Raw genomic sequence first — 57,671 nt, 5'->3', positions numbered from 1 at the left:
GTCCGGCGCCAGCGGCAAATCCCGCCGACCGATCAGGCCCATCTGGTAATAGAACTGCACATCTTCGGCCGGCAATGCCTGGGCCAAAGCCAATACGCGATCACGGTCGCCATGGCCGTTGTCGACGCCTTCAGGCAGGGCCTGGGCGATGGCGACACGGTGCAGCACATTGAGAATTTCCGAGAGCACGCCGTTCCAGTCAGGGCCTTGTTCGGCCAGATGACGCACGGCTTCGAGCAACGCTTTGGCGTCGCCTTCGATCAGCGCATGCAAAACGTCGTAGACCTGGCCGTGATCGAGCGTACCGAGCATGGCCCGCACGTCGGCGGCCATGACCTTGCCTTCACCGAAAGCGATGGCCTGATCGGTCAGGCTCATGGCGTCGCGCATCGAACCGTCAGCGGCGCGGCCCAGCAGCCACAGCGCATCGTCTTCGAACGGCACGTTCTCGACGCTCAGCACGTGGGTCAAATGCTCGACCACCCGCTCCGGGGTCATGTTCTTCAGGGAGAACTGCAGGCACCGAGAAAGAATCGTTGCAGGAAGTTTCTGCGGATCGGTGGTGGCCAGGATGAACTTGACGTAGGGCGGCGGCTCTTCAAGGGTTTTCAACAGCGCATTGAAGGAATGGCTGGAGAGCATGTGCACTTCGTCGATCAAGTAAACCTTGAAGCGTCCGCGGCTCGGCGCGTACTGCACGTTGTCGAGCAGCTCGCGGGTGTCTTCGACCTTGGTCCGGCTCGCGGCGTCGATCTCGATCAGGTCGACGAAGCGGCCTTCATCGATTTCGCGGCACACCGAGCACTCGCCGCAGGGGGTCGAAGTGATACCTGTTTCACAGTTCAGGCATTTGGCGATGATCCGCGCGATGGTGGTCTTGCCGACCCCGCGGGTACCGGTAAAAAGGTACGCGTGGTGCAGCCGCTGGCTGTCCAAGGCATTGATCAGAGCCTTGAGCACATGGGTCTGGCCGACCATTTCGCCGAACGAGCGCGGACGCCATTTACGTGCAAGAACCTGATAACTCATCGAAAACCGTCGCAACGAAGGAACAGAAGCGGCTAATGCTAGCGGAGCAAGGCCAAAATTGCATCCGGTGCGCTCGTCTATTCTGGCTAAGCTGCACTTTGAGGGGCTTTTATTGGCTCAGGTTAGAGCCTACCGGAGCATCTATGCGTATTGCCTTGGGGGCATTGCTGTTGGTCAACCTGAGCGTTGCCGCCGCCGAGGCGCCGTTGCGCTTTGTCGTGTCCGACAGCTGGGCCATGCCCATGGTGCAGATGGAGCGTGGGCGGCCGACCCAGGGCATTCTGCACGACATCATGCTCAATCTGGCGACGCAGATCGGCGTGCCGGCTGAATTTCATGTGTTGCCTCGGGCACGAGTGCAAAACGCCATGGACCATGGCGAAGTCGATATCCGCTGCCATGTCTCACCGTCCTGGTTGCCGAACCTGTCCGGGGACTATAGCTGGAGCGTTCCGCTGCTGGTCCAGCGCGACTTGCTGATTGGTCGGCGCGATTCACCCACATCCGTCAACCTGGCGGGGCTGCCGCGACAGTCGATCGGCACCGTGCGCGGCTATAACTACTCGACTCTGCAACCCTTGTTCGACGCCGACCGGCTGCACCGCGAAGACGCGCGCAACCAGGAACAAGTGCTGGATAAACTCCTGGCCGGACGCTACCACTACGCCGTGAGCAACCAATGGACCCTGGACTGGTTCAACCAGCGCCTGCTGCCCGACCGGCAACTACAAAGCGTAGCGCTGGTGCATGAACAAACCGTCGGTTGTTACGTGCGCAACGACCCCAAGGTGCCTGTGCAACGCATTCTGAACACGTTGCAGCACATGAAAATGTCCGGGGAGATCGATGACATCATCCGGCTCTATACCGGTAATCCTGCTGCCAACCAGTAGCTGCTGCATAATGGCTCAAGCTGTCTGGCCGAACGTCTGCCATTGCGAAGGGGCGACAAACCTCGCCACCCAGTCCGGCACCTCACCGGGCGGCATCGGGCGAGCGATGAAATAGCCTTGAGCGACTTCGCATCCCAGCCGCAACAGCAATTCACCGTGCTCAAGGCTTTCCAGCCCCTCGGCAATCACCTGCCGACCGAACGCCCGGGCCAAGCCAATCACTGCTGTGGTCAGGGCCAGGTCGTCACGGTCATTCAGAATGTCGCGCACGAACGACTTATCAATCTTGATGGTTTGGGTGCGTAAACGCTTGAGGTAACTCAAGGACGAGTAACCCGTGCCGAAATCTCCCAGGGAAAACTGTACCCCCAACGCCTGACAGGCCTGCAAACAGGCACTGACATGCTGGATATTCTCGATCGCCACCGACTCGACGATTTCCAGATCGAGCATCTGCGGGGCGACCTGGGCATGTCGAGCGAGTACCTGCCTGAGCCGCTCGACGAAATCGGCGCGCTGAAAATGTCGCGCCGCGATATTGATACTGACCGGCCAGCCCTGCCCCGCTTGCTGCCAACGGTGCAATTGCGACAGAACCTGATCCATTACCCATTCACCGATATCGATGATCAGGTCGGTGTCCTCCACCAGCGGCAAAAATTCCCGAGGTGGCACCATGCCGTTTTGCGGATGTTCCCAACGCAACAACGCCTCGAACCCGACGACCACGCCGCGGCGCATGTTCACCTTGGGCTGGAAATGCAGGCGTAACTCACCGGCGGCCAGCGCCTGACGCACCCGTTCTACGGTCTGGTGAGTGGCCTTGACCTCCTGATCCCGCGAGACATCGAATAGATGAAAGCGGTTTCGCCCGCGCTGCTTGGCCACGTACATCGCCTGATCGGCATGACGCAGCAGGGTTTCGGCATCTTCGTTGTCATGGGGAAACAGGGTGACGCCAATACTGGCAAACACATTGATGCCTTTGCCATGCAGCGTGTAAGGCGCCGAGATCGCCCCCAACACGCGATTCAGCGCCGCACGCAACTCCGGCAGATCACGCACATAACGCAACACCAGCACGAACTCGTCACCGGCCAGTCGCGCCACGACGTCTTCGCCGCGCACAATGTCGCGTAAACGCTTGGCCACTTCCACCAACAACATATCGCCACTGGCGTGACCGTAACCGTCGTTGACCGCCTTGAACCCATCAAGGTCAAGCATGCACACCGCCAACGGAATGTTTTCATGCCGGGAGAATTCCAGCGCCTGATCGAGCAAATCCGACAGGAATGCGCGATTGGGCAGCCCGGTCAGCACGTCATGGCCGACCCGCCATTGCAGGGATTGCAGCAGTTGGCGTTTTTCGCTGATGTCGAAACGAATCGACAAGTATCGGTGAACGCGCCCGGTGGCGTCATCGAGCACCGGCACCATGGTGCTGTCGACCCAATACAGGCTGCCATCCTTGGCGCGATTACAGATCTCGCCCTTCCAGATATTGCCCAGGGCGATGGTGCGCCACATGGCGGCGAAGAAATCGGCGGAATGCAGGCCGGAGTTCAGCAGGCGATGGTTTTGCCCCAGCAGTTCTTCACGGCTGTAGCCGGACACGGCGCAGAATTGATCGTTGACATAGGTAATCCGGCCGTTCAGATCGGTCTCGGAAAAAATGGCGGCTGCATCCACGGCCCTGCGGTATTTCTCATCCATGAGTCAGGCTCACTGTCGCTAGCGGTGGTACCGCTCGACCAGCGCAGGATGCCCGGAAGAGATGTTTTGAGACGTACGGCGCAGAGACACGTTATCACTCCATGAACAGCATTTGATGGCCCTCCATCCTCCCCGAAGTTCAACTAGGCTCAAAGGCCTCGGGTAAGGTAGCAACACCGACTCTGGTAACTTTTTCGCGAGGCTTCAGACCGCCAGCGGCCTCTGCGCAAACCCGGCAAGGAACGCAATGCTGGCTGTTTCATATCGCCTAAACTTCAGAAAGCAGATCACCCAAACCCCCTTCGAAGCGGCGATTCTACGAAATGCATCACATTTTGCAAAGCAAGGTGATGGATCATGCAGTTGCCTAATGCAAAAATCTATCGTTAAGTTCTTGATTCTAAATGGGAATTGAGCGATGCAAATTTCAAGTTTGGGTCCGGCCATCCGACGCTACCGCAAGGGCGCAGGGCTTACTCAGGCTGAACTCGGCGAAAAAACCGGTTTTGACCCCAAAACCATCAGTCGCTTCGAAACAGGTACCTATACCCCCAGCGTGGAAGCATTGTTTTTGCTTGCCGACGTGCTGGGCGTGAAGCTGAAAGCCTTTTTCGCAGATCTGGAAGACGAAGATGAGCAGCGGGCGTACCTGTTCAGCGTCATACACAAAGCCACCCCGAAGGATCTGGGAAAGCTGATCGCAGCGGTTGACCAGGCCTTGTCCAAGCCTAGTGCCAGTAAATGAAAAAAGGAGGCCGATCTGTCGAATGCGACAGATCGGCCTCCTTTTTTGTATCCCGCGCTTTAATTCGGAAACGACGAGACACCGCCCTGGATGAACTCCATGGCAGGGGAAAAAACAGTATTTTTAGATAGAAAACACGAAAGAGGGTTCGTGCTGCGTTATGGAGGCAACCCCACCAGCCACACCCCGGCACACAATGTTCCCGCTGTGGCTGCTTCCTTCCGGATCTGACCAGGTTCACGGGTAATCGTTGCGGGGGGACCGATGGGGTCACCATAACGAAGCTCACCTGACGGCGAGCCGCGCCATTGTACCTATCTGAGACGAAGTTACAACCGTTCGCGGAGATTAAAAAATATGAGCCACGTCAAGGACATGCGCTGGCCTTTAAAGATCGCAGCCTGCGGCAGCTCCTACATGGATCGGCGTACACCTGTAGGAGTTGCCGCAGGCTGCGATCTTTTGATCCTATTGCGCCAACACCTCATCCGCCCTGCCGCCCTCTTGCTGGATCACCAGATGAATGAAGTGCAGCTTGGCAATCACCGCCGTCGGCAGGGCGAACGGATAAAAATCCGGCTGACCCATGCTGCGCGACAATTCGTTGAGCATGCCGGCCAGTTCGATCCATGCGTTGACGAACGACAGGAACGCCGGGCCGCCAGGGTGTTGCGGGTCGAATAGCGTACTGGGCGGAAACGGCTGGTAATCGAAATCCATTTCCTGCGCACTCATGCCAAACCCCAGGGCGGTGTCCACTGCATCCATCATGTGCAGGTAGTGAGCCCAGGTTTCGGCCCAGTCTTCCCAAGGGTGCATGGTGGCGTAGGCGCTGACGTAATGCTGCTGCCAGTCAAGCGGCGCGCCTTGCTGATAATGCCGCTCAAGGGCCTCGGCGTAGCTTGCTCGTTCGTCGCCGAACAGACCGCGAAACGGTTCCAGCCAATGACTGCTGGCGACCAGGCGGTCCCAGTAGTAATGCCCTACCTCGTGACGAAAGTGACCGAGCAGCGTGCGATAAGGTTCGTGCATCTGCACGCGGACCTGCTCGCGATGGGCATCGTCGGCTTCCTTGATATCGAGGGTGATCAGACCGTTGGCGTGCCCGGTAGTCGGTGGTTTGCCTTCGAGGTCGATACCGATGAAATCGAAGGCCAGACCGGTTTCTTCGTCCACGGTTTTCGGAATGACCTGCAAGCCCAGGCTGATCAGCTGCGCCACCAGACGACGCTTGGCGATTTCCACTTTGCGCCAGCGCTCGTGATTCTCGGGGATCGACAGGTCAGGGATGGTGCGATTCAGACTACAGGCGATGCACAACCCATCGTGATCATTGGCCGGCAGTAGCCAGTTGCATGCGGCCGGAGAATCGAGATTGGCGCAGCGACGGAACACACCCGCATCGGGATCGGCGTCGAGCAACCAGGTATCCGCTTGCGGGCCGGGTTGCAGCGATGACAAGCGACTCTGCTGCGGCTGATAGCCCAGCGCTGCCGAACAGGCCAGGCACTGGCTGTTGCGAAAGAACAGCGACTGCCCACAGCGGCAATGCCAGACCTTGCTGTTGCGCGAACGCTCGCCCATAAAGGGTGCGGCGATGCGTGAACTGAGCTGTTCGAAGAAGCGGTACATGGCGATCTCTCCCTTGGAGCCTGCCAAGACTAGATCATTCTTGTACCGTGATCGTTCCTGCGCTCTGTATGGGCAAGATCAAAAGATCGCAGCCTTCGGCAGCTCCTACAGGGGATCGGTGTCGTTTCCGCACGAGTGCGGTGAGTACCAATCTCCTGTAGGAGCTGCCGAAGGCTGCGATCCTGGCGATCTTAAATGTCGATACCGTATTTCTTCAGAAACTCGACAAACGCCTCTTCATCCAGCACCTTCAACCCCAGCTCATTGGCCTTGGCCAACTTCGATCCCGCGCCCGGACCGGCGACCACGCAATGGGTCTTGGCCGACACGGAACCGGCCACCTTGGCACCGAGGCTTTCAAGTTTGTCCTTGGCGACATCGCGACTCATCAGCTCCAGCGAGCCGGTCAGCACCCAGGTCTGCCCGGCCAGCGGCAACCCTTCGACGACTTTTTTCTCGCTCTGCCAATGCATACCGAAATCGCGCAGCTGCCTTTCGGCAGCCTTGGCGAGTTGACGATTTTCGGTCCCCGCAAAGAACTCGCGAACCGAAGTCGCCTGTTTTTCCGGCAGTGCCTGACGCATGTCCAGCCAATCAGCACTCATCACCGCTTCGAGCGAGCCGAACTTGTCCGCAAGCTTCTGCGCCCCGCCCGGCCCGACCGATGGAATGTGCAATTTATCGAGGAAGCCGCCCAGCGTGGTACTGGCGGAAAACTCAGCACCCAACTCGCCCTGATCCTGAATCTGCAGGCCGTGCTTGAGCAGATCCGCGATCACCTGCCGGTTGTGCGCATCTTCAAAGAAGCTGTGAATCTCGTGAGCCACTTCCAGCCCGACATCCGGCAGGTACGTGAGCACCTGCGGCAACGCCTGCTGAACACGCTCCAGCGAGCCGAGAGAACGCGCGAGGACCTTGGCCGTCTCTTCGCCGACATCGGGAATGCCCAAGGCGTAGATGAACCGCGCCAGACTCGGCTGCTTGCTGTCTTCGATGGCGCCGAGCAGGTTCTTGCTCGACAGTTCGGCAAAGCCTTCCAGGTCGACGATCTGCTCGAACGTCAGGGCGTAGAGGTCAGCCGGCGAACTCACCAGGCCTTCGTCCACCAGTTGCTCGACGCTCTTCTCGCCTAGTCCTTCGATGTCCATGGCGCGGCGCGAGACAAAGTGAATGATCGCTTGCTTGAGCTGTGCACCGCAGGCCAGACGGCCGACGCAGCGATACACCGCACCTTCGCTGATGGTCTCGCGCCCCTTGCTGCGCTTGACCAGTTGCGTGCGCTCGACATGGGAACCGCAAACCGGGCACTGCTCGGGAATCTGCACCGGCCGGGCATTCTCCGGACGGCGCTCGGTGACCACTTGCACCACTTGCGGGATCACGTCACCGGCGCGGCGGATGATCACCGTATCGCCAATCATCAGGCCCAGTCGCGCCACTTCATCCATGTTGTGCAAGGTCGCATTGGCCACGGTGACACCCGCGACCCTGACCGGTTTCAAGCGTGCCACCGGCGTCACGGCACCGGTGCGACCGACCTGGAATTCCACGTCGAGCAGTTCGGTGAGTTCTTCCATCGCCGGAAATTTGTGGGCAATTGCCCAACGCGGTTCGCGAGCGCGGAAACCTAGCTCACGCTGGGACGCAATGCTGTTGACCTTGAACACCACTCCGTCGATTTCATACTGGAGCGCATTGCGACGCTCACCGATGTCGCGGTAGTAATCCAGGCATTCTTCGATGCCGTGTGCCAGTTTCAGCTCATGGCTGATCGGCAGGCCCCAGGCTTTGAGTTGCTGCAGGTTGCCAATGTGCGTGTCGGCAATATCCGCCGAAATCTGGCCAATGCCGTAGCAGCAGAATTCCAGTGGGCGATTGGCGGTGATCTTCGAATCCAGCTGCCGCAAGCTACCCGCCGCCGCGTTACGCGGGTTGGCGAACGTCTTGCCGCCGACTTCCAGTTGCGTAGCGTTGAGCCGCTCGAAACCGGCCTTGGACATGAACACTTCACCCCGCACTTCCAGGGTCGCCGGCCAACCGGTGCCATGCAGCTTGAGCGGAATATTGCGCACGGTGCGCACGTTGACGCTGATGTCTTCACCGGTGGTGCCATCGCCGCGTGTGGCGCCGCGCACCAGCACACCGTCCTGGTACAACAGACTGACCGCCAGGCCATCGAGCTTGGGTTCGCAGCTGTATTCCACCGCCGCGCCAGCGCCGAACAAGTCACCGACCGGCAGGTCCAGCCCTTCCGTCACCCGGCGATCGAATTCGCGCATGTCGGTTTCTTCGAACGCGTTGCCCAGGCTGAGCATTGGCACTTCGTGACGCACCTGAGTGAACGCCGGCAGCGCCGCGCTGCCGACACGCTGAGTCGGTGAGTCGCTGGTGATCAATTCGGGATGGGCCGCTTCGAGGGCCTTGAGCTCGTGGAACAAGCGATCGTATTCGGCATCCGGAATGCTGGGCTCATCCAGCACGTGGTAACGATAGTTGTGCTGATCGAGCTCGGCGCGCAGCTCTAGAATGCGGTTTTTGGCGGCGGTCATGGGTGTTCTCTCATAAAGCAAAAGAGCAGCCGAGGCTGCTCTATCTCATCTCTTCAAGATCAAGAGATCGCAGCCTCGTTTCACTCGACAGCTCCTACAGAAAATCGCGAACCCTGTAGGAGCTGTCGAGTGAAACGAGGCTGCGATCTTTTGACTTTAACGCTTCTGGGTCAAAGCGCGACGCTCGAACTCGACGATGCGCTGGCGGTAGTGCTCAATCGTTTGGGCGGTCAGCACGCTGCGCTGGTCGTCTTTCAGTTCGCCGTTCAGCTCCTGGGACAGTTTGCGAGCCGCAGCCACCATCACGTCGAAGGCTTGCTTGGGATGACGCGGGCCTGGCAGACCGAGGAAGAAGCTCACCGCCGGGGTGCTGAAATGATCGATATCATCCAGATCGAAGACACCCGGCTTGACCGCGTTGGCCATGGAGAACAGGACTTCGCCGTTACCGGCCATGCTTTCGTGACGGTGGAAAATGTCCATCTCGCCGAAACGCAGACCGCTTTCCAGAATGTTCTGCAGCAGTGCCGGGCCCTTGAAGCCAGCCGGGTCGCGGCAGATCACGCTGATCACCAGTACTTCTTCGGCTTGCGGCTGATCTTTCTCGGCCGAGCTGGCAGGCTTGGTGTCATCCGGGAAATCGTCGTCACGGCTGTTGAAGCTCGGGCCGCCGTCCAGATCCAGATTGAGATTCAAGTCGCCTTGCGACGGCTCGCCATGGCCACGCTTGCCGCGCTTGGAACCCGACTCGCGAGGTTCACGGGCAGGCATGCTCACCGACGGCAGATCATGCTCGTCCAGTTGCGGTTCTTTATGGGTATCCAGCACGCGGGGCGGGCCCAACAGCTCGGCGCTGGTGTCCTCATCCGGCAAATTGGACAAACTTCGGTCAAGACGGAATTTCAGTTTTCCCTTGCCGCCGCGCATGCGACGCCAGCCATCGAAAAGAATACCGGCAATGACAATAATGCCGATGACGATCAGCCACTCGCGCAGACCGATTTCCATGTAATCCCGTGCCTCTATAAAAAATGCTGAAAAATAAGGGGTTTACATTGTGTAAACCGCTTTAAAACGTGGCGCCAACTCTATGTTCTGACAGGCGTTTTGCCCACGTATACGAAAAATTGACATTAAACTAGCACGACCAAAGGCAACTTTACACCGTCTCTCACAGTGGCTTGCGCGAATTATGTCGATTGGCCAGCAAGTCAAGGCAGGTAAAAAGCCCTACAGCTCAATAATACTTGCCCTACACGCAATGACTCAGGCGTCCACCATGGCCATCGCCTCCTCCACATCCACTGCCACCAGACGCGAGCAACCGGGCTCGTGCATCGTCACCCCCATTAATTGATCGGCCATTTCCATAGCGATCTTGTTGTGGGTGATGTAGATGAACTGCACCGTCTGCGACATTTCTTTGACCAGCCGTGCGTAGCGTCCAACGTTAGCGTCATCCAATGGCGCGTCAACCTCATCGAGCATGCAGAACGGCGCCGGATTCAACTTGAAGATGGCAAAAACCAGGGCCAATGCGGTCAGGGCTTTTTCGCCACCGGAGAGCAAATGGATGGTGCTGTTCTTCTTTCCTGGCGGCTGCGCCATGATCGTTACCCCTGTATCGAGTAGATCTTCGCCCGTCAGTTCCAAATACGCGCGTCCTCCACCGAAAACTTTTGGGAAAAGGGCCTGTAAACCGCCATTGATCTGATCAAAGGTATCTTTGAAGCGGTTTCGGGTTTCCTTGTCGATCTTGCGAATGACGTTCTCGAGCGTGTCCAGCGCTTCCACCAGATCGTCGTTCTGAGCATCCAGATAACGCTTACGCTCGGATTGTTGCTGGTATTCGTCGATGGCTGCGAGGTTGATCGCGCCGAGGCGCTGAATCCGCGCGGCAATGCGCTCGAGCTCTTCTTCGGCGTCTTTCTCGTTGGCCCCGGCCAGCAGCGTGGCGAGCACGCCGTTGAGGTCGTAGCCGTCTTCGAGCAATTGATCCTGCAACGTCTTGCGCCGCACCGTCAGCGCTTGCCATTCCATGCGCTGCTGCTCGAGCTGGCTGCGAATCAACTGGGATTGCTGCTCGGCCTGAGTGCGACGCTTCTCGGCATCGCGCAGTTCGCGGTCGGCATCTTCCATGGCCATTTGCGCGGTCTTGAGTTCTTCGTCAACCGTCATGCGCTTGTCGAGCAGCTCTTCGAGTTTCAGCCGCAGCTCTTCCAGCGGCGCCTCGCCCTCTTCCAGATTGAGACTCAACTGTTCGCGCTTCTCGGTCAGGCGCTCGGACTGCATTTCCAGCCGTTCAAGCGCCTGGCGAGTGGAGTCGTGTTGCGCCTTCAGCGAACCGAGGCGCACCGCCAATTGATGCGCATGATCCTTGTGCTGTCGGGCTTCCTGACGCACCCGGTCGAGGCGTTCGCGCAGGCTGTCGCGCTGGGCCAACAGCAACTCACGCTGCTCGGTGTCCAGCGCCATGCTGTCGAGGGCTTCCTGCAATTGCAGGCGCGCTTCGCCGATGTTTTCGTGTTCCAGAGCGCGCTGTTCACTCAACTCGGTGAGTTCTTCATCGAGACGGGTACGGCGCAACGTCAACTGCTCGACCTTGGCTTTGCCGGCGGACAGCTGGGCTTTCAATTCGCCTTGCTGACGGGCTTCGTCTTGCAGCAAACGGCGCAAATGTTCGCGGCCGTTTTCCTGCTGACGCTGTTGTGCCCTGAGATTCTGAAGTTGGGTTTCCAGGGTTTCGACCGTGGCTTCGCGCTCTTCGCGTTCAAGGCCCAAGCGCTGGATTTCCTGGCCTCGGGCGAGTACGCCGCTTTCCGCTTCGCTGGCCCGGCGCACACGCAAAAAGTGTCGGCCGACCCAGTAACCGTCGCGGCTGATCAGGCTTTGCCCGGCAGCCAATTGCCCGCGCAAGGCCAAGGCTTGCTCAAGGCTGTCGACCGGTTTGACCTGTCCCAGCCATGGCGACAAATCAATCTGCGCCTCGACCTTGTCGAGCAAACTGCCGGGCACTCGCACGCCATCGGCAGCGGGGCTGAGCAGGCGCAAATCGCCTTGGGCAAACCCGGCCAGATCGAAATCACCGAAGTCATCCACCAGCACCGCTTGCAGGTCGGCGCCGAGCACGGTTTCTACCGCCAGTTCCCAACCGGCCTCGACCTTCAGGCCTTCGGCCAGACGCGGACGATCCGCCAGATGCTGTTCGCGCAGCCATTCGGCGGTGCCGGTGCCGGGATCGAGCGCGGCTTGCTGCAAGGCTTCCAGCGACGCCAGTCGACCGTTGAGCCGCTGCAAATCACCTTGGGCTTGCTGCTGCGCCGAAAGCGCTTGCTGCAACTCCTGACGCAGTTGCTCAAGGCGTTCGACCTGAGCTTCTTCGCTGGCCTGCAAGTCTTCGAGCGTGGCCTCGGACGCAGCCAATTGCTCGCTGAGTTCCATGATCGCCGCGTCTTCCGGGTCCGCCGATAGCAACGCACGCTCTTCACCAAGACGCTTCTGACGATCGGCCAAACGTTCCAGGCTGGTTTCCAGCTGCTGGATCCGCGACTGCTGAACTTCAGCCTGACGGCGTGGTTCGGCGGCGGTGAGGTTGAAGGTGTCCCACTGCTCCTGCCAACCGTGCATGGTGGTTTCGGACTCTTCCAATGCCGCAGCAGCTTCTTCGGCGGCGGCGCTGGTGACTTCCTGTTCCGGCGTGAGCATGTCCAGCTCTTCGCCCAAGGTCAGCAGCAAGGTGCGGTCGTGGCCCAAGTGAGATTCGGTTTCCAGCCGCGCACGCTCGGCTTCTTTCAGGTCGTCTTGCAACTGACGCAAACGTTGTTGACCGTGCTGGATGCTCTGCTCGACCCGGGCGATATCGCCGCCGACCGAATAGAAACGCCCCTGCACCAGATTGAAGCGCTCGGACAGATCGTGATGACCGTCACGCAGGCGTTCGATGGCCGCGTCGGCATTGCGTTGCTCAGCCACCAGGGCTTCGAAGGTGACTTCCTGAGTGCCAATGATCGACTCGCGCTGGCCGACCTGTTCGTTCAACGCCTGCCAGCGCAGGGCCGATAGCTGGGCCTTGAGCTGACGCTCCTCGCCCTTGTATTCCTGATACTTCTTGGCGGCCTCGGCCTGGCGGTGCAAGCGTTCAAGCTGACGCTCGAGTTCTTCGCGCAGGTCGGTCAGGCGGGCAAGGTTTTCGTGGGTGCGGCGGATACGGTTTTCAGTCTCGCGCCGACGTTCCTTGTATTTGGAAATACCGGCGGCTTCTTCGATGAAGTTGCGCAGGTCTTCGGGCTTGGACTCGATCAGCTTGGAGATCATGCCCTGTTCGATAATCGAGTAGCTGCGCGGGCCGAGACCGGTACCCAGAAAGATGTCGGTGATATCGCGGCGGCGGCATTTGGTGCCGTTGAGGTAGTAAGTGGTCTGGCTGTCGCGGGTCACTTTGCGGCGAATGGAAATCTCCGCATAGGCGGCCCATTCGCCGAGCAGGGTGCCGTCGGAGTTATCGAACACCAGCTCAATGCTCGCCTGACTCACCGGTTTACGGCTGGTCGAGCCGTTGAAGATGACGTCGGTCATCGATTCGCCGCGCAAGTTCTTGGCCGAGCTCTCGCCCATCACCCAACGCACGGCGTCGATGATGTTCGACTTGCCGCAACCATTGGGGCCGACCACCGCCGCCATGTTACTGGGGAAGTTTACCGTGGTCGGGTCGACGAAGGATTTGAACCCCGCCAGTTTGATGCACTTGAGCCGCACGCTTAAGCGACCGTCAGGGCAGAAACCACCAGATCGCAACTGCGCTGGGCGTACGCCGTCAGCACCACGCGGATCTGCGGGAGGTCACGGGCCAGCACGGCAGCGAGCAAGCGTTCGAACAGCTCGAGGAACTCGCTCATCGAGGCCTTGCGCTGATCCAGCGCGAGGAAATACGCGCGGCTCATGGCCGGCTGCAGATTCTCGACGGTTTCCTGCAAATACGGGTTGTTGGCGAACGGATAGGCGGCGCGCATCACGCTGAAGCTGTCGTCGACGAACGTGCGGATGTCCTGGCGTTCGTAGCTGTCGGTCAGGCGCTGCTGGATCTCCACGAACGGCGCCATGTCGGCCTGGACTTGCCAGCCGCTGGCCACGGCGTTGCCGAGCAGAATGTACAACTCGCTCATCAGCGTACACAGGCTCTGCACCTTGTGCGCCGTCAGTTCGGTCACGTGGGCGCCACGTCGCGGCAAAATCGCGATCAAGTGGCGGCGCTCAAGGATCAGCAAGGCTTCACGGACTGAACCGCGGCTGACATTGAGCGCCAGCGTGACCTTCTGTTCCTGGATGCGCTCCCCCGGCTTCATTTCGCCGCGAATGATACGTTCGGCGAGGTGGTGAGCGATTTGCTCGGCGAGGCTGTCCGGCGCCTTGAACGTCATGGTTGTCCTTCAAACTCTTCGATCTGCACAAGCGGCGCAGTGTAGCGCAATTGATGGGTCATGGCGGAGTGCCCACCCAGCGGTTTTTGGCACGATTCACGCAAACAGCAAGCTATCCCGTGAGGGTCAATAATGAAGGAACGAGTCGTTGATCGACAAAATGCTATTTCCTGACCTTTAAGTCAGAAAATCATTGACCGAAAAGTCAGACCTGATAAATTCGGCTCATGTCGGTTAACAACAATAATGAGTTTGCGAGGCCTTCCGTGATCCAGTTTTTACTCAACCAGGAACTCCGTAGCGAGCACGCCCTGGACCCGAACCTGACCGTGCTCAATTACCTGCGCGAACATGTGGGCAAACCCGGCACCAAAGAAGGCTGCGCCAGCGGTGACTGTGGCGCCTGCACCGTGGTGGTCGGCGAGTTGCAGACGGACGACGATGGCCGCGAACACATTCGCTATCGCAGCCTCAATTCGTGCCTGACGTTCCTCTCCTCCTTGCACGGCAAGCAACTGATCAGCGTCGAAGACCTCAAGCACCAAGGCGAACTGCACAGCGTGCAAAAAGCCATGGTCGAGTGCCACGGTTCGCAGTGTGGCTTCTGTACCCCGGGCTTCGTGATGTCGTTGTTCGCGCTGCAAAAGAACAGCGACCAACCCGACGCCCATAAAGCCCACGAAGCGCTAGCCGGCAACCTCTGCCGCTGCACCGGTTATCGGCCGATCCTGGCCGCTGCCGAGCAATCTTGCTGCGGCAAACAACCCGACCAATTCGATGCTCGCGAAGCGGAAACTATCGCTCGCCTGAAAGCCATCGCCCCCACCGACATCGGCGAGCTCAACAGTGGCGACAAGCGCTGCCTGGTGCCGCTGACCGTGGCCGATCTGGCCGACCTCTATGACGCTTATCCACAAGCTCGCTTGCTGGCCGGTGGGACGGATCTGGCGCTGGAAGTCACGCAATTCCACCGTACCTTGCCGGTGATGATCTACGTCGGCAACGTTGCCGAAATGAAGCGCATCGAACGCTTCGACGATCGCCTGGAAATCGGCGCCGCCACCGCCCTCTCCGACTGCTACGACGCCTTGAAGGCCGAGTACCCGGACTTCGGCGAATTGCTGCAACGCTTCGCTTCCTTGCAGATCCGCAACCAGGGCACCCTCGGCGGCAACATCGGCAACGCCTCGCCAATCGGCGACTCACCACCGCTGCTGATTGCCCTCGGCGCGCAGATCGTCCTGTGCAAGGGCGAAACTCGCCGCACCATGGCCCTGGAAGATTACTTCATCGATTACCGGGTCACCGCACGCCAGGAAAGCGAGTTCATCGAAAAGATCATCGTGCCGCGCGCCAGCGTTGAACAACTGTTCCGCGCCTACAAGGTATCCAAGCGTCTGGACGATGACATTTCCGCCGTTTGTGCCGCGTTCAACCTGCGCATCGACACTGGCGTGATCGCCGACGCCCGCGTTGCTTTCGGCGGCATGGCGGCCATTCCAAAACGTGCCAAAAACTGCGAAGCCGCCCTGCTGGGTGCGCCGTTCAACAACGCCACCCTCGAACGTGCCTGCGCTGCATTGGCCGAAGACTTCACGCCGCTCTCGGACTTTCGCGCCAGCAAGGAATACCGCCTGCTCAGCGCGCAGAACCTGCTGCGTAAATATTTCATCGAACTGCAAACACCGCACATCGAGACTCGGGTGACCGCTTATGTCTAATCATCACGCTGTAGAGAAGACCCAAGCCGAACTGGCTGAATTGTTCGCCAAGGACCTGACCACCGGTGTCGGCCGCAGCGTCAAGCACGACAGCGCCGACAAGCATGTGTCCGGCGAAGCGCAGTACATCGACGATCGGCTGGAATTCCCCAATCAGCTGCACGTTTACGCACGGCTGTCGGACCGAGCCCACGCAAAAATCATCAGCATCGACACCAAGCCTTGCTACGCCTTCGAAGGCGTGCGCATCGCCATTACTCACGAAGATGTGCCAGGCCTGAAAGATATCGGCCCACTGCTGCCGGGCGACCCATTGCTGGCCATCGATGACGTGCAATTCGTCGGTCAACCGGTACTGGCCGTTGCGGCGAAAGACCTGGAAACCGCACGCAAAGCAGCGATGGCCGCGATCATCGAATACGAAGATCTCGAACCCGTTCTGGACGTGGTCGAAGCGCTGCGCAAACGCCATTTCGTGCTCGACAGCCACACACATCAGCGCGGCGATTCGGCCACTGCGCTTTCTACTGCCGAACATCGCATCCAGGGCACGCTGCACATCGGCGGCCAGGAACACTTCTATCTGGAAACCCAGATCTCTTCGGTGATGCCGACTGAAGACGGCGGCATGATCGTTTACTGCTCGACCCAGAACCCCACCGAAGTGCAGAAACTGGTGGCCGAAGTGCTGGACGTGTCGATGAACAAAATCGTCGTTGATATGCGCCGCATGGGCGGTGGTTTCGGCGGCAAGGAAACTCAAGCGGCAAGCCCGGCGTGCCTGTGCGCGGTGATCGCGCACCTGACCGGCCAGCCGACCAAAATGCGCCTGCCGCGTGTTGAAGACATGTTGATGACCGGCAAGCGTCACCCGTTCTACGTCGAGTACGACGTGGGCTTTGACAGCACCGGTCGCTTGCATGGCATTGCGCTGGAACTGGCCGGCAACTGCGGTTGCTCACCGGATTTGTCGGCGTCAATTGTCGACCGCGCGATGTTCCATGCCGACAACTCTTACTACCTGGGCGACGCGACCATCAACGGTCACCGCTGCAAGACCAACACCGCGTCGAACACCGCTTACCGTGGCTTCGGCGGCCCGCAAGGCATGGTCGCCATCGAAGAAGTGATGGACGCGATTGCCCGGCATCTGGGCCTCGATCCGCTGGCCGTGCGCAAGGCCAACTACTACGGCAAGACCGAGCGCAACGTCACCCATTACTACCAGACCGTCGAGCACAACATGCTCGAGGAAATGACCGCCGAACTGGAAGAAAGCAGCCAGTACGCCGAGCGTCGCGAAGCGATCCGTCGCTACAACGCCAACAGTCCGATCCTGAAAAAAGGCCTGGCGCTGACCCCGGTGAAATTCGGTATTTCCTTCACCGCCAGCTTCCTCAACCAGGCCGGTGCGCTGATCCACATCTACACCGACGGCAGCATCCACCTGAACCACGGCGGCACCGAAATGGGTCAGGGTCTGAACACCAAGGTTGCGCAAGTCGTGGCTGAAGTGTTCCAGGTGGAAATGGACCGCGTACAGATCACCGCGACCAACACCGACAAGGTCCCGAACACCTCGCCAACCGCTGCTTCGAGCGGCGCCGACCTCAATGGTAAAGCGGCGCAAAACGCGGCTGAAATCATCAAGAAACGCCTGGTGGAATTCGCCGCGCGGCAATACAAGGTCAGCGAAGAAGACGTGGAATTCCACAACGGTCACGTGCGGGTCCGCGATCACATCCTGACGTTTGAAGCGCTGATCCAGCAGGCGTATTTCGCCCAGGTTTCACTGTCGAGCACCGGCTTCTACAAGACCCCGAAAATCTACTACGACCGCAGCCAGGCGCGGGGTCGGCCGTTCTACTACTACGCCTTCGGTGCAGCCTGCGCCGAGGTGATCGTCGACACCCTGACCGGCGAGTATAAGATGCTGCGCACCGACATTCTTCACGATGTCGGCGACTCGCTGAACCCGGCGATCGACATCGGTCAGGTCGAGGGTGGTTTCATCCAGGGCATGGGTTGGCTGACCATGGAAGAACTGGTGTGGAACAACAAAGGCAAACTGATGACCAACGGCCCGGCCAGCTACAAGATCCCGGCGGTGGCGGACATGCCGCTGGACCTGAGGGTGAAGCTGGTGGAAAACCGCAAGAACCCGGAAGACACGGTGTTCCATTCCAAGGCCGTGGGTGAGCCGCCGTTCATGCTCGGCATTGCCGCGTGGTGCGCGATCAAGGACGCCGTGGCCAGTTTGGGCGACTACCAGCATCAACCGAAAATCGACGCACCGGCGACGCCGGAGCGGGTGTTGTGGGGGTGCGAGCAGATGCGCCAGTTGAAGGTGGCCAAGGCTGCCGAAGCCGAGGCCGAATTGGCTCCGCTCTAAACCGCGGCGCGGCCAATCGCCAGCAGGCTGGCTCCCACAGGATTTGCGTTGAATCCAGATTGTGTGGACACCACAAACCCTGTGGGAGCTAGCCTGCTAGCGATGACGGCCGAACAGACAACAAAGATGTTGAGGTGAATATGTACAACTGGATCGACGCCCTCGCCGACCTGCAAACCCGGGGCGAACCCTGTGTGTTGGTGACCATCATTGAAGAGCTGGGCTCGACGCCGCGTAATGCCGGCTCGAAGATGGTCATCAGTGCCACGCAAACGTTCGACACCATCGGTGGTGGGCATCTGGAATACAAGGCCATGCAGATAGGCCGCGAGATGCTGGCCAGCGGTCGGCAGGACACTCATCTGGAGCGTTTCAGCCTCGGTGCCAGCCTGGGCCAGTGCTGCGGTGGTGTGACCGTATTGCTGTTCGAACCGATGGGCCAGGTTCAGGCGCAGATCGCTGTGTTTGGCGCCGGCCACGTCGGCCGGGCGCTGGTGCCGCTGCTCGCCAGCCTGCCCTGCCGGGTACGCTGGATCGACTCGCGGGAAGCGGAATTCCCCGAACAGATCCCCCATGGCGTGCGCAAAATCGTCACCGAAGAACCGCTGGATGAAGTCGATGACCTGCCCGCCGGCAGCTACTGCATCGTCATGACCCACAATCACCAGCTCGACCTCGAACTCACCGCCGCGATCCTCAAGCGCAATGACTTCGCTTACTTCGGCCTGATCGGTTCGAAGACCAAACGGGTGAAGTTCGAACACCGCCTGCGTGACCGCGGTTTCGACAGCGCCGTGCTGCAACGCATGCGCTGCCCGATGGGCATCGGCGAAGTCAAAGGCAAGTTGCCTGTGGAAATCGCCATCTCCATCGCCGGCGAAATCATCGCCACCTATAACGCGAATTTCGGCCAGCACACCGCCAGCGCCGGATCATCGATCGCCAAACTGCTGCCGGCTTCACGCCGCAGCCAGGCTTCGAACTAAAAAGCCACGAATTGAGAACGACAATGCCTCTGACTCGCAAAGCCTACCGCGCCGCCATTCTGCACAGCATCGCCGATCCCGCCGAGGTGGGTATCGAAGCTTCGTACGAGTATTTCGAAGACGGCCTGCTGGTAGTCGATAACGGCCAGATCAGCGCCATCGGCCACGCCAGCGAATTGCTGCCGACCCTGCCGGCCGACATCGAGATCACCCATTATCAGGACGCGCTGATCACCCCGGGTTTCATCGACACCCACATTCACTTGCCGCAAACCGGTATGGTCGGCGCCTACGGCGAACAACTACTGGACTGGCTGAACACCTACACCTTCCCCTGTGAAAGCCAGTTCGCCGACAAGAACCATGCGGACGAAGTCGCGGACATTTTCATCAAGGAACTGCTGCGCAACGGTACCACCACGGCGCTGGTGTTCGGCAGCGTGCATCCGCAATCGGTGAACTCGTTCTTCGAGGCTGCCGAACAGCTGGACCTGCGAATGATCGCCGGCAAGGTGATGATGGACCGCAACGCGCCGGACTACCTGACCGACACCGCCGAATCGAGCTACGTCGAAAGCAAGGCGCTGATCGAGCGTTGGCACGGCAAGGGCCGCTTGCACTACGCGGTCACTCCACGTTTTGCACCGACCAGCACCCCGGAACAACTGACCCTCGCCGGCCAGTTGCTCAGCGAATACCCGGATCTGTATATGCAGACCCACATCAGCGAGAACCTCAAGGAAGTCGAGTGGGTCAAGGCGCTGTTCCCGGAGCGCAAGGGCTACCTGGACGTCTACGATCACTACCAATTGCTCGGTGAGCGCTCGGTGTTCGCCCACGGTGTGCACCTGTGCGACGACGAGTGCGCGCGGCTGGCGGAAACCGGGTCGGCCATCGCCTTCTGCCCGACCTCGAACTTCTTCCTCGGCAGCGGCTTGTTCAATCTGCCGATGGCCGAGAAGCACAAACTCAATGTCGGTCTCGGTACCGACGTCGGTGGCGGCACCAGCTTCTCGCTGCTGCAAACCCTGAACGAAGCCTACAAAGTCATGCAACTGCAAGGCGCGCGACTGAGCCCGTTCAAGTCGCTGTACCTGGCCACCCTCGGCGGCGCCCGTGCCCTGCGTCTGGAAGACAAGATCGGTACCTTGCAACCGGGTACCGACGCGGACTTCCTTGTGCTGGACTACAACGCCACGCCACTGCTCAGCTATCGCCTGAAACAAGCCAATAACATTGCCGAGACGTTGTTTGTGTTGATGACGCTGGGGGATGACCGGACTGTGCTGCAGACGTATGCGGCGGGGAATCTGGTGCATCAGCGCTAAGATCTTCCGGGCATAAAAAATCCCCCGCAATCGTTGGTTGCGGGGGATTTTTTTTGCCTGTCAGAATGCCAAAAGATCGCAGCCTTCGGCAGCTCCTACGGGTGTACGCCTCCCCCTGTAGGAGCTGCCGAAGGCTGCGATATTTTCGGCGGCCCCAACAAATCAGAGCTTGGCAGTCGAGCGCCCAGGCTTCCTGGTCTGCAACAAATGCGAAAACACCGCATGCAAATCATCCGACGCGCTTTCTTCGTCGAGGTTGAGCTTGCTGTCGATGTGATCCATGTGATGCATCATCAAATCCACCGCCAGCGTCGCGTCCCGCGCTTCGATCGCGTCGATCAACTGAGTGTGTTCATCGTAGGAACAGTGAGAACGGTTGCCGCTCTCGTACTGGGCGATGATCAACGAAGTCTGCGACACCAGGCTGCGCTGGAAGCTGATCAGCGGGGCATTTTTCGCCGCTTCGGCCAGTTTCAAATGGAACTCGCCGGACAGACGGATACCGGCACCACGATCGCCACGGGAAAAACTGTCGCGCTCGTCGTTGACCATCTGCCGCAATTCGAGAAGTTGCTCGGCGGTGGCGTGCTGAACCGCCAATTCAGTGATCGCCCGCTCCACCAGACGCCGCGCCAGAAACACCTGACGGGCCTCTTCGACACTCGGGCTGGCGACGACAGCACCGCGATTCGGTCGCAGCAACACCACGCCTTCATGGGCCAGGCGCGACAGCGCGCGGCGAATGATGGTGCGGCTGACCCCGAAAATTTCCCCCAGCGCTTCTTCGCTCAACTTGGTGCCGGGCGCCAGACGCTGTTCGAGGATGGCCTCGAAGATATGCGCGTAGACCATATCGTCCTGGGTACCGCTGCGGCCGGCTTTGCCTGCTCGCGGTTGTTTCTTGAGGGGTTGCAACTGTTCGTTCATGGGCACTCGAGTCGGGAGAACTGCGGCGAATTGACCGTGACTGTAATACGGCACAGTGGGTCGCTGGCAAGTATCGCGTAAAAAACACCGCGATTGTACACAATGGAAGGTGGCAACACGACTGTACGGCTGTTTGTCGCCCTCGCTGTATCGCAACGACCGGTTACTTTTCAGTTTAGGCTTGAACGCAGAATCCGCAGCAAACGCGATGCCCTGTAGGAGCTGCCGAAGGCTGCGATCTTTTGATCTTGTTTTTAGAATCAACGTCAAAAGATCGCAGCCTTCGGCAGCTCCTACGTAGAGCGGCGTCGCTTCGGACACTTCATGTATAAGGAACACCGCTGTCATGACCGACGCCACGCACACGCAGCTTCGCCCTCTGACTGACACATCACCCTCGGCCATCGTCGCCGGGTTCATTGCCATGATGACCGGCTACACCAGCTCACTGGTGCTGATGTTCCAGGCCGGGCAAGCAGCGGGCCTGACCAGCGGGCAGATTTCGTCGTGGATCTGGGCGATCTCTATCGGCATGGCGGTGTGCTCGATCGGCTTGTCCTTGCGCTACCGCACCCCGATCACCATCGCCTGGTCGACCCCCGGCGCGGCGTTGCTGATCACCAGCCTTGGCGGTGTCAGCTACGGCGAGGCCATTGGCGCCTATATCACTTGCGCGGTGCTGGTGACCCTCTGCGGCCTGACCGGCAGTTTCGAACGGCTGGTGAAAAAGATACCGGCCTCATTGGCGGCGGCGTTGCTGGCGGGGATTCTGTTCAAGATCGGCAGCGAGATTTTCGTCGCCGCCCAGCACCGCACTGCGCTGGTCCTGGGAATGTTCTTCACCTATCTGGTGGTTAAACGCCTGTCGCCGCGCTACGCCGTGCTCGCCGCGCTGTTGATCGGCACTGTGCTGTCAGGGTTCATGGGGTTGCTGGATTTCAGCGGCTTCCATCTGGAAGTCGCGACACCGGTCTGGACTACACCGCATTTCTCCCTGGCCGCGACCATCAGCATTGGCATTCCGCTGTTCGTGGTGGCGATGACCTCGCAGAACATGCCGGGTATCGCCGTATTGCGCGCCGATGGCTACAACGTGCCGGCCTCACCGCTGATCACCACCACCGGCATTGCCTCGTTGCTGTTGGCGCCCTTCGGCTCCCATGGGATCAACCTGGCCGCCATCAGCGCGGCAATCTGCACCGGGCCGCATGCCCATGAAGATCGCAACAAACGCTACACGGCCGCCGTCTGGTGCGGGATTTTCTATGGGATTGCCGGGGTGTTCGGCGCGACGCTGGCGGCGTTGTTTGCCGCACTGCCTAAGGAATTGGTGCTGTCGATTGCCGCGCTGGCGCTGTTCGGCTCGATCATCAATGGGTTGAGCATTGCCATGGCGCAAGTGCAGGAACGGGAAGCAGCGCTGATTACCTTTATGGTCACGGCATCGGGGTTAACGCTGTTTTCCATCGGCTCGGCGTTTTGGGGGATTGTGGCGGGGGTGTTGACGTTATTGATCTTGAATTGGCGTCGAGGTTAAAAGATCGCAGCCTCGTTTCACTCGACAGCTCCTACACAGCTCCTACACAGGCATACACAGGCATACACAACGCCTAGCTTCGAATGCGTTGCCCTGTAGGAGCTGTCGAGTGAAACGAGGCTGCGATCCTTTGATCTTCACAAAAAAACGGCGACCCTTGGGTCGCCGTTTTTTAGAACATCAAGCTACCGGATTGATCGGCTTTTCCGGGTACCAGACGTCGATCAGCGGGCTGACGGTTGCTTCGGTCAGTTCGCTGCGGCCTTTGAGCCAGGCTTCAACAGCGGCACGCTGCTCTTCGGAGACCGAGCCACGCTTTTGCAGGCAAACCAGACCGAAGTCGTCGCCGCCAACATAGCCCAGACCGTTGGCTTCCATGGCTTCTTTCAGGAACGCGTCGAGGAAAGCATCAATGGCTTCATCAGCCAAATCTTCTTTGAAATCCAGGTTCAGTTCGAAACCCAGCTCTTGAAATTCATCGACGCACAGTTTTTTGCGCAGACGCTGGGAACGGTTAGTCGCCATTGGAACAATCCTCATAAGTATTAACGGGCCGCACTTTAGCAGTTTAAGGCGCCGATTGCCCGTCCCAGAATGCCGCTACACCTACCGCCGGTAAAAAAATAGCGGATTAGACGACCGGGGTACGGCACAAGCTGTTGCACCTTGGGGCATAATGCCGACACTTTCATGACCGCTGAGGGAATTTATCTCCATGCCCTCGTCTTTTTCCCCTCGGCTGTAGGGTTTTATTTCAAATGATCAAATCTTTGCGTCCATTGCTGCTGGCCAGCCTTCTTCTGCCCCTGGCCCTCCCCGTTTCCGCCGCCTCGATCAACACCGCCCTGTCGCCCAACGTCGAAAAGGCTCTCAAGGCCAGCAAACTGCAAGACAGTGCCCTGTCGCTGGTAATGATCCCGCTCAATGGCCCGGGCACCGCAACCATTCATAACGCTGATGTTTCGGTTAACCCGGCCTCGACCATGAAGCTGGTGACCACGTACGCCGCGCTGGAAATGCTCGGCCCGAACCACCAGTGGAAAACCGAGTTCTACACCGACGGCACCCTCAGCGGCGGCATCCTCAACGGCAACCTCTACCTCAAGGGTGGCGGCGATCCGAAGCTCAACATGGAAAAACTCTGGCTGCTGATGCGCGATTTGCGCGCCAACGGCGTGACCCAGGTCACCGGCGACCTGGTGCTGGACCGCGGCTTCTTCGTGCAACCACAACTGCCTGAATTCAACGACGACGGCAACGACGAGAACAAACCGTTCCTGGTCAAACCCGACGCGCTGCTGGTCAACCTCAAGGCCCTGCGCTTCGTGGCCCGCAACGACTCGGGCAAGGTCCTGGTGTCGGTCGAGCCACCGATTGCCAGCATCCGCATCGACAATCAGGTCAAGGCGCTCAACTCCAAGCAATGCACCGGTGGCGTGCGTTACAACCCGGTGCCCCAGGCTGATGGCAGCGTCACCGTGACCGTTGGCGGCCAGTTGGGCGAAGGCTGCAGCTCCCAGACCTACCTGTCGCTGCTTGATCACGCGACCTACACCGCTGGCGCTGTGCGGGCGATCTGGAAGGAACTTGGCGGCAGCATCCAGGGCCAGGATCGTCTGGCACCGACGCCGAGCAACGCCAAGGTGCTGGCCCGGGCCTACTCGCCAGACCTGGCGGAAATCATTCGCGACATCAACAAATACAGTAACAACACCATGGCTCAGCAGTTGTTCCTGAGCCTGGGCCAGAAGTTCCGCACGGATGCCGACGGTGACGATGCCAAGGCAGCCCAGCGCGTGGTGCGTCAGTGGCTGGCGAGAAAAGGCATCACTGCGCCGCACCTGGTGATGGAGAACGGCTCCGGCCTGTCCCGCGCCGAGCGAGTGAGTGCCCGTGAAATGGCCGCGATGCTGCAAGCCGCCTGGCGCAGCCCGTATTCCGCCGAGTTCATCAGCTCGATGCCCATTGCCGGCACCGACGGCACCATGCGCAAACGCCTGAAGACCACCGCGATGCGCGGTGAAGCCCACGTCAAGACCGGCACCCTGAACACCGTGCGCGCCATCTCCGGCTACAGCCGCGACATCAATGGCAATACCTGGGCGGTGGTGGCGATCCTCAACGACAAGGCACCATTTGGCGCCTCCTCGGTGCTGGATCAGGTGCTGCTGGACCTGTATCGCCAGCCGAAACTGCCGGAAACGGCTTCGGTGTTGTAACCCTTAAAGTCAAAAGATCGCAGCCTTCGGCAGCTCCTACAGGGTGTACGCATTCCCATGTAGGAGTTGCCGAAGGCTGCGATCTTTTCTGCCACCACAAACATCCTGCCTGACCTAATTCATCTGCCCCTCAACCCGATCCCTTCCCGCCTGCTTCGCCGCATATACCCCTGAGTCCGCCCGCAACAGCAGCGCATCCGCGCCCTCTCCGGCCCGCCAACTGGCAATCCCGAAACTCGCGGTGACGATCCCGACCTCGTCGATCGGCGCACTGCGCAACCCCTGCCACAACTCCACGGCCAGCACGTGGGCCTGTTCACCGTTGATATCCGGACAAAGCACCATGAACTCTTCGCCGCCCAGGCGACAAAACACATCAGTGCACCGCAGGCGACCGCCAATGCGCTCGCACACGGCCTGCAATACCCGATCACCCACGGCATGACCGTACTGATCATTGATGCGCTTGAAGTGATCGATATCGAGCATGATCACTGACAACTCGCCACCGCCGCGCTCGACCCGCGCCATTTCGGTGGTCAGGCGCTCCTGGAAGTAGCGACGGTTATGGATCCCGGTCAGGGAGTCGGTCACTGACAGTGCGCGCAACTCCTCCTCCACGCGCTTGAGGTCGGAAATGTCCGAGATGAAACCATGCCATAGCACACCGCCACCGGGCAGTTCTTCAGGAGTCGCTTCACCGCGGACCCAGCGCAGACCACGCTGGGGCAATTGCACGCGGTACTCTTCACGCCAAGGGCTGAGGGTGTCAGCCGAGGCCAGGATCGAAGCGCGGACCCGACGCGCGTCCTGAGGATGAATCCGCGCGAACACCGCTTCGGCGTTGAGCAACAACACGTCCGGCTCGAGTTCGTAGATATCGCGCATACCGTCGCTGGCGTAGATCACGCTGAAGCGCCCATCGAATTCCATCTTGAACTGGTAGATCCCGCCGGGCACATGGGCGCTGAGTTTCTTCAACAACAGGTCACGTGCCGCCAGGGCTTCGTGGACGCGCTTGCGCTCGGTGATGTCGATACAAATCGCCAGGTGCCCGACCCACAAGCCTTGCTCGTCGAGTACCGGGGTCGCCAGCATGTTCACCGTCAAGTGACTGCCGTCGTGGCGCACCAGCGTCCACTCACGGGCTTCGTGACCGCCCTCTTCCCCGCCTTCGACCAGCATCGCCTGACACGTCGGGATGGGCTTGCCATAGCGCGCGCTCAACTCGGCCGAGCGCGCTTCGAGTTCCCGGGGCAGATGCAGGCTTTCCAGGGTCATATGGCCTATCACCTGCGCACTGCAATAGCCGAGCATTTGCTCTGCACCGGCGTTGAAGGTGCTAATCACCCCGCGCAAGTCGGTGGCGATGATCGCCACCTGAGTCGCGGCATCCAGCACACCGCGCAACTGGCCATGGGTGCCGCGCAACTCTTGCTCACGATCGTGAAGTTCCTGGGTCCGCTGCTCCACCATTTTCAACGCTCGCTGACGCTGGTTGACCAACACATAGAGAAACACACTGAGCAGCAGGCTGAGCAAACCGCCGAGTACCACCAGGCTGGCCACCGAGGAATGGTTGGCTTTCAGGAACGCGGCGCTGGGACGCATATCCACTTGATAGTCATGGTCGGCCAGACGTAGCAAACGTGTGGAGGACAAGTCACTGGCCCCCGCCGTGTTGGTCGACTCATACAACACTTCATGCTGATCATCGGTGGACAAGTCGAGGATACGCACCGAGAGAGAGTCATGATTCTCTTCCGGCAGCCCGTCCGCCAACAACTGACGCATGCTGATCACCGCCATGACATAACCGGCGGGCGCAGCATTAGGGAGGTTCTGATGGATGACCGGAGCCACTAGCAACACGCCCCGCGAATAGGCGGGCTCGATGCCTACCAGATGCAACGGTTGCGACACGGCCATACGGCCATTGCGATCGGCGCGTTCCAGAGTCGAACGGCGCAGGGGCTGGGCCAGCAGATCGTAACCCAGCGGCGTAGGCAGTCGGCTCTGGGTTTGGGTGTAGAGCACCGGTACGTACTCGTCCCGCTCTACGGCAGGTTGCAACTGGCCGTCGGCGGTCAGTTCGCGAAAGGTGAAGCCGCTCAAGCCTTCTTCTCGCACCTCGCGTTCAAGCAGAGGACGTTCGGCGCGGGAAACCCGGGGGGCCCAGGAGTAGGCCTGGGTGCGACGCAAAAGAGGTTTGGCGTAACCGTCGAATTCCTCGCGGGACACCGATTCGGAATTGACGAAGAACCGGCGCAAGCCGTCAAGGCGCTGCTCCTGATCTTCGAAACGTTCTTCGATACGGCTGTAACGTTCACTGGCGAGCAGCTGGAAACGTTGCCGCAATTGCTGATTAAATTGATTGAACGTCGCCCAGGCCAGCAATCCCGTGAGAATCCCGCCGACAAGCAACGCCAACAGTGCGACCAGCCAGGCCGAAACATCTTCGCGGATAAAACCCAGGATCTTGGGGCGCACGGCGTGCAGCGACATAGATACAACTCAAAACGCCAGGTGCCGGAAAAGCCCTTTGGCCACTGTTGAGTTATAGCTATTAGCCACTAATTTGACCAGCACTGAAAGAACCCAAGAGCCTTTAAAAATCAAGGCTCTGGATCCAATCAGGCTCAAGCGTCAGCGAGCAGTGATCTTCCACGCACGGTGGATCTTGCCATTACGGGCAAAATCCGGATCGATGGTCTGGGTGGTGATTTCTTCAACGGCATAACGCTCGGTGAGGTTTTCCTCAAGCGTGAACTTGCGGAAGTTGTTGGAGAAGTACAACACCCCGCCCGGCGCCAGACGTGCCATCGCCAAGTCGATCAACTGCACCTGATCACGCTGCACGTCGAAGATCCCTTCCATGCGCTTGGAGTTGGAGAAGGTCGGCGGGTCGATGAAGATCAGGTCGTACTCGTCACGGCAGGCATCGAGCCAGACCATCACATCGCCCTGTTCCAGACGGTTCTTGTCGGAAAAACCGTTCAGCGACAGGTTGCGACGCGCCCAATCCAGATAGGTTTTCGACAGATCGACGCTGGTGGTGCTGCGCGCACCGCCCTTGGCTGCATGAACGCTGGCGGTCGCGGTGTAGCAATACAGGTTGAGGAAGCGCTTGCCGGCCGCCTCTTTCTGGATTCGCATGCGCATCGGCCGGTGGTCGAGGAACAGACCGGTGTCGAGGTAGTCGGTGAGGTTCACCAGCAGCTTCACGCCGCCTTCGTTGACCTCATTGAACTTGCCCTGTGCGCTCTGGCGTTCGTACTGCTTGGTGCCGCTCTGACGCTCGCGACGTTTGACCACCACGCGGTTCTTGTCGATGTTCAGCGCCTGCGGGATCGCCGCCAGGGCATCGAACATCCGTGCCGAAGCTTTTTCCGGATCGATGGATTTCGGTGCGGCGTATTCCTGAACGTGGACCCAGTCGTGATAGAGGTCGATGGCCATGGAATATTCCGGCATGTCGGCATCGTAGACGCGGTAGCAGTCGATGCCTTCACGCTTGACCCACTTACCGAGGGCCTTGAGGTTTTTTTGCAGACGGTTGGCAAACATCTGCCCGCCTTCGCTCAAGCGCGGTTGCTCGATCACCACCGGGGCCGGTTTGATCGGGTTGCCGTTCTTGTTGTACTTCTCGTACTTGCCCGGCGCTTCGATGTTCGACGGTGCATCGGACTCGGCCTGTTCGCGCTCGATCTGGCGCTGTTCCGGAGTACGACGCTCGCCGGTGACAAACTGGTCCGGCGTGACCTTGATCAGCAACAACTTGCACGGCAGGGCGCCGTTCCAGAACGAATACTGTTTGTGGCTGCGGATGCCCATGCGCTTGCCCAGGTCCGGGGCGCCGGTGAACACCGCCGCTTCCCAGTTCAAGCAGGCCTGACGCAGACGTTCGCCGAGGTTCTGGTAGAGGTAGAGCAGGCTCGCCTCATCGCCCAGACGCTCGCCGTACGGAGGGTTGCAGATCACCAGGCCTTTCTGGTTCTGGTCCGGGCGCGGCTCGAATGTCGCGACTTCGCCCTGGTAGATCTTGATCCACTCACTCAGGCCGGCACGTTCGACGTTATTGCGGCCCGGTTGAATCAGGCGTGGGTCAGCTTCATAACCGCGAATCCACAGCGGTGGCTTGGCCAGGCCGGCGGCGGCGCGTTCGGTGGCTTCTTCGTGGAGCTTTTTCCACAGCGCCGGCACGTGACCGAGCCAGGCGGTGAAGCCCCACTGCTCACGACGCAGGTTCGGCGCCATGTCGGCGGCGATCATCGCGGCTTCGACCAGGAACGTACCGACACCGCACATCGGGTCAGCCAGTGCGCCACCATCGGCGGCAATCCGTGGCCAGCCGGAACGGATCAGAATCGCCGCCGCGAGGTTTTCCTTCAGCGGCGCAGCGCCCTGCTGCAAGCGGTAACCACGCTGGTGCAAGCTATGGCCGGAAAGGTCGAGAGACAAAATCGCTTCGCCACGGTCCAGGCGCAAGTGAATGCGCAGGTCCGGGTTGAGCTTGTCGATGGACGGACGATCGCCTTGGGGAGTGCGCAGTTTATCGACGATCGCATCCTTGACCTTCAAAGCGCCGAAGTGCGTGTTATCGATGCCCGAACCGTGACCGCTGAATTCGACGGCCAGGGTGCCATCGTTGAGCATGTGGTCTTGCCACTCGATATCCAGCACACCGTGGTAGAGGTCTTCGGCGTCCTTCATTGGGAAGCGCTTGAGCACCAGCAGCACACGGTTCGCCAGACGCGACCACAGGCACAGGCGATAGGCGGTTTCCATGGTGGCCATGCCGCGCACAGCCGAGGTGTGCTCACGTGCTTCCTCAAGGCCAAGCCCGACGGTTTCCTCGATGAGCAGGCCTTCAAGGCCTTTGGGGCAAGTGAGGAAGAGTTCGAAACGATCGGACATGGTAATTCCAGAGCCTTTAGCTAAGTGAACCGGCAACGCATTGCCGATCCGGTTTTCAATCAGGCGCTTTTCTAACAGAGCGCCCGCGTGGCACGAAGGTGTGCCGTCCCCACCCTGACTGCTCGGGTTAAAAGAGCTTAGATGCCAGGGCAGATAAAAAAGTTGATGCAACAAAATGTCATAAGTCGACCCTTCGTCGAATAGTCCCCAAGTGAACGGGTGTCATTCTCGTTAAAGGCCTCAACCCTCTCATCCCGCGCAGGGCCGATCATACCGGGGTTTGGCCAATAAACACGGGACAAATATCGTGTTACTTATGGCCATAGCATCTTTATGGTTACGTTCTTATGACAAAACGATCATTCCCTCGATGTGACGCATTGGTTAGAACTCAACTCAGGTTGACGTCGCAACGGCGTCAACACCTTGGCTCGCGACGCCGGCAGCGAGCCGCCAACGGCAGGAATTTTCTGCCTGACCTCGATTGAGGTCGACGCGATAAATACAGTCAACAAGTGAGGGAAACACCCTATGAGAAGACTTAAGCGTGATCCGTTGGAAAGAGCATTTTTGCGCGGATATCAATATGGCGTTGGTGGTAAATCCCGTGAGCTTTGCCCTTTTACTCTACCGTCGGTACGCCAAGCCTGGATCAATGGCTGGCGAGAAGGACGCGGCGACAACTGGGACGGTATGACCGGCACTGCGGGAATCCACAGACTCAACGAACTTCACGCCGTCGGCTAATACAGGGCACACACTCCGACACGACAATCTGATTACGTAATGACTTAACCACGCACGTCCCATCCGGACGGCGGGCTTCGGCCCAGGGGCTCCTTCGAGGAGCCCTTTTTTATGCCTGTAAATATTGCGTTGGTGATGTCGCTTTTGTGGCGAGGGAGCTTGCTCCCTCGCCACAGTTAATCCTCATCGCCGCATATGAATCTTCAGCGCAGCGCGGCGATGGCATCCACCGATTCACGAATCAGCGCCGGGCCTTTATAGATAAAGCCAGAGTAAATCTGCACCAAACTCGCACCCGCGGCAATTTTCTCAGCCGCGTGCTTGCCTTCAGTGATGCCGCCCACGGCAATGATCGGCAAACGACCGGCCAGTTCCGCCGCCAGCACCTTCACCGTGTGAGTGCTCTTGTCGCGAACCGGTGCGCCGGACAACCCGCCCGCCTCGTCACCATGTTCCATGCCTTCGACACCGACGCGGCTCAGGGTGGTGTTGGTGGCAATCACCGCGTCCATCCCGGTTTCGATCAACGCTTGAGCGACTTGAACGGTTTCTTCATCAGTCATGTCCGGCGCGATCTTGATCGCCAACGGAACATGCTTGCCGTGACGCAGGGCCAGTTCCGCCCGGCGGGTAGCCAGGTCGGCGAGCAATTGCTTGAGCGAATCACCGAATTGCAGGCTGCGCAGGCCCGGGGTGTTCGGCGAGCTGACGTTGACCGTCACGTAGCTGGCGTGGGCATAAACCTTGTCTAGGCAGATCAGGTAGTCATCGACCGCACGTTCAACCGGCGTATCGAAATTTTTGCCGATGTTGATGCCCAGCACGCCCTTGTACTTGGCCGCCGCCACACGAGCGAGCAAGTGATCGACGCCGAGGTTGTTGAAGCCCATGCGGTTGATGATCGCCTCGGCGTCCGGCAAGCGGAAAATCCGTGGTTTCGGATTACCCGGTTGCGGACGCGGCGTGATGGTGCCGATTTCGACGAAACCGAAACCCAATTGGGCAAAACCATCGATCGCCGCGCCGTTCTTGTCCAGACCGGCCGCCAAACCCACCGGGTTCGGGAACTCCAGGCCCATGACCGTCACCGGCAGTTTCGCCGGTGCCTTGCACAGCAAGCCGTTAAGGCCCAAACGCCCGCCCGCGCCGATCAGGTCCAGGGACAGATCGTGGGAGGTTTCCGGGGAAAGTTTGAACAGCAGCTGACGGGCCAGGGTGTACATGGGCAGGCTTGACTCGGTTGGCGATGAGAGGCGGCGATTATAGCCGCGCATCGGGTCCACAGGCGAGGCGCGCAACAAAATCAGCCGGCGATGGCATATGCCTTGCACCAATTACAGGCATCAGCACTCATGCCAACGGCGGGATGGGTGGAAGGACAATGGCGTCGTCACCCGGCTTTGCCCACGCAAAGGCCTTGGGACGACGCTTTTTTTTGGAAGGTGCGAAATCGATGAACGAACCATCAGCCGGCCCACTGGCCTGGGTCAACGGCAGCGATGCCCCGGAAAAGACTGAAATCAACCTCGGCTTCATGGCCCTGAGCGACTGCGCCTCAGTGGTGGTCGCCGCCACTCAGGGCTTCGCCCAACCCTACGGCCTGACCCTGAACCTCAAGCGCCAGTCGTCCTGGGCCAACCTGCGGGACAAACTGGTCAGCGGCGAACTCGACGCCGCCCACAGCCTGTACGGCCTGATCTACGCCGTGCACCTGGGGATCGGCGGCGTAGCCTCCACCGACATGGCCGTGCTCATGGGCCTGAACCAGAACGGTCAGAGCATCAACCTCTCCCACGGCTTGCAGGCCCTGGATGTGACCAGTCCTGAAGCACTGGACCGGCACGTGCACCAAAGTCGCCCAAAACTGACCTTCGCCCAGACATTTCCTACGGGCACCCATGCCATGTGGCTGTATTACTGGCTCGCGAGTCAGGGCATTCATCCGTTGCAGGATGTCGACAGTGTGGTGGTGCCGCCGCCGCAAATGGTCGCGCACCTGCAAGCCGGGCGCATCGACGGTTTCTGCGTCGGCGAGCCGTGGGCGGCCAGTGCGGTGCAGCAGAATCTCGGGTTTACCATGGCCACCACCCAGACAATCTGGCCCGATCACCCGGAAAAAGTCCTCGGCTGCACCCGCACCTTTGTCGAGCAATACCCCAACACCGCACGGGCATTGGTGATGGCGATCCTCGAAGCCAGCCGATTCATCGAAGCCAGCCACGAAAATCGCCGCAGCACCGCGCAACTGTTGAGTGCGCCTGAGTATCTGGATGCACCGCTCGACTGCATCGAACCACGGTTGCTCGGTGACTACGCCGACGGCCTGGGTAATCGCTGGCAAGACCCGCACGCCATGCGTTTTCACGGTGGTGGCGAGGTCAATTTTCCGTATTTGTCCGACGGTATGTGGTTCATGACCCAGTTCCGTCGCTGGGGCTTGTTGCGTGACGACCCGGATTACCTCGGCGTGGCCCGTCAGGTCCAGCAACTAGACTTATACCGTGAGGCCGCCACCGCTGTCGGTGTGTCCGCCCGGAGCCAGGAAATGCGCAACAGTCAATTGATCGACGGCAAAATCTGGGACGGCTCAGACCCGGCCGGCTATGCCCGCAGCTTCACGCTGCACGCCATGAGCGACAGCGCTCCCCTTCTCGCCAGCCGCTGACAGGAGCCTACGAATATGTTGCGTATCCTGCTGATCAATGACACTGCGAAAAAAGTCGGGCGCCTGAAGGCGGCTCTGACCGAAGCCGGGTTCGAGGTCATCGACGAGTCCGGCCTGACCATTGACCTGCCCGCGCGCGTCGAAACGGTGCGTCCGGACGTGATTTTGATCGATACCGAGTCACCAAGCCGCGATGTGATGGAGCAAGTGGTGCTGGTGACCCGTGACCAACCACGGCCGATTGTGATGTTCACCGACGAGCACGACCCCGACGTGATGCGCCGGGCGATCAAGTCCGGCGTCAGTGCCTACATCGTCGAAGGCATTCACGCACAACGCTTGCAGCCGATTCTCGACGTGGCCATGGCGCGCTTTGAAAGCGACCAGGCCCTGCGGGCGCAACTGCACGCCCGCGACCAGCAACTGGCCGAGCGCAAGCGCATCGAGCTGGCCAAGGGGCTGTTGATGAAGATGAAGGACTGCAACGAAGAAGAGGCCTACACCCTGATGCGCCGCCAGGCCATGAGCCGACAGCAGAAGCTAATACAGGTGGCGGAGCAGATTATTGCCATGAGTGAGTTGCTTGGCTGAGGTATTGCGGTGCCTGTCAGGACCCCATCGCGAGCAGGCTCGCTCCCACAGGGGAATTGCGCCGTACACAAAACAACTGTGGGAGCGAGCCTGCTCGCGATTGGCCGCAACTCGGTCTCAAACAGTTGGCACAGATCTCGCTAGGTAATCCCTGCAAGGTAACCAACGGCGGTTGCCCCACCTACGACGAAGACGTCGCTCACCTCATTCGCCCCCTGGCGGATCGGGTAGCGGCGTTTTTCCGTTTTGGCCCCAGAGACCGGGGCTGGTGGTGCGGCCGTTGCGGCGCCCCACCTGCAAGCTCATGACTCCTTCTTGATACGCCTGACAGCTGAGGTGCGCGATGAATTCAAGCTTCTGGAAATCCGGCCATACCCCGACACTGTTCGCAGCCTTCCTCTATTTCGATCTGAGCTTCATGGTCTGGTACCTGCTCGGCCCTTTGGCGGTGCAGATCGCCGCTGATCTGCAACTGACCACCCAACAACGTGGGCTGGTGGTGGCCACGCCGATTCTGGCCGGGGCCATATTGCGCTTTTTGATGGGCCTGCTGGCTGATCGTTTGTCGCCAAAAATCGCCGGATTGATCGGCCAGGTGATCGTCATCTGCGCCCTGTTCGTCGCCTGGAAAGTCGGCATCCACAGTTACGAACAAGCGTTGCTGCTAGGCCTGTTCCTTGGCGTGGCAGGTGCGTCATTCGCCGTCGCCCTGCCATTGGCCTCGCAATGGTATCCGCCCCAGCACCAAGGCAAAGCCATGGGCATCGCCGGTGCCGGCAACTCGGGCACTGTACTCGCAGCCTTGATCGCCCCGGTGCTGGCCGCCGCATTTGGCTGGAGCAACGTGTTCGGCTTCGCCCTGATCCCGCTGGTCCTGACCCTGATCGTCTTCGCCTGGCTGGCCAAGAATGCACCCGAGCGGCCGAAAGCCAAATCGATGGCCGACTACCTCAAGGCCCTGGGTGACCGCGACAGCTGGTGGTTCATGTTTTTCTACAGCGTGACCTTTGGCGGTTTCATCGGTCTGGCCAGCGCCCTGCCTGGCTACTTCAACGACCAATACGGACTGAGCCCGGTGACCGCCGGCTACTACACCGCCGCATGCGTGTTCGGTGGCAGCCTGATGCGTCCGTTGGGCGGCGCGCTGGCGGATCGCTTCGGCGGGATTCGCACCTTGCTGGCGATGTACACCGTGGCAGCGATCTGCATTGCGACGGTGGGTTTCAATCTGCCGAATTCCTACGCCGCGTTGGCGCTTTTCGTGTGCACTATGCTCGGTTTGGGTGCAGGCAACGGTGCCGTATTCCAGTTGGTCCCGCAGCGTTTTCGCCGGGAGATCGGTGTGATGACCGGGCTGATCGGCATGGCCGGCGGCATCGGTGGCTTCGCACTGGCCGCCGGCATGGGCGCGATCAAGCAAAGCACCGGCAGCTATCAACTGGCCTTGTGGTTGTTCGCAAGCCTAGGCGTGCTTGCCTGGTTCGGTCTGCACGGTGTGAAACGTCGCTGGAGAACCACCTGGGGTTCGGCAGCCGTCACCGCAGCACGGGTGTGAGGACTGAATGAGCCTGCAACTGAGTTTTGCCGAACACAGCGCCATCGGCCCCCGCGAGGAGAACCAGGACGCTGTGCGCCTGGTCACTCCGGCCCCGGCGCTGGCGGCAAGCAAGGGTTACCTGTTCGCCATCGCCGACGGCGTCAGCCAATGTGCCGATGGCGGGCTCGCGGCCCGTTCGACCTTGCAGGCCTTGGCGCTGGACTACTACGCCACCCCGGAAACCTGGGGCGTCGCCCAGGCACTGGACCGTCTGCTACTGGCGCAAAACCGCTGGTTGCAGGCGAACGGCGGCGGGCAACCGCTGCTGACTACTGTCAGTGCCTTGGTAATGCGCGGCAGGCGTTTCACTCTGGCTCATGTGGGTGATTGCCGGGTTTATCGCTGGCACGCCGACACACTGCAACGGGTGAGTGAGGATCACGTCTGGGACCAGCCGGGCATGCAGCATGTGCTCAAACGGGCCCTTGGGCTGGATCAACACCTGGTGCTGGACTTTCTCGATGGTGAACTGCGCCTGAACGAGAGTTTCGTGCTGCTCAGCGACGGCATCTGGGCCGTGCTGGGCGACACGGCCATTGCGGCGATTCTGCGCGATCAACCCGACCTGAACAGTGCCGCGCAGACCCTGGTCAACGCTGCACATCTGGCCGGCAGTCAGGACAACGCCAGCGCCCTGTTGGTGCGGGTCGATGCCCTCGGTGAAACCAGCATTGGCGACGCGCTGATTCATCTGCAGCAATGGCCACTCCCGCCTGCGCTGAAACCGGGCCAGACTTTCGAAGGCTGGCAGGTCGAGGGGATCCTCGGCCAGAGCCAGCAATCGCTGCTCTACCGGGTGCGCGACGCACAACAACAGCCCTGGCTGCTGAAAACCTTGCCCAGTGCGCTCCGTGACGATCACCAGGCCGGGCAGGCGTTGTTGTCGGAGGAATGGTTTCTCAAGCGTGTGGCCGGGCGGCATTTTCCTGAAGTCCATGCCGCCAGTCAGCGTCAGCATTTGTATTACGTGATGCGTGAATATTCCGGGTCTACCTTGGCAGAGCTGCATGAGCGTGTCGCAACGCTGCCATTGGCTCAATGGCTGGACCTGGCCGAACGCCTGCTGCGGGCCATCGGCATATTGCATCGACGGCAAATTCTGCATCGCGATATCAAACCGGAGAACCTGCTGCTGGGGGACGACGGTGAGCTGCGCTTGCTGGATTTCGGCCTCGCCTACTGCCCCGGGCTGTCCGAAGATCAAGCCTGCGCCCTGCCCGGAACGCCCAGCTATATCGCGCCGGAAGCCTTTCGAGGTGATCCTCCTACACCACAACAGGATTTGTATGCGGTGGGCGTGACCTTGTATTACCTGCTGACCGGGCATTATCCCTACGGTGAAATCGAAGCATTCCAGCGCCCACGGTTTGGTGTGCCTGTCAGCGCCAGCCGCTACCGGCCCGACCTGCCGGAATGGATCGCGCAAAGTCTGGAGCGCGCGGTGGCTGCGGCTCCGGATCAGCGTTTTGAAACGGCGGAAGAATGGTTGTTGCTACTGGAACAGGGAGAACGTCGCAGTTTGAGCGTGCGCCCCAGACCGTTGCTGGAGCGCGAACCGCTGAAAGTCTGGCGGACGTTGGCACTGGTGTCGTTGCTGGTGAATCTGGCGCTGCTGTTTTTGCTGTTTCATGGTTGAGTTTTTCATTTCACCCAAAAGATCAAAAGATCGCAGCCTGCGGCAGCTCCTACGGGTGCCCACGATCTCCTGTAGGAGCTGGCGAAGCCTGCGATCTTTTGATCTTTTTCTGCTTCAAAACCGGGCATAGCGCATTGATCCGGTGCACGCAAACACCCTCCTCCCACGGTGAGAGCCCATAAATTCCGCATTTGGGCGACTTGGCACAACCACTGCATTACCTTTCCCAACATACATAAAGCCCAACCTTCAACGTAGAAGGCTGCGCTGCCCGAGAGAACGGGACAAGGACAAAGGCGTCCTCGCTAGTTAACTAGCGGGACGCCTTTTTTTGTTTGCGCAAAATTTTGTCGAGCAAGGCCTGAATGCCCTGATGAGGCAGGCCCGAGCTCCCCGGAGAACCTGATGAAAAAACTAAAATTAGTGATGATCGGCAACGGCATGGCCGGGGTACGTACCCTGGAAGAACTGCTCAAGCTGAGTAATGAGCTGTACGACATCACGGTCTTCGGCGCCGAACCCCATACCAACTACAACCGCATCCTGCTGTCGCCCGTATTGGCTGGCGAACAGACCTTCGAAGAGATCGTGCTCAACGATCTGGACTGGTACCTGGAAAACAACATCAAGCTGCTGCTCAACCGTAAAGTGGTGGAAATCGACCGGGTCAAACGTCGGGTCATCGCCGAAGACGGCACCGAGGCCGAATACGACCGCCTGCTGATTGCCACCGGTTCGACCCCGTTCATCCTGCCGATTCCCGGCAACACCTTGCAGGGCGTGATCGGCTACCGCGACATTGCCGACACCCAGGCGATGATCGACACCGCCAAGACCCACAAGCACGCCGTGGTCATCGGCGGTGGCCTGCTGGGTCTTGAAGCCGCCAACGGCCTGATGCTGCGCGGCATGCACGTCACCGTGGTGCACATCGGCGAATGGCTGCTGGAGCGGCAACTGGACAAAACCAGCGGCCAACTCCTGCAAACCGCCCTGGAAGCCCGTGGCCTGCATTTCCGCCTGTGCGAACAGACCCAGGCCCTGCACGACGCCGGCAATGGCCGGGTTGGCTCGGTTGAGTTCAAGAACGGCGACATCATCCCTGCCGACCTGGTGGTGATGGCCGCCGGTATTCGTCCCAACACCGAGCTCGCGGAAAAATCCGGCATCCCTTGCAGCCGCGGGATTCTGGTCAACGACACCCTGCAAACCTACGACCCTCGGGTCTACGCCATTGGCGAATGCGCCAGCCACCGTGGCATCGCCTACGGCCTGGTCGCGCCGCTGTTCGAACAGGCCAAGGTGTGCGCCAACCACCTCGCCCAACTGGGTTTCGCCACCTACAAGGGCTCGGTGACTTCGACCAAATTGAAAGTCACCGGCATCGACCTGTTTTCCGCCGGCGACTTCATGGGCGGCGAAGGCACCGAGACCATCACCCTCTCCGACCCTATCGGCGGGGTCTACAAAAAACTGGTGATCAAGGATGACGTGCTGGTCGGCGCCTGTCTGTACGGCGATACGGCAGATGGCGGTTGGTATTTCCGGCAAATCCGTGAGAACCATGCCATCGGCGAGATCCGCGATCACCTTATGTTTGGAGAAAACGCTTTAGGTGATGTAGGACACCAGGGCCAGGACAAAGCCATGAGCATGGCCGACACCGCCGAAGTCTGCGGCTGCAATGGCGTGTGCAAAGGCACCATCGTCAAGGCCATCCAGGAACACGGTCTGTTCAGCGTTGATGACGTGAAAAAGCACACCAAGGCCGCCAGTTCTTGCGGTTCCTGCGCCGGCCTCGTCGAGCAGATCCTGATCAATACCGTGGGCGGTGCGGCGGACGTCAAGCCGAAAAGCGAAAAAGCCATCTGCGGTTGCAGCGACCTCAACCACGGGCAAATCCGCCAAGCCATCCGCGACCAGCACCTGCTGACCATCGCCGGCGCCATGAGCTACCTGAACTGGCGCACCCCGAACGGTTGCGCCACGTGCCGTCCGGCGCTCAACTACTACCTGATTTCCACTTGGCCGGGCGAAGCCAAGGACGATCCACAATCGCGCCTGATCAACGAACGCGCCCACGCCAACATTCAGAAAGACGGCACTTACTCTGTAGTCCCGCGGATGTGGGGCGGTGTGACCAATCCTTCAGAGCTGCGGCGCATTGCCGACGTGGCCGACAAGTACAACGTGCCGATGGTCAAGGTCACCGGCGGCCAGCGCATCGACTTGCTGGGGATCAAAAAGCAGGACCTGCCGGGCGTCTGGAAAGACCTGGACATGCCGTCCGGCCACGCCTACGGCAAATCCATCCGCACCGTAAAAACCTGTGTCGGCAGCGAGTTCTGTCGCTTCGGCACCCAGAACTCCACGCAACTGGGCATCGAGCTTGAGCACGACCTGTTCAACATGTGGTCGCCGCACAAAGTGAAACTGGCCGTCTCCGGTTGCCCACGCAACTGCTCGGAAGCGGGGATCAAGGATGTGGGAATTATCGGCGTGGATTCCGGCTGGGAGATGTACATCGGCGGCAACGGCGGGATCAAAACCGAAGTCGCGGAGTTCTTCGTCAAGCTCAAGACCGCCGAAGAAGTGCGTGAATACAACGGCGCGTTCCTGCAGCTCTATCGCGAAGAAGCTTTCTACCTCGAACGCACTGTGCACTACCTGCAACGGGTCGGCATGGAACACATCAAGAAAGCCGTGCTGGAAGACCCCGAGCGGCGCAAAGCGCTCAACGATCGTCTGCAATTCTCTCTGTCATTCGAACAGGACCCGTGGAAGGAACGCCTGGAGCAACCGCTGTTGAAGAAAGAATTCGACGTCATCACGGTGAAGAATCTGGAGGTGCCGGTATGAACTGGCTGGATATCTGCGCACTGGAAGAAATCAACGCCCTGGGCTCGCGGATCGTTGCCGGCCCGAAAGGCGACATCGCGATTTTTCGTACCAGCGACGATGAGGTTTTCGCACTCGATGACCGCTGCCCGCACAAGGGCGGGCCACTGTCCCAAGGTTTGATCTACGGCAAACGAGTCGCCTGCCCGCTGCACAACTGGCAGATCGACCTTGAAACCGGCGAAGCCCAGGCCCCGGATATCGGCTGTGCCCACCATCACTCGGCACGGGTCGAGAACGGCCGGGTGCTGCTGGCGCTACGGGAAGCAAGCTGATGGACCGTCAAATCACTGCCTCCACTTGCTGCTACTGCGGGGTCGGCTGTGGTGTGCTGATCGAGCACGACGGCGAGCGCATCCTCGGCGTCAGCGGCGATCCGGCGCACCCGGCCAACTTCGGCAAGTTGTGCAGTAAAGGTTCGACCCTGCACCTGACCGGCGACTTGGCGGCACGGGCGTTGTACCCGGAACTGCGCCTGGGCAAAGGCCTGGCCCGCAGCCGCACCGACTGGGACACTGCCCTCGATCACGCCGCCAACGTCTTCGCCGAAACCATCGCCGAGCATGGCCCGGACAGCGTTGCGTTCTATATCTCCGGGCAGCTGCTGACCGAGGACTACTACGCCTTCAACAAACTGGCGCGAGCGCTGGTGGGCACCAACAACATCGACAGCAATTCACGGCTGTGCATGTCTTCAGCCGTGGTCGGCTACAAGCGCAGCCTCGGCGCCGACGCCCCGCCCTGCAACTACGAAGACCTGGAACTGAGCGACTGCGTGATGATCGTCGGCAGCAACATGGCCTACGCCCACCCGGTCCTGTTTCGTCGCCTGGAAGAAGCCAAATCCCGTCGCCCACAGATGAAAATCATCGTCATCGACCCACGGCGCACCGACACCTGCGATTTGGCTGACCTGCACCTGGCGATTCTGCCCGGCACCGATGTCGCCCTGTTCCATGGGATTTTGCATCTGTTGCTGTGGGAAGACTGGGTCGACCGCGATTTCATCAAGGCCCACACCGAAGGCCTGGCCGAACTGAAAAACCTGGTGCGTGATTACACCCCGACAATGGTGTCGCAACTCTGCGGCATCAGCGTCGAGCAATTGCAGCAATGCGCGCAATGGGTCGGCACTTCACCGAGCTTTCTGTCGCTGTGGTGCATGGGGCTGAATCAGTCCACCGCCGGCAGCGCGAAAAACAGCGCGCTGATCAACCTGCACTTGGCCACGGGACAAATCGGCCGGCCCGGTGCAGGACCTTTCTCACTGACTGGTCAGCCGAATGCCATGGGCGGCCGGGAAACCGGCAGTTTGTCGAACCTGCTGCCAGGCCATCGCGAAGCGGCCAATGCCGACCACCGCGCACAAGTAGCCGACTACTGGGGCGTTGATCAACTGCCCGCGAACACCGGCCTGACGGCCATCGAGCTGTTCGAGCAGATGCGCAGCGGCAAGATCAAAGCCCTGTGGATCGCCTGCACTAACCCTGCACAGTCGCTGCCGGACCAGACCGCTGTGCGCGAGGCACTGCAAGCCTGTCCGTTCGTGGTGTTGCAGGAAGCCTTTCGCACCACCGAAACCGCCGCGTTCGCCGACCTGCTGTTGCCCGCCGCCAGTTGGGGTGAAAAGGACGGCACGGTCACCAACTCCGAACGGCGCATTTCCCACGTCCGCCGGGCCATCGGCGCACCCGGTGAAGCACGGCCCGACTGGGCGATCACCGTGGATTTCGCACAGCGCCTGGAAAAAATTCTGCGCCCTGGAGCCATCAGCCTGTTTGCCTTTGAAACCCCGGCGCAGGTCTTCGACGAATACAAACACCTGACGCGCGGCCGCGACCTCGACCTGTCCGGAATCAGCCATGCGCTGATCGATCAGCTCGGCCCTCAACAATGGCCCTTCCCCGCCGGTGCTCGCGAAGGCACGGCGCGGCTGTATCTGGATGGCGTTTTCCCGACCGCCAACGGGCGTGCACAGTTCATCACCGACCCGTATCGCGCCGCCAAGGAACAACGCGATGCGCGCTTCCCCCTGACCCTGATCACCGGCCGCCTGCGCGATCAATGGCACGGCATGAGCCGCACCGGCACCGCCGCGCAGCTATTCGGCCATGTCAGCGAAGCCGTGTTGAGCCTGCACCCGGATGAACTGCGTCGGCATCGCCTGCAACCTGGCGATCTGATCAATCTGAAAAGTCGTCGGGGCTCGGTGATCGTGCCGGTCAGCAGCGATGACAGCGTACGTCCGGGCCAGGCGTTCCTGCCGATGCATTGGGGCGACCGTTTTCTCAAGGGCGGCGTGAATACCCTCACCCTTCCCGCCTTCGACCCATTGTCGAAACAACCGGAACTCAAACACAGCGGTGTGCGACTCGAGCCTGTGCAATTGCCTTGGCAGCTTTTCGCCCTGATAGAGGGTGATGTTCAACAACACTTGGAGACGCTGCGACCGCTCTGCGAGGTGTTTTCCTACGCAAGCCTCAGTCTTACCGGCCGTGAACGCCCTGCACTGCTGATACGCGCCGCCAGCGCCACCGCGCCAGAGCCTCAGCTGTTACGTGATATCGATCAACACCTGGGGCTCAACGACGGCCCGGTATTGGCCTACGACGATCCTCGGCGCTCGATCGGCAAGCGGGTACGGATCGAGAACGGTCGGATCACCGCGATTCGCCTGGCCGGTGAAACGCTGGCCCAACACTGGCTGCAAAGTCTGTGGCTCGAAGGTCGCGCCGACGAACAGCTACGCCGTTGGCTGCTGGCGCCTTTGAGTGCGCCACCGGGCAGCGCTGGCGGGCCGGCATCGGGCACCAAAACCCTGTGCAACTGCATGAACGTCAGCCAGAACGCGGTGTGTGCCGGCATTGGCCGTGGCCTGGATTTGCAGGGTTTGAAACAAGAACTGGGTTGTGGCACGCAATGCGGCTCCTGCGTCCCGGAAATCAAGCGTTTGCTGGCCGCCACCGCGCAGCCAGTCGCCGTCATCTCGTGAGGAAAACACTATGAGCGCAAAAGTCTGGCTGGTGGGTGCGGGTCCTGGCGACCCTGAATTGCTGACCCTCAAGGCGGTTCGAGCGTTGCGCGAAGCGGACGTGGTGCTGATCGACGATCTGGTCAATGAGGCGGTGCTGGAGCATTGCCCGAACGCGCGAATCATTCCTGTGGGTAAGCGCGGTGGCTGTCGCTCCACGCCTCAAGCCTTCATTCATCGCCTGATGTTGCGTTATACCCGCCACGGCAAATGCGTGGTGCGGCTCAAGGGTGGTGATCCATGCATCTTCGGGCGCGGCGGTGAAGAAGCGCAATGGCTGCGTGAGCGTGGTGTCGAGGTTGAGCTGGTCAATGGCATCACCGCGGGTCTTGCCGGCGCGACCCAATGCGATATTCCGCTGACGCTGCGGGGCGTCGCGCGTGGCGTGACACTGGTCACCGCGCACACTCAGGATGACAGCAGCCTGAACTGGCAGGCCCTGGCACAAGGGGGCACCACGCTGGTGATCTATATGGGCGTGGCGAAACTCAGTGAAATTCGTGAGCAACTGCTGGCCGGCGGAATGGCTACCGATACGCCTGTGGCGATGATCGAAAATGCTTCCCTGCCGCACCAACGGGAATGTCGGAGCGACTTGGCAGCCATGGAAGACGATGCCTGCGACTTCCAACTTAAAAGCCCGGCGATTCTGGTGATCGGTGCTGTGGCGGCCTGTGATGAGATCAAAAGATTGCAGCCTGCGGCAGCTCCTTCATTGGCTCGGTGTTTATCCTTGTAAGGATCAAAAAGATCGCAGCCTGCGGCAGCTCCTACATGGATTTGGCATTTATCCCTGTAGGAGCTGCCGCAGGCTGCGATTTTTTCGGAACACCGCCAAAACTTCGCTGAAACCCAAATCGCAGACAAAGAAAAGCCCGGCCTAAGCCGGGCTTTTCCAAAGCTGCGAGCTAATTACTTAGCGCTAGCTTCAACCTGCGCTTCTACGCGACGGTTTACAGCGCGACCAGCGTCAGTTTTGTTGTCAGCAACTGGGCGGGATTCGCCGTAGCCAACAGACTGAACGCGGGACGATTCAACACCGTACTGGTTGGTCAGAACGTTCTTAACGGCGTTTGCACGACGCTCGGACAGTTTCTGGTTGTAAGCGTCAGGACCGACGGAGTCAGTGTGACCTTCAACAGTAGTAGTGGTGGATGGGTACTGCTTCATGAAGTCAGCCAGGTTCTTGATGTCGCCGTAGCTGTTAGGCTTGACTACCGACTTGTCGAAGTCGAACTTCACGTCCAGCTCAACACGAACAACTTCAGCAACTGCTGGGCAGCCATCAGCGTCAACAGTTACGTTGGCTGGGGTGTCCGGGCACTTGTCAACGTTGTCGCAAACGCCATCGTTGTCGCTGTCAGCGCAAACTTCAGCTGGTGCTGGAACTGGAGCAGCAGCAGGCTTGGAGCCGCCACCGAAGTTCACACCGATACCAACGCTAGGAGCCCACTCGGTGTCGCCCTGGTCGATGTTGTATTGAGCTTCAACGCCAGCACGGGCGTAGAAGTTGTCGGTGAAGTACAGCTTGGCACCGCCGCCAACGTTGGCGAAGGTGGAACCGTTACGACCGCTTTTGCCGTTCTGACCAATGCTTTGGTCGGAGAAGCCAGCCGATACGTATGGACGCAGCATGTCGCCCGGGTTGTTGAAGTGGTACAGAGCATCCAGAGCGGTGTTGGAGCCCTTGATGTTACGGCCATCTTCAGCACGTGCGTTGTGCACTTCGTCGTAGGCCAGACGCAGTTCAACGTCGTCGGTCAGGAAGTAACCGATCGAACCGCCGAACAGGTTGCCGTTGTTCTTGAAGTCACGAGCGCTATCGAACATTTCTTTCTTAGCGAAGCCTTCGATTTCAACTGCGCCTTGGCCTTGTGCCAGAGCGCCGAACGAAGTGGCAGCAATAAGAGAACCAATGGCCAAGCCCAAGGTGTTTTTCAGTTTCATCCGTTAAATCCCCATCTGGTGATTGTGAAGCAGTCCCGCAAACCGGGGGACAACTCGGCGGCAAGTCTATCAGAACTTGCCTACACGTAAGAGATATTTGCGCCGAACTAAGTTTCAGCAATGCCTGCAAATTTCTCACGCAATTTGTCTAGAGCGCGTTTGTAACGCATTTTTGTTGCACTCAAACCCATGTGCATTATGTCTGCGATCTCCTGAAATTCCAGCTCTGCGACAAATCGTAGCACCAGAATTTCCCGGTCGATCGGGTTCACATACACCAGCCAGCGATCAAGTCCGCCCTTCTCCTCGGGTTTCGGCATCTTTTCTTCAGATGCTTCCTCGAGGGGGTCCAGACTCAAAGCGTCCATCAAGCGACGCTTTCGCCGTTCTTTCCGATACTGCGTGATGCACTCGTTGTACGTGATGCTATATAGCCATGTCTTGAACTTCGATTTCCCCTCGAAGTTCTTCAGGCCGTAGAGCACCTTCAACATCACTTCCTGACAGACATCGTCTGCATCACGATCGTTCCCAAGATACCGTGCACAAACGTTAAATAATGTTCGCTGGTAACGCCGCATCAGTTCTTCATAAGCGCGCGTTACGTGAAACAGCTCGGTATGCGAGCGCGCGACCAACTCCTCATCAGAGAGCTCGCGGGGGTCGTAGCGCGTGGAGAGCGATTGAGCTTTATTCAAAACAAGTCTGGCCGACAGTCAGGTCAATGTCCGCCGCAGTCCTTCAGGACATTTTGCGGCGGCATACATTAGCAGGATTTGCCGGGTTAGCGGCTACTCACATGCTGCTCCAAGAGAATCCGATTCGAGAGAGAGACTAGCTCACCCTCATCGGTCAGCACGGTGGTTTTAACCGTGCCGATCTCTTCGATCTGACCTTCGACCTCGCCAACTCGCACTTGTTGCCCAACCTGATACAACTCACGCACATAGATTCCCGCAAGAATCTGACCGGCAATTTCCCGGCTTCCCAAGCCCATGGCCAGCGCAACCGCCAGACCAACGGTAATCAAGACGATCACGATCACATGGTTGAGCAGGTCAGTCTTGACCTCCAACTGGCTGATCGCAACCGAAATACTGATGATGATCACCAGGCCCTGGGCAATTCGCCCCAGGCCCGCGGCGTAATCAAGCCCTACGCCTTCAGCCGCGCCACGCACCAGCCCATTGGCCAGTTGCGCCAGCAAGACACCCACCAGCAGTACCAGCGCAGCGCCGAATACTTTCGGCAAATACAGCGCCAACATGTCCAGCGTAGCCGAAACTCGCTCAAGTCCAAGCGATTCTGCGGCCGAAACCAGAAAAATCAGCAGAACGAACCAATACACGATTTTGCCGATCAACGTCGAGATAGGCACCTGAAGGCCTGCTCGGGACAGCAATTTGGTCAGCCCGGTGCCGCCCATCAGGCGATCGAGGCCCAGTTTGGCGAGCAATTTGGAGAGCAGTGTGTCCAGCAGTTTGGCCACGACAAAACCCAGCAGCAGCACAACCAGTGCGCCAAACAGGTTCGGAATGAAGTTTGCAACCTTGGTCCATAACGCAGTCATTGCAGTGACGAGGCTCTGAGTCCAGAGATCAAGTTCCATATTCAATCAGCCTTATCAGCAGTGCGAGCGGTAGGTTTACGAAGACGGGAAACCGGCGAGATATGGGCCGATCCGTTATTCAGGGCGATCATCAGCGCGGGCAACCAGCGGCCCAGCAGGCTGAACAGATCGCCGGCACCGACCTGGCGGTTGGCGGTTTTCAGCACGCGGCCCAGGCAGGCATCGTCGTCACGGCTGGACGGCGAAGCTTTGAGCATGTCACGCAAAGACTGTTCAAACGGATCGTGCATACGCACCTCTCGTGATATCTGTGAAAGACGCGGTCAAATTTGGTCGGGTCACATGACTCATCATCAGAACCAGCGCAAACGTCGGAATAGCCACCACTGTCCCAGCGCTACCGAGCCTGCCAGCAAGCAGGCGATCAGGAAGCCATAAGGGCTGGTGGAGAACGGAATACCGCCGACGTTGATGCCCAAAAGACCGGTCAGAAAACTCATCGGCAAAAAGATCCCGGTGATGATCCCGAAGCGGTACATCGTGCGATTCATGCGCACGCTCAGACGCCGGTCTTCGGCCTCCAGGACCAGCCCCACGCGCTCTCGGGTCAATTCCAGCTCCTCGAGATAACGGGTCAGGCTGTTGTTCAATTCGTTCCAGTAATCGCCATCGTCTTCAACGAACCACGGTAGTTTTATTCGCGTCAACTGACCGAAAATATCCCGTTGCGGGGCCAGAAAACGTTTCAGTGCGGCCGCTCTGCGACGGATCTGCAAAACAGCCCCATGCTCCGGTGTATACCGTTCGTCGGTATCCAGCTTTTCTTCTTCCTCATCGACGATTTCCGAGAGGCAGCTGACCAGATCCTGCACTTTGTTAGTGAGGTACTGCGCCATATAAAGAATGAGTTCGGAGGCGGTTCTCGGCCCTTTGCCTTCAGCCAGTTGCGCCAGCAACTCATCGGTGGCGCGCAATGGCCGCAGACGCAGCGAGATCACCCGCTGGGACGCCCCGAAGATCCGCACCGAGACCATATCTTCCGGCTCGGCACCTGGATTGAGGTTGATTCCGCGCAGAAACAGCAACAGCTCGGAGTCCGGCAGCGGCAAAAGACGCGGCCGGGTGTTCTCTTCCAGCAACAAGTCGCAACTAAATTCACTCAGACCGCTGTATTTACGCAACCAGGTCTGGGTTTGCGGGTGACTGCGATCCCAGTGCAGCCACAGGCTTTCATGGGCCTGCAGCTGCAAGTCATCGAGTTCAGTCCGGGCTATCGAACGCGCACCGCCTTTACCATCCAGCACCAGGGCATGCACCAGCCCCCACTGCGCGTTTTCTTCCTCGAACATCCTCACCCCTTTAATGAAACGCGCTTTATTCAGGCATCTTCAGCGGGCTTGGCGAAATGATCACGCCGTTGTTATCCGCATAAACATAGTGACCCGGGTGGAAAGTCACACCCGCGAAGGTCACGGCAATATTGAGTTCACCCACACCGCGCCGGTCGGTTTTCATCGGGTGACTGGCCAGAGCCTGAACCCCCAGATCGGTTTGCGCGATGACGTCGACGTCGCGAATGCAACCGTAGATCACCAGCCCTTCCCAACCGTTACTGGCGGCTTTCTCGGCCAGCAGGTCGCCCAACAGCGCGCGGCGCAGGGAACCGCCACCGTCGACCACCAGCACTTTACCGTTACCCTTGAGCGCGACTTGCTCCTTGACCAGCGAATTATCTTCGAAGCATTTGATGGTCACGATTTCGCCGCCGAAAGAATCACGGCCACCGAAATTGCTGAACATCGGTTCCAGCACCTGCACCAGCTCCGGGTAGGCATCGCAAAGATCAGGCGTGAGGTAATGGTTCATCGAGAAACTCCTGTGAAAAGGAAGACAATCGAGTAGGCAGCATACGCGGACCAAGGCTCAACGGCTGCAAACGCGCCGATCGAGTCAATCACCAAAAGTGACCAGAACCGCTTAATGCGTCATATCTTAGCCGCAAGCCGTTCCGAGCGAAATGCCCTTGTTAGAGCATCAGGCTCAAATTGCCGCGGCCAAATCCGGCTTTCCACCCAGCAAAGGCGTCTGTTGATCTGCCAGCCAACGCGCCACCAAAGGCCAGACTTCCGTCTGCGCAGCCTTGCTGACAAGCATTTCCACATGACCGAAATTATCGCCAAAGCCTTGCTCGCGGCCAAGGGTGATGAATTGCTTGTGCTCGGAGCCGACCTGATCGAACAGCTTGCGGCAGGCCCAGGTCGGGTCCTGATGATCGCCCGCGGCACTCACGGCCAACACCGGTAACTGAACCTCGGCCAAACCCGCCCACCAGTCCTTGTCGGCATCGCCAAAACGCCCGAACAGCCCGTACCAGCGCATGCTTTCCAGGGCCAGGCCAATCGGCTCGTCCTCCGGGCCGCGCTTGAGCCGCGAACCTGACAGTTGGGCAAACCGCTTGAGGATGAAGCGCCCGCTCCACTCCACCGGTGGAAACTTCAACGGCCAGTAGGTACGGCTGACCTGCGTACCGAAGAACGCCGCAGACGCGACGACAGGCTCGCCGATGTATTCTCCACCCAACGCCGCCGCCAGCGTAATGCCGCCCAGCGAGTGACCGACCCAGTGTGGGACCTGGCCGCTTTGCTCGCGAACGAACGCGCCAATGGCCGGCAAATCGTAACGCGCGTAGTCGGCGACGCGGTTTTTGCGATAGTCCTGATTGCGCTGAGACAGACCATGACCGCGCATTTCCGGAATCCATACATCGAACCCCAGGCGCGTCAGATAAGCCCCCAACCCCAGACCTTTGGGAGAGAACCAGAACCGTCGATTGGAAAAGCTGCCGTGCAACAGAATCACCGGCACGCCACGCACCGTCGGCTCATCGGCCAGGCCGAGGCGTGTCACAGCCAGTTCGACGGTGCCGTCGGGGCTGTTGCCGGGTTTCAAACGATAGACGTCTTCGCTCAAATCACCGCGCCGTTCGGCGCTGATCAGGGCGACAGGAAATAGGTTGCTGCTGCTTTGCATAATGCTCTTGCACAAAAAAGGGCGGCATCCAGAGGAGCCCGCCCTACTTGAATATCTGAAAGAGCCGGCCAGTGTGGGAGCGAGCCTGCTAGCGAAGGACGCCAGAACAACGCGTTTATCCAGCAAGTACGCGTTATCGTTTACGACCATCGCGAGCAGGCTCGCTCCCACAGAGAGCGGCCCGTCCACACCATCAGGCCGAAGCCTGACCTTCAGCCAGGAAGAACCAGGTTTCCAGCACGGAATCGGGGTTCAGCGAAACGCTTTCGATGCCCTGCTCCATCAGCCATTTGGCCAGATCAGGGTGGTCCGAAGGGCCCTGACCGCAGATGCCGATGTACTTGCCGGCCTTGTTGCAGGCCTGAATAGCATTGGCCAGCAGCTTCTTGACCGCAGGATTACGCTCGTCGAACAGGTGCGCGATGATCCCGGAGTCACGGTCCAGACCCAGTGTCAGCTGGGTCAGGTCGTTGGAGCCGATGGAGAAGCCGTCGAAGAACTCGAGGAACTCTTCAGCCAGGATCGCGTTGGACGGCAGCTCGCACATCATGATGATGCGCAGACCATTCTCGCCGCGAGCCAGGCCATTTTCGGCCAACAGATCGATCACTTGGCTGGCTTCGCCGAGGGTACGAACGAACGGCACCATGATTTCGACGTTGGTCAGGCCCATCTCGTTGCGCACGCGCTTGAGGGCGCGGCACTCGAGTTCGAAGCAGTCACGGAACGATTCGCTGATGTAACGCGAAGCGCCACGGAAGCCCAGCATCGGGTTTTCTTCTTCCGGCTCGTAGAGCTTGCCGCCGATCAGGTTGGCGTATTCGTTGGACTTGAAGTCCGACAGACGCACGATGACCTTTTTCGGGGTGAACGCAGCAGCCAGGGTGCTGATGCCTTCAACCAGTTTGTCGACATAGAAGCCAACAGGATCGTCATAACCGGCGATGCGCTTGTCGACGCTGTCCTTGATTTCTTGCGGCAGGCCGTCGTAGTTCAACAGCGCCTTGGGGTGCACGCCGATCATGCGGTTGATGATGAATTCCAGACGGGCCAGGCCCACACCGGCGTTCGGCAGCTGCGCGAAGTCGAAGGCGCGGTCCGGGTTGCCGACGTTCATCATGATCTTGAACGGCAGATCCGGCATGGCATCCACGGAGTTTTTCTTGATGTCGAAGCCCAGCTCGCCTTCGAAGATGTAACCGGTGTCGCCTTCAGCGCAGGAAACGGTCACGCCCTGGCCGTCTTGCAACAGTTGGGTGGCGTTGCCGCAACCGACCACGGCCGGGATGCCCAGCTCGCGGGCGATGATTGCCGCGTGGCAGGTACGACCGCCACGGTTGGTGACGATGGCGCTGGCGCGCTTCATCACCGGTTCCCAGTCCGGGTCGGTCATGTCGGACACCAGCACGTCGCCGGGCTGGACTTTGTCCATCTCGGACACGTCCTTGATGATGCGGACCTTGCCGGCGCCGATGCGCTGGCCGATGGCGCGACCTTCCACCAGCACGGTGCCGGTTTCTTTCAACAGGTAGCGTTCCATGACATTGGCCGAAGTGCGGCTCTTCACGGTTTCAGGACGGGCCTGAACGATGTAGAGCTTGCCGTCGTCGCCGTCTTTGGCCCATTCGATGTCCATCGGGCACTTGTAGTGCTTCTCGATGATCATCGCTTGCTTGGCCAGTTCGCTGACTTCGGCGTCGCTCAGGCAGAAACGTGCGCGATCAGCCTTGTCGACGTCGATGGTCTTGACCGATTTACCGGCCGTGGCGACTTCGCCGTAGATCATCTTGATGGCTTTGCTGCCCAGGTTGCGACGCAGGATGGCCGGACGACCGGCTTCCAGCGTGCCTTTGTGGACATAGAATTCATCCGGGTTCACGGCGCCTTGCACGACGGTTTCACCCAGGCCGTAGGCGCCGGTGATGAACACCACGTCACGGAAGCCCGATTCGGTATCGAGGGTGAACATCACGCCGGCGGTGCCGGTTTCGGAGCGGACCATGCGCTGCACGCCGGCCGACAGGGCAACCAGCTTGTGGTCGAAGCCCTGATGGACGCGGTAGGAAATCGCACGATCGTTGAACAGGGAAGCGAACACCTCTTTAGCGGCGCGAATAACGTTTTCGACACCACGGATGTTCAGGAAGGTTTCCTGCTGACCGGCGAAGGAAGCGTCCGGCAAGTCTTCGGCAGTTGCGGAAGAGCGCACGGCAACGGCCATGTCTGGGTTACCGGCCGACAGCGTGGCGAACGCGGTGCGGATCTCGGTATTGAGCTTCTCTGGGAATTCGGCTTCCATGATCCATTGACGGATCTGGGCGCCGGTTTTGGCCAGGGCGTTGACATCGTCGACATCCAGCGCGTCGAGGGCTGCGTGGATCTGATCGTTCAGACCGCTCAGCTCCAGGAAATCACGATACGCCTGAGCTGTCGTGGCGAAGCCACCGGGCACCGATACACCGGCACCTGCAAGGTTACTGATCATCTCGCCCAGGGATGCGTTCTTGCCCCCCACATGCTCTACATCATGGACGCCGAGCTTATCGAGGGAAACTACGTACTCTACCAAGGTGATCTCTCCACTAACTGTGTTGGAAAAGCTCAGAAGCCGGCGACTCGGGGGAGCATTTGCCGGCTGTATGGCCTGGACCTGGAAAATAAGTGAGAATGCTGGCCACTGGCGGCCGACAAATCGCGCCTACTATATCCAAGATATCGAAACTAGCTTAAGGCCCAAGGTGCAAATGAAACGATCTGCTTTCTTTATCTCCGATGGCACGGGCATTACGGCCGAAACCCTCGGTCAAAGCCTGTTGGCGCAGTTCGAAAACATTGCCTTCAGCAAAATCACGCGGCCCTACATCGACAACGCGGATAAAGCGCGGGCCATGGTACAACAAATCAACAAAGCCGCCGAAAACGATGGTTTTCGTCCGATTATTTTCGACACCATCGTCAATCAGGACATTCGTGAGATCCTCGCGACATCGAATGGTTTCATGATCGACATTTTCTCGACCTTCCTGGCGCCACTGGAACAGGAACTGACCGAGCATTCTTCCTACACCGTCGGCAAATCCCACTCCATCGGTGGCAACTCCAATTACATGGAGCGCATCGAGGCGGTGAACTTCGCCCTCGACAACGACGACGGCGCCCGCACCCACTATTACGACAAAGCTGACCTGATACTAGTGGGTGTGTCGCGCTGTGGTAAAACCCCGACGTGTTTGTACATGGCCATGCAATTCGGCATCCGCGCGGCCAATTACCCGCTGACCGAAGACGACATGGAGCGCCTGCAACTGCCAACCGCCCTGCGCGCCCATCATCACAAGTTGTTCGGCCTGACCATCGACCCGGACCGGCTTACAGCCATCCGCAATGAGCGCAAGCCCAACAGCCGCTATTCAAGTTACGCGCAGTGCGAATTCGAAGTGCGCGAGGTGGAGAATCTGTTTCGCCGCGAGAACATTGCCCACATCAATTCCACGCATTTCTCCGTGGAAGAAATCTCTGCGAAGATTCTGGTAGAGAAAGGTGTGGAGCGGCGGTTCAAGTAGTTATTCAGCGTCTGTCAGGCCGCCATCGCGAGCAGGCTCGCTCCCACATTGGATCGTTGTCGTACACAAAACTTGTGTTCACTGGAGATCGACTGTGGGAGTGAGCCTGCTCGCGATGAACGATTACGCAGTCTCTGTTATTGCTCCGACCAATGCTTCAAACCCTCGAATCAACAATCCATCATCCCCCGCCGAATTACACACACTCGCCCGAATGAACTGCGGCACTGCCCCATGCCCGACCGCAAACGCCTCGGCGGTGGCGACCAGGTAATTGTTCTCCTTGAGTTCCGCCGCAATCTGCGACGCCCGCCACGGTTCAGGCACTTCGATCCAGAAGTGCGGGCTATCGGGATGGGTTTTGTACGCCACGCCCTCCAACACCCCACTGACCAACGCCTTGCGCCGACCGATCTCGATAATCTGCTGAGTCAGCAACTGCGCCGCACTACCGTTTTCGACCCAAAGGCTCGCCACTTCCAGCGCCAACGGACTGGCCATCCAGCACGTTCCGCGTACCGCCGCGCTCAAGCGCCCGATCAACGGTTGCGGCGCATGCAGATAACCGACGCGCAACCCCGCCGAAACCGCTTTGCTCAGGCTGCCGATCAACACCGAGCGCTCCGGGGTGAAATAACTCAAGGGTAACGGTCGCTGCAGAGCCAACACCGCGTGGGCTTCATCCTCAAAGATCAGCAGATTGTGCTGCCGACAGACCTCGGCAATCGCCTCACGCCGTGGGACAGACATCACCGCCGCCGTAGGATTCTGGATCGTCGGTGTGCAATACAGCGCCGACACACGATGGTTGCGGCAAAGGTCTTCCAGCGCATCCGGCATCAGCCCTTCGTCATCCATTGCGACGCCGATCAGTTTGATCCCAAGCATGCGCGCGACGCTGATCAACCCCGGGTAAGTCAGGTGCTCCGTGACCACGGTATCGCCCGCCTTGAGCAGCCCCATCAAGGCACATAACAGACCGTGCTGGCCGCCGTTCACGCATACGATCTGCTCGGCGTCCGGCACAAATTGCAGGTGCCGCAACCAGTGCGCACCCGCCGCACGATGGCGTAGCGATCCGGCATCGGCGGTGTAGCCGCTGATGCAGAAACACGGCTCGGCGATCAGCGTCATTACCTACAACACGCTGCCGATTGGCATTGCGGGCTTGATGCTGTTTGTCGCGGGGCTGAATGTCGAAGCGCCGGTGTTCGATGGGATCAGCCTGCGCTCCTGGGGCGCCCTGCTCTACCTGGGACTGGTGGCGTCGGTGGGAGGGTTTATCGTTTATTTTTTGCTGCTCAAGCGGTTGAGCCCGATCATTTTGTCGTTTGTGTTCATCATTTTTCCGGTGTTCGCGGTGGTGATCGGCGCTTGGTATGAGGGGCAAAGCCTTTCGCGAGAGTTGATGGTTTATTCGGCGATCTTGTTGACCGGGTTTACGATCACCAAACTGCCGCTGGAAAAATGGCTGACACGGACCTTGTAGGAGCCAGCGGTGCGGCGATCCGACTTGCCGGCGAAGGCGTCCTTGAGTGCGCCTTCACCGGCAAACCTGGCTCCTACCGGGGGAGTGTGTTCAGTCAGATCACGAACAGGTCCATGAAGCGATTCACCGGCGTCGCCTCAAGCGCTGCCTGGTCCTTGCACAGTGCAAAAATCTCGGCGCTGCGCTGGGCGGGGAAGCGCGTCGCCAGGTTGGCCTTGAACTTGTCTTCCAGCAATGGAATGCCATCGACGCGGCGACGACGATGGCCGATCGGGTATTCCACCACCACGTTTTCGGTGCTCGAACCGTCCTTGAAAAACACCTGCACGGCATTGGCGATTGAGCGTTTGTCGGCTTCCAGGTATTCGCGGGTATAGCGCGGCTCTTCAACGATGACCATTTTGTCGCGCAGCACGTCGATGATCGGATGCGCGACGTGAAAGTGGTCCTCGTACTGCTCGGCCACCAGATCGCCGAACACCAGGGGAACGGCGGTCATGTACTGGAGACAGTGATCGCGGTCGGCGGCGTTGGCCAGCGGGCCGACCTTGGAGATGATGCGGATCGCCGATTCGTGGGTGGTGATGACGATCTTGTCGATTTCGTGCAGGCGATTCCTGACCAAGGGGTGCAAGGTGACGGCGGCCTCGCAGGCCGTTTGCGCGTGAAACTCGGCAGGAAAGCTGATCTTGAACAGCACGTTTTCCATCACGTAGCTGCCGAACGGCCGGGAGAAGCTGAAGGCACGTTTGTCTTCAGGCTTGAGCGCCAGATCGTTGTTGGTGTGGCTGAACAACACGTCGTAGAACCCCCATTGTCTGGCGGTCAGCACACCGGGAATACCCATCTCCCCACGCATCGCAATGTCCGCCAGACGCACGCCACGACTGGATGCATCCCCCGCTGCCCAGGATTTACGCGACCCGGTATTGGGCGCATGCCGGTAAGTACGCAGCGCCTGGCCGTCGGCAAAGGCATGGGACAACGCCGACAGCAGTTGCTCGCGATTGGCGCCCATGAGCTTGACGGTGACGGCGGTCGAGGCGACTTTCACCAGGATGACGTGATCGATACCGACACGATTGAAGGAATTTTCCAGCGCAATCACGCCTTGAATCTCATGCGCCATGATCATCGCTTCCAACACCACACGAATGGTCAGCGGTGCATCGCCATTGGCCAGGCGTTTTTGCGACAGGTGGTCAGCCACCGCGAGAATGGCACCGAGGTTATCAGACGGATGACCCCATTCGGCGGCGAGCCAGGTGTCGTTGTAATCGAGCCAGCGAACGATGCAACCGATGTCCCACGCCGCTTTGACCGGATCGAGACGGTAACTGGTGCCCGGCACGCGAGCACCGAAGGGAACGACCGTGCCTTCGACGATGGGGCCCAGGTGTTTGGTGCATTCGGGAAAACGCAGCGCCAACAGACCGCAGCCGAGGGTGTCCATCAGGCAATTGCGGGCGGTATCAAGCGCCTCGGTAGAGTCGATTTTGAAGTTGAGGACGTAGTCAGCGATGTCCTGCAGGACCGTGTCGTAGTCGGGGCGGTTGTTCAGGTCGACGTTGGCGCTCATGTTCGATTCACTCGGTCAGTGGTTCGCTGATGGGACCTCGGTTCAGGATCAATCTCTGGCTGCACTGCTTTCTTATTGTCGGAACGGGATTAAATGTAGGAGCTGCCGAAGGCTGCGATCTTTTGATTTTGCTTTTAAAAGGCAAGATCAAAAGATCGCAGCCTTCGGCAGCTCCTACAAGGGGTATGTGTGTTTAGAAAGAATCCCCCGGCACGCGGACATAACCTTCCATCAACACCCGCGCACTGCGGCTCATGATGGCTTTGTTCACGGTCCATTCACCGTTGACCTGGCTGGCCTCGGCGCCCACGCGCAAAGTGCCGGAGGGATGACCGAAGCGCACCGCGTTGCGTTCGATGCCGCCCGCCGCCAGGTTCACCAACGTGCCGGAAATTGCCGCCGCCGTGCCGATGGCCACCGCTGCCGTGCCCATCATCGCGTGATGCAGTTTGCCCATGGACAGCGCGCGCACCAGCAAATCAATGTCGGTGGCGGCGATCTTTTTGCCGCTGGAGGCAATGTAATCCGAAGGTTTGGCGACGAACGCCACCTTCGGGGTGTGCTGACGCTTGGCTGCTTCGTCCAGATGCTCAATCAGCCCCATACGCAGCGCACCGTAAGCGCGGATGGTTTCGAACATCGCCAGGGCCTTCAGGTCGCCGTTGATCGCGCCCTGCAACTCGGTGCCGGTGTAACCGATGTCTTCGGCATTGATGAAAATGGTCGGGATGCCAGCGTTGATCAGGGTCGCCTTGAGCGTACCAACGCCCGGCACTTCGAGGTCATCCACCAGATTGCCGGTGGGGAACATCGATCCACCGCCACCCTCTTCTTCCGCCGCTGGGTCGATGAATTCAAGCTGCACTTCGGCCGCCGGAAAGGTCACGCCGTCGAGTTCGAAATCGCCGGTTTCCTGCACCTCACCGTTAGTGATCGGCACATGGGCGATGATGGTCTTGCCGATATTGGCCTGCCACACGCGCACCACCGCCACGCCGTTGTGCGGAATGCGGCTGGAATCCACCAGGCCATTGCTGACCGCGAACGAACCGACTGCCGCCGACAAGTTGCCGCAGTTGCCACTCCAGTCGACGAAAGGCTTGTCGATGGAGACCTGACCGAACAGGTAATCGACGTCATGGTCGGCCTTGAGGCTTTTCGACAGGATCACGGTTTTGCTGGTGCTGGACGTCGCACCGCCCATGCCGTCGATTTGCTTGTCGTATGGGTCGGGGCTGCCGATTACTCGCAGCAATAACGCATCGCGAGCCGGGCCGGGAATCTGTGCCGCTTCGGGCAGGTCTTTCAGGCTGAAGAACA

40 protein-coding genes, 1 other RNA gene and 2 pseudogenes (2 of these 43 only partly in view) are annotated in these 57,671 nt (G+C 59.5%); 19 read left to right on the top strand and 24 right to left on the bottom strand.

Features of this window, described 5'->3' with window-relative positions; all coding sequences use genetic code 11:
• Nucleotides 1-1,029, bottom strand: partial view of a DNA polymerase III subunit gamma/tau gene (dnaX, locus tag ACZ89R_RS27690; protein ID WP_429547490.1) — the beginning only. Its footprint begins 1,059 nt before the window's first position; only the first 1,029 of its 2,088 coding nucleotides appear in the window; it begins with the start codon at nucleotides 1,027-1,029; the stop codon falls past the left edge of the window.
• Nucleotides 1,030-1,172: 143 nt separating this feature from the next.
• Between dnaX and ACZ89R_RS27685 the strand changes: the two genes are divergently transcribed.
• Nucleotides 1,173-1,922, top strand: coding sequence for a substrate-binding periplasmic protein (locus ACZ89R_RS27685; RefSeq protein WP_429547491.1), 750 nt, complete (start codon nucleotides 1,173-1,175; stop codon nucleotides 1,920-1,922).
• A gap of 15 nt (nucleotides 1,923-1,937) precedes the next feature.
• Here ACZ89R_RS27685 and ACZ89R_RS27680 read toward each other — a convergent pair whose 3' ends face one another.
• Nucleotides 1,938-3,638, bottom strand: a complete 1,701-nt coding sequence (locus ACZ89R_RS27680; RefSeq protein ID WP_429547492.1) for a putative bifunctional diguanylate cyclase/phosphodiesterase — start codon at nucleotides 3,636-3,638, stop codon at nucleotides 1,938-1,940.
• Nucleotides 3,639-4,056: 418 nt separating this feature from the next.
• On the opposite strand from ACZ89R_RS27680, the gene ACZ89R_RS27675 reads away from it, so the two are divergent.
• Nucleotides 4,057-4,383: a helix-turn-helix domain-containing protein gene (locus ACZ89R_RS27675; RefSeq protein WP_429547493.1), complete on the top strand. Its 327-nt coding sequence runs from the start codon at nucleotides 4,057-4,059 to the stop codon at nucleotides 4,381-4,383.
• A gap of 170 nt (nucleotides 4,384-4,553) precedes the next feature.
• Here the strand turns inward: ACZ89R_RS27675 and ffs are convergent.
• The 6 genes from ffs to ACZ89R_RS27645 form a co-directional block, all read right to left on the bottom strand.
• Nucleotides 4,554-4,650, bottom strand: an RNA gene (gene ffs, locus ACZ89R_RS27670) — signal recognition particle sRNA small type.
• A gap of 201 nt (nucleotides 4,651-4,851) precedes the next feature.
• Complete coding sequence (locus tag ACZ89R_RS27665) at nucleotides 4,852-6,015, bottom strand: zinc-binding metallopeptidase family protein (RefSeq protein ID WP_429547494.1); 1,164 nt, start codon at nucleotides 6,013-6,015, stop codon at nucleotides 4,852-4,854.
• A 191-nt stretch (nucleotides 6,016-6,206) separates the two neighbouring features.
• Entirely contained in the window at nucleotides 6,207-8,564 is a 2,358-nt protein-coding gene (gene ligA / locus ACZ89R_RS27660; protein WP_429547495.1) for an NAD-dependent DNA ligase LigA, read from the bottom strand.
• A gap of 156 nt (nucleotides 8,565-8,720) precedes the next feature.
• Nucleotides 8,721-9,572 carry a cell division protein ZipA gene (zipA, locus tag ACZ89R_RS27655; RefSeq protein ID WP_008067907.1) on the bottom strand — a complete coding sequence of 284 codons (852 nt, stop codon included), beginning with the start codon at nucleotides 9,570-9,572 and terminating at the stop codon, nucleotides 8,721-8,723.
• A gap of 258 nt (nucleotides 9,573-9,830) precedes the next feature.
• Nucleotides 9,831-13,319: a chromosome segregation protein SMC gene (gene smc / locus ACZ89R_RS27650; protein ID WP_429547496.1), complete on the bottom strand. Its 3,489-nt coding sequence runs from the start codon at nucleotides 13,317-13,319 to the stop codon at nucleotides 9,831-9,833.
• Nucleotides 13,320-13,321: 2 nt separating this feature from the next.
• Complete coding sequence (locus tag ACZ89R_RS27645; RefSeq protein WP_038979937.1) at nucleotides 13,322-13,981, bottom strand: GntR family transcriptional regulator; 660 nt, start codon at nucleotides 13,979-13,981, stop codon at nucleotides 13,322-13,324.
• Between the two features lie 266 nt (nucleotides 13,982-14,247).
• Here ACZ89R_RS27645 and xdhA point away from each other — a divergent pair, with 266 nt between their 5' ends.
• The 4 genes from xdhA (at nucleotide 14,248) to guaD (ending at nucleotide 20,408) form a co-directional block, all read left to right on the top strand.
• A complete protein-coding gene (xdhA, locus tag ACZ89R_RS27640; RefSeq protein ID WP_429547497.1) occupies nucleotides 14,248-15,702 on the top strand; it encodes a xanthine dehydrogenase small subunit in 1,455 nt (484 codons plus the stop codon).
• The gene (gene xdhB / locus ACZ89R_RS27635; protein ID WP_429547498.1) at nucleotides 15,695-18,094 is read left to right on the top strand and encodes a xanthine dehydrogenase molybdopterin binding subunit; all 2,400 of its coding nucleotides are present in this window, start codon (nucleotides 15,695-15,697) and stop codon (nucleotides 18,092-18,094) included. Before xdhA ends, xdhB begins: the two co-directional genes overlap by 8 nt.
• A gap of 140 nt (nucleotides 18,095-18,234) precedes the next feature.
• A complete protein-coding gene (gene xdhC, locus ACZ89R_RS27630; RefSeq protein WP_429547499.1) occupies nucleotides 18,235-19,080 on the top strand; it encodes a xanthine dehydrogenase accessory protein XdhC in 846 nt (281 codons plus the stop codon).
• Between the two features lie 23 nt (nucleotides 19,081-19,103).
• Complete coding sequence (gene guaD, locus ACZ89R_RS27625) at nucleotides 19,104-20,408, top strand: guanine deaminase (protein ID WP_429547500.1); 1,305 nt, start codon at nucleotides 19,104-19,106, stop codon at nucleotides 20,406-20,408.
• Nucleotides 20,409-20,570: 162 nt separating this feature from the next.
• Here the strand turns inward: guaD and ACZ89R_RS27620 are convergent, their stop codons facing one another.
• Nucleotides 20,571-21,335 (bottom strand): GntR family transcriptional regulator, encoded by a 765-nt coding sequence (locus tag ACZ89R_RS27620; protein WP_123496423.1) that lies wholly within the window; start codon nucleotides 21,333-21,335, stop codon nucleotides 20,571-20,573.
• Between the two features lie 346 nt (nucleotides 21,336-21,681).
• On the opposite strand from ACZ89R_RS27620, the gene ACZ89R_RS27615 reads away from it, so the two are divergent.
• Entirely contained in the window at nucleotides 21,682-22,872 is a 1,191-nt protein-coding gene (locus ACZ89R_RS27615) for a benzoate/H(+) symporter BenE family transporter (protein ID WP_429547501.1), read from the top strand.
• Nucleotides 22,873-23,052: 180 nt separating this feature from the next.
• Here the strand turns inward: ACZ89R_RS27615 and ACZ89R_RS27610 are convergent, their stop codons facing one another.
• On the bottom strand, nucleotides 23,053-23,397 hold the full coding sequence (locus tag ACZ89R_RS27610) for a YggL family protein (RefSeq protein WP_007896965.1): 345 nt from the start codon (nucleotides 23,395-23,397) through the stop codon (nucleotides 23,053-23,055).
• Between the two features lie 233 nt (nucleotides 23,398-23,630).
• Here ACZ89R_RS27610 and dacB point away from each other — a divergent pair, with 233 nt between their 5' ends.
• A complete protein-coding gene (gene dacB, locus ACZ89R_RS27605; protein ID WP_218394338.1) occupies nucleotides 23,631-25,091 on the top strand; it encodes a D-alanyl-D-alanine carboxypeptidase/D-alanyl-D-alanine endopeptidase in 1,461 nt (486 codons plus the stop codon).
• Between the two features lie 114 nt (nucleotides 25,092-25,205).
• On the opposite strand, the gene ACZ89R_RS27600 is transcribed toward dacB, so the two are convergent.
• Nucleotides 25,206-27,596 carry a sensor domain-containing diguanylate cyclase gene (locus ACZ89R_RS27600; protein WP_429547502.1) on the bottom strand — a complete coding sequence of 797 codons (2,391 nt, stop codon included), beginning with the start codon at nucleotides 27,594-27,596 and terminating at the stop codon, nucleotides 25,206-25,208.
• A 141-nt stretch (nucleotides 27,597-27,737) separates the two neighbouring features.
• Complete coding sequence (gene rlmKL, locus ACZ89R_RS27595; protein WP_429547503.1) at nucleotides 27,738-30,008, bottom strand: bifunctional 23S rRNA (guanine(2069)-N(7))-methyltransferase RlmK/23S rRNA (guanine(2445)-N(2))-methyltransferase RlmL; 2,271 nt, start codon at nucleotides 30,006-30,008, stop codon at nucleotides 27,738-27,740.
• A 531-nt stretch (nucleotides 30,009-30,539) separates the two neighbouring features.
• On the opposite strand from rlmKL, the gene rmf reads away from it, so the two are divergent.
• On the top strand, nucleotides 30,540-30,755 hold the full coding sequence (gene rmf, locus ACZ89R_RS27590; protein WP_003223300.1) for a ribosome modulation factor: 216 nt from the start codon (nucleotides 30,540-30,542) through the stop codon (nucleotides 30,753-30,755).
• 203 nt (nucleotides 30,756-30,958) lie between these two features.
• Here the strand turns inward: rmf and ACZ89R_RS27585 are convergent, their stop codons facing one another.
• Nucleotides 30,959-31,978 carry a quinone-dependent dihydroorotate dehydrogenase gene (locus ACZ89R_RS27585; protein ID WP_008074083.1) on the bottom strand — a complete coding sequence of 340 codons (1,020 nt, stop codon included), beginning with the start codon at nucleotides 31,976-31,978 and terminating at the stop codon, nucleotides 30,959-30,961.
• A gap of 230 nt (nucleotides 31,979-32,208) precedes the next feature.
• Between ACZ89R_RS27585 and ACZ89R_RS27580 the strand changes: the two genes are divergently transcribed.
• From ACZ89R_RS27580 to cobA, 8 genes are all read left to right on the top strand, one after another.
• On the top strand, nucleotides 32,209-33,420 hold the full coding sequence (locus ACZ89R_RS27580) for a CmpA/NrtA family ABC transporter substrate-binding protein (protein ID WP_123496415.1): 1,212 nt from the start codon (nucleotides 32,209-32,211) through the stop codon (nucleotides 33,418-33,420).
• Between the two features lie 15 nt (nucleotides 33,421-33,435).
• Entirely contained in the window at nucleotides 33,436-34,011 is a 576-nt protein-coding gene (locus ACZ89R_RS27575) for an ANTAR domain-containing response regulator (RefSeq protein WP_008006986.1), read from the top strand.
• Nucleotides 34,012-34,354: 343 nt separating this feature from the next.
• Nucleotides 34,355-35,566, top strand: a complete 1,212-nt coding sequence (locus ACZ89R_RS27570) for a nitrate/nitrite transporter (RefSeq protein ID WP_429547504.1) — start codon at nucleotides 34,355-34,357, stop codon at nucleotides 35,564-35,566.
• Between the two features lie 7 nt (nucleotides 35,567-35,573).
• Nucleotides 35,574-37,244 (top strand): bifunctional protein-serine/threonine kinase/phosphatase, encoded by a 1,671-nt coding sequence (locus ACZ89R_RS27565; protein ID WP_429547505.1) that lies wholly within the window; start codon nucleotides 35,574-35,576, stop codon nucleotides 37,242-37,244.
• Nucleotides 37,245-37,649: 405 nt separating this feature from the next.
• Nucleotides 37,650-40,103 carry a nitrite reductase large subunit NirB gene (nirB, locus tag ACZ89R_RS27560; protein WP_429547506.1) on the top strand — a complete coding sequence of 818 codons (2,454 nt, stop codon included), beginning with the start codon at nucleotides 37,650-37,652 and terminating at the stop codon, nucleotides 40,101-40,103.
• Nucleotides 40,100-40,417, top strand: a complete 318-nt coding sequence (gene nirD, locus ACZ89R_RS27555; RefSeq protein ID WP_140679783.1) for a nitrite reductase small subunit NirD — start codon at nucleotides 40,100-40,102, stop codon at nucleotides 40,415-40,417. The genes nirB and nirD overlap by 4 nt, the downstream gene beginning before the upstream one ends.
• The gene (locus tag ACZ89R_RS27550; protein ID WP_429547507.1) at nucleotides 40,417-43,134 is read left to right on the top strand and encodes a nitrate reductase; all 2,718 of its coding nucleotides are present in this window, start codon (nucleotides 40,417-40,419) and stop codon (nucleotides 43,132-43,134) included. The genes nirD and ACZ89R_RS27550 overlap by 1 nt, the downstream gene beginning before the upstream one ends.
• A 10-nt stretch (nucleotides 43,135-43,144) precedes the next feature.
• Complete coding sequence (gene cobA, locus ACZ89R_RS27545) at nucleotides 43,145-43,912, top strand: uroporphyrinogen-III C-methyltransferase (protein WP_429547508.1); 768 nt, start codon at nucleotides 43,145-43,147, stop codon at nucleotides 43,910-43,912.
• A 173-nt stretch (nucleotides 43,913-44,085) separates the two neighbouring features.
• Here the strand turns inward: cobA and ACZ89R_RS27540 are convergent, their stop codons facing one another.
• The 8 genes from ACZ89R_RS27540 to ppsA all read right to left on the bottom strand — a co-directional run bounded on the left by ACZ89R_RS27540 (nucleotide 44,086) and on the right by ppsA (nucleotide 52,289).
• Nucleotides 44,086-45,120, bottom strand: a complete 1,035-nt coding sequence (locus ACZ89R_RS27540; RefSeq protein ID WP_429542858.1) for an OmpA family protein — start codon at nucleotides 45,118-45,120, stop codon at nucleotides 44,086-44,088.
• A 107-nt stretch (nucleotides 45,121-45,227) separates the two neighbouring features.
• Nucleotides 45,228-45,818, bottom strand: a complete 591-nt coding sequence (gene sigX / locus ACZ89R_RS27535) for an RNA polymerase sigma factor SigX (protein WP_032830573.1) — start codon at nucleotides 45,816-45,818, stop codon at nucleotides 45,228-45,230.
• A gap of 86 nt (nucleotides 45,819-45,904) precedes the next feature.
• Complete coding sequence (locus ACZ89R_RS27530; RefSeq protein WP_007902078.1) at nucleotides 45,905-46,729, bottom strand: mechanosensitive ion channel family protein; 825 nt, start codon at nucleotides 46,727-46,729, stop codon at nucleotides 45,905-45,907.
• Between the two features lie 2 nt (nucleotides 46,730-46,731).
• Nucleotides 46,732-46,980, bottom strand: a complete 249-nt coding sequence (locus ACZ89R_RS27525; RefSeq protein ID WP_007902080.1) for a hypothetical protein — start codon at nucleotides 46,978-46,980, stop codon at nucleotides 46,732-46,734.
• A gap of 63 nt (nucleotides 46,981-47,043) precedes the next feature.
• Nucleotides 47,044-48,039, bottom strand: coding sequence for a zinc transporter ZntB (locus tag ACZ89R_RS27520; protein ID WP_429547509.1), 996 nt, complete (start codon nucleotides 48,037-48,039; stop codon nucleotides 47,044-47,046).
• Nucleotides 48,040-48,064: 25 nt separating this feature from the next.
• Nucleotides 48,065-48,556 (bottom strand): ribonuclease E activity regulator RraA, encoded by a 492-nt coding sequence (gene rraA, locus ACZ89R_RS27515; protein ID WP_007902085.1) that lies wholly within the window; start codon nucleotides 48,554-48,556, stop codon nucleotides 48,065-48,067.
• 174 nt (nucleotides 48,557-48,730) lie between these two features.
• The gene (locus ACZ89R_RS27510; RefSeq protein WP_429547510.1) at nucleotides 48,731-49,720 is read right to left on the bottom strand and encodes an alpha/beta fold hydrolase; all 990 of its coding nucleotides are present in this window, start codon (nucleotides 49,718-49,720) and stop codon (nucleotides 48,731-48,733) included.
• Nucleotides 49,721-49,913: 193 nt separating this feature from the next.
• On the bottom strand, nucleotides 49,914-52,289 hold the full coding sequence (gene ppsA, locus ACZ89R_RS27505) for a phosphoenolpyruvate synthase (protein ID WP_401172874.1): 2,376 nt from the start codon (nucleotides 52,287-52,289) through the stop codon (nucleotides 49,914-49,916).
• A gap of 175 nt (nucleotides 52,290-52,464) precedes the next feature.
• On the opposite strand from ppsA, the gene ppsR reads away from it, so the two are divergent.
• Nucleotides 52,465-53,283: a posphoenolpyruvate synthetase regulatory kinase/phosphorylase PpsR gene (gene ppsR, locus ACZ89R_RS27500; RefSeq protein ID WP_123496393.1), complete on the top strand. Its 819-nt coding sequence runs from the start codon at nucleotides 52,465-52,467 to the stop codon at nucleotides 53,281-53,283.
• 123 nt (nucleotides 53,284-53,406) lie between these two features.
• On the opposite strand, the pseudogene ACZ89R_RS27495 reads toward ppsR, so the two are convergent.
• Nucleotides 53,407-54,387 (bottom strand): annotated as a pseudogene (locus ACZ89R_RS27495) (aminotransferase-like domain-containing protein); the annotation flags it as partial.
• A 1-nt stretch (nucleotide 54,388) separates the two neighbouring features.
• Between ACZ89R_RS27495 and ACZ89R_RS27490 the strand changes: the two are divergent.
• Nucleotides 54,389-54,772, top strand: a pseudogene (locus tag ACZ89R_RS27490) (EamA family transporter); the annotation flags it as partial.
• Nucleotides 54,773-54,866: 94 nt separating this feature from the next.
• On the opposite strand, the gene prpD reads toward ACZ89R_RS27490, so the two are convergent.
• Nucleotides 54,867-56,351, bottom strand: coding sequence for a 2-methylcitrate dehydratase (gene prpD, locus ACZ89R_RS27485; RefSeq protein WP_429547511.1), 1,485 nt, complete (start codon nucleotides 56,349-56,351; stop codon nucleotides 54,867-54,869).
• Nucleotides 56,352-56,544: 193 nt separating this feature from the next.
• Nucleotides 56,545-57,671, bottom strand: partial view of a 2-methylaconitate cis-trans isomerase PrpF gene (gene prpF, locus ACZ89R_RS27480; RefSeq protein ID WP_429547512.1) — the 3' portion only. Its footprint extends 64 nt past the window's final position; only the last 1,127 of its 1,191 coding nucleotides appear in the window; the start codon falls outside the window, past its right edge; it ends in the stop codon at nucleotides 56,545-56,547.

Source organism: Pseudomonas sp. TE3728 (assembly GCF_056279145.1).
The sequence above is the reverse complement of the archived record's forward strand: the minus strand, read 5'-3'. Positions and strand labels throughout refer to the sequence as shown.

Excerpts from the sequence above, each read along its gene's own strand:
- ACZ89R_RS27685 (WP_429547491.1), top strand. The coding sequence starts at position 1,173 with ATGCGTATTGCCTTGGGGGCATTGCTGTTGGTCAACCTGAGCGTTGCC.
- ACZ89R_RS27680 (WP_429547492.1), bottom strand. The coding sequence starts at position 3,638 with ATGGATGAGAAATACCGCAGGGCCGTGGATGCAGCCGCCATTTTTTCC.
- ACZ89R_RS27675 (WP_429547493.1), top strand. The coding sequence starts at position 4,057 with ATGCAAATTTCAAGTTTGGGTCCGGCCATCCGACGCTACCGCAAGGGC.
- ACZ89R_RS27665 (WP_429547494.1), bottom strand. The coding sequence starts at position 6,015 with ATGTACCGCTTCTTCGAACAGCTCAGTTCACGCATCGCCGCACCCTTT.
- ligA (WP_429547495.1), bottom strand. The coding sequence starts at position 8,564 with ATGACCGCCGCCAAAAACCGCATTCTAGAGCTGCGCGCCGAGCTCGAT.
- zipA (WP_008067907.1), bottom strand. The coding sequence starts at position 9,572 with ATGGAAATCGGTCTGCGCGAGTGGCTGATCGTCATCGGCATTATTGTC.
- ACZ89R_RS27645 (WP_038979937.1), bottom strand. The coding sequence starts at position 13,981 with ATGACGTTCAAGGCGCCGGACAGCCTCGCCGAGCAAATCGCTCACCAC.
- xdhB (WP_429547498.1), top strand. The coding sequence starts at position 15,695 with ATGTCTAATCATCACGCTGTAGAGAAGACCCAAGCCGAACTGGCTGAA.
- xdhC (WP_429547499.1), top strand. The coding sequence starts at position 18,235 with ATGTACAACTGGATCGACGCCCTCGCCGACCTGCAAACCCGGGGCGAA.
- guaD (WP_429547500.1), top strand. The coding sequence starts at position 19,104 with ATGCCTCTGACTCGCAAAGCCTACCGCGCCGCCATTCTGCACAGCATC.
- ACZ89R_RS27620 (WP_123496423.1), bottom strand. The coding sequence starts at position 21,335 with ATGAACGAACAGTTGCAACCCCTCAAGAAACAACCGCGAGCAGGCAAA.
- ACZ89R_RS27615 (WP_429547501.1), top strand. The coding sequence starts at position 21,682 with ATGACCGACGCCACGCACACGCAGCTTCGCCCTCTGACTGACACATCA.
- ACZ89R_RS27610 (WP_007896965.1), bottom strand. The coding sequence starts at position 23,397 with ATGGCGACTAACCGTTCCCAGCGTCTGCGCAAAAAACTGTGCGTCGAT.
- dacB (WP_218394338.1), top strand. The coding sequence starts at position 23,631 with ATGATCAAATCTTTGCGTCCATTGCTGCTGGCCAGCCTTCTTCTGCCC.
- ACZ89R_RS27600 (WP_429547502.1), bottom strand. The coding sequence starts at position 27,596 with ATGTCGCTGCACGCCGTGCGCCCCAAGATCCTGGGTTTTATCCGCGAA.
- rlmKL (WP_429547503.1), bottom strand. The coding sequence starts at position 30,008 with ATGTCCGATCGTTTCGAACTCTTCCTCACTTGCCCCAAAGGCCTTGAA.
- rmf (WP_003223300.1), top strand. The coding sequence starts at position 30,540 with ATGAGAAGACTTAAGCGTGATCCGTTGGAAAGAGCATTTTTGCGCGGA.
- ACZ89R_RS27585 (WP_008074083.1), bottom strand. The coding sequence starts at position 31,978 with ATGTACACCCTGGCCCGTCAGCTGCTGTTCAAACTTTCCCCGGAAACC.
- ACZ89R_RS27580 (WP_123496415.1), top strand. The coding sequence starts at position 32,209 with ATGAACGAACCATCAGCCGGCCCACTGGCCTGGGTCAACGGCAGCGAT.
- ACZ89R_RS27575 (WP_008006986.1), top strand. The coding sequence starts at position 33,436 with ATGTTGCGTATCCTGCTGATCAATGACACTGCGAAAAAAGTCGGGCGC.
- ACZ89R_RS27570 (WP_429547504.1), top strand. The coding sequence starts at position 34,355 with ATGAATTCAAGCTTCTGGAAATCCGGCCATACCCCGACACTGTTCGCA.
- ACZ89R_RS27565 (WP_429547505.1), top strand. The coding sequence starts at position 35,574 with ATGAGCCTGCAACTGAGTTTTGCCGAACACAGCGCCATCGGCCCCCGC.
- nirB (WP_429547506.1), top strand. The coding sequence starts at position 37,650 with ATGAAAAAACTAAAATTAGTGATGATCGGCAACGGCATGGCCGGGGTA.
- nirD (WP_140679783.1), top strand. The coding sequence starts at position 40,100 with ATGAACTGGCTGGATATCTGCGCACTGGAAGAAATCAACGCCCTGGGC.
- ACZ89R_RS27550 (WP_429547507.1), top strand. The coding sequence starts at position 40,417 with ATGGACCGTCAAATCACTGCCTCCACTTGCTGCTACTGCGGGGTCGGC.
- cobA (WP_429547508.1), top strand. The coding sequence starts at position 43,145 with ATGAGCGCAAAAGTCTGGCTGGTGGGTGCGGGTCCTGGCGACCCTGAA.
- ACZ89R_RS27540 (WP_429542858.1), bottom strand. The coding sequence starts at position 45,120 with ATGAAACTGAAAAACACCTTGGGCTTGGCCATTGGTTCTCTTATTGCT.
- ACZ89R_RS27530 (WP_007902078.1), bottom strand. The coding sequence starts at position 46,729 with ATGGAACTTGATCTCTGGACTCAGAGCCTCGTCACTGCAATGACTGCG.
- ACZ89R_RS27525 (WP_007902080.1), bottom strand. The coding sequence starts at position 46,980 with ATGCACGATCCGTTTGAACAGTCTTTGCGTGACATGCTCAAAGCTTCG.
- ACZ89R_RS27520 (WP_429547509.1), bottom strand. The coding sequence starts at position 48,039 with ATGTTCGAGGAAGAAAACGCGCAGTGGGGGCTGGTGCATGCCCTGGTG.
- rraA (WP_007902085.1), bottom strand. The coding sequence starts at position 48,556 with ATGAACCATTACCTCACGCCTGATCTTTGCGATGCCTACCCGGAGCTG.
- ACZ89R_RS27510 (WP_429547510.1), bottom strand. The coding sequence starts at position 49,720 with ATGCAAAGCAGCAGCAACCTATTTCCTGTCGCCCTGATCAGCGCCGAA.
- ppsR (WP_123496393.1), top strand. The coding sequence starts at position 52,465 with ATGAAACGATCTGCTTTCTTTATCTCCGATGGCACGGGCATTACGGCC.
- prpD (WP_429547511.1), bottom strand. The coding sequence starts at position 56,351 with ATGAGCGCCAACGTCGACCTGAACAACCGCCCCGACTACGACACGGTC.